The organism is Derxia gummosa DSM 723 (assembly GCF_000482785.1).
Lineage (GTDB): Bacteria > Pseudomonadota > Gammaproteobacteria > Burkholderiales > Burkholderiaceae_E > Derxia > Derxia gummosa.
In genome coordinates this window covers 1,135,773-1,187,365 of sequence record NZ_AXWS01000007.1, presented here as the reverse complement: position 1 = coordinate 1,187,365, position 51,593 = coordinate 1,135,773, and the positions used below count along the sequence as shown (strand labels likewise).

44 protein-coding genes (1 of these 44 only partly in view) are annotated in these 51,593 nt (G+C 70.7%); 32 read left to right on the top strand and 12 right to left on the bottom strand.

The genetic code is table 11. The annotated features are described in order from the left end of the window. Positions 1 to 609 precede the first annotated feature (609 nt). The 3 genes from H566_RS0106265 to H566_RS0106255 all read right to left on the bottom strand — a co-directional run bounded on the left by H566_RS0106265 (position 610) and on the right by H566_RS0106255 (position 4,354). Positions 610 to 2,004 carry an aspartate aminotransferase family protein gene (locus tag H566_RS0106265; RefSeq protein ID WP_028310764.1) on the bottom strand — a complete coding sequence of 465 codons (1,395 nt, stop codon included), beginning with the start codon at positions 2,002 to 2,004 and terminating at the stop codon, positions 610 to 612. Between the two features lie 113 nt (positions 2,005 to 2,117). Further along, entirely contained in the window at positions 2,118 to 3,485 is a 1,368-nt protein-coding gene (locus H566_RS0106260) for a glutamine synthetase family protein (RefSeq protein ID WP_028310763.1), read from the bottom strand. A 119-nt stretch (positions 3,486 to 3,604) separates the two neighbouring features. Continuing rightward, positions 3,605 to 4,354 carry a gamma-glutamyl-gamma-aminobutyrate hydrolase family protein gene (locus H566_RS0106255; protein WP_028310762.1) on the bottom strand — a complete coding sequence of 250 codons (750 nt, stop codon included), beginning with the start codon at positions 4,352 to 4,354 and terminating at the stop codon, positions 3,605 to 3,607. Positions 4,355 to 4,537: 183 nt separating this feature from the next. Here H566_RS0106255 and pdxR point away from each other — a divergent pair, with 183 nt between their 5' ends. Continuing rightward, positions 4,538 to 6,097, top strand: coding sequence for a MocR-like pyridoxine biosynthesis transcription factor PdxR (pdxR, locus tag H566_RS23330; protein ID WP_245591294.1), 1,560 nt, complete (start codon positions 4,538 to 4,540; stop codon positions 6,095 to 6,097). A gap of 111 nt (positions 6,098 to 6,208) precedes the next feature. Here pdxR and H566_RS0106245 read toward each other — a convergent pair whose 3' ends face one another. Continuing rightward, positions 6,209 to 7,846 (bottom strand): UdgX family uracil-DNA binding protein, encoded by a 1,638-nt coding sequence (locus H566_RS0106245; RefSeq protein WP_028310761.1) that lies wholly within the window; start codon positions 7,844 to 7,846, stop codon positions 6,209 to 6,211. Beyond that, entirely contained in the window at positions 7,846 to 9,264 is a 1,419-nt protein-coding gene (locus tag H566_RS23325) for a putative DNA modification/repair radical SAM protein (RefSeq protein ID WP_084544811.1), read from the bottom strand. The genes H566_RS0106245 and H566_RS23325 overlap by 1 nt, the downstream gene beginning before the upstream one ends. A gap of 176 nt (positions 9,265 to 9,440) precedes the next feature. On the opposite strand from H566_RS23325, the gene H566_RS0106235 reads away from it, so the two are divergent. Then, entirely contained in the window at positions 9,441 to 9,881 is a 441-nt protein-coding gene (locus tag H566_RS0106235) for a hypothetical protein (RefSeq protein WP_028310760.1), read from the top strand. A 103-nt stretch (positions 9,882 to 9,984) separates the two neighbouring features. On the opposite strand, the gene H566_RS23320 is transcribed toward H566_RS0106235, so the two are convergent. Then, positions 9,985 to 10,431 (bottom strand): hemerythrin domain-containing protein, encoded by a 447-nt coding sequence (locus H566_RS23320; RefSeq protein WP_051378148.1) that lies wholly within the window; start codon positions 10,429 to 10,431, stop codon positions 9,985 to 9,987. Positions 10,432 to 10,670: 239 nt separating this feature from the next. Here H566_RS23320 and H566_RS28070 point away from each other — a divergent pair, with 239 nt between their 5' ends. Continuing rightward, positions 10,671 to 10,835, top strand: coding sequence for a hypothetical protein (locus H566_RS28070; protein WP_211238039.1), 165 nt, complete (start codon positions 10,671 to 10,673; stop codon positions 10,833 to 10,835). A gap of 16 nt (positions 10,836 to 10,851) precedes the next feature. Next, positions 10,852 to 11,007, top strand: coding sequence for a hypothetical protein (locus H566_RS28825; RefSeq protein ID WP_156924304.1), 156 nt, complete (start codon positions 10,852 to 10,854; stop codon positions 11,005 to 11,007). Positions 11,008 to 11,010: 3 nt separating this feature from the next. Here H566_RS28825 and H566_RS0106215 read toward each other — a convergent pair whose 3' ends face one another. After that, positions 11,011 to 12,552, bottom strand: a complete 1,542-nt coding sequence (locus H566_RS0106215) for a methyl-accepting chemotaxis protein (protein ID WP_028310759.1) — start codon at positions 12,550 to 12,552, stop codon at positions 11,011 to 11,013. 306 nt (positions 12,553 to 12,858) lie between these two features. Between H566_RS0106215 and H566_RS0106210 the strand changes: the two genes are divergently transcribed. Then, complete coding sequence (locus tag H566_RS0106210) at positions 12,859 to 13,458, top strand: hypothetical protein (RefSeq protein WP_156924303.1); 600 nt, start codon at positions 12,859 to 12,861, stop codon at positions 13,456 to 13,458. 113 nt (positions 13,459 to 13,571) lie between these two features. On the opposite strand, the gene H566_RS0106205 is transcribed toward H566_RS0106210, so the two are convergent. Further along, positions 13,572 to 15,020 carry an NAD(P)/FAD-dependent oxidoreductase gene (locus H566_RS0106205; RefSeq protein ID WP_051378146.1) on the bottom strand — a complete coding sequence of 483 codons (1,449 nt, stop codon included), beginning with the start codon at positions 15,018 to 15,020 and terminating at the stop codon, positions 13,572 to 13,574. Positions 15,021 to 15,572: 552 nt separating this feature from the next. Between H566_RS0106205 and H566_RS30335 the strand changes: the two genes are divergently transcribed. The 4 genes from H566_RS30335 to H566_RS0106185 all read left to right on the top strand — a co-directional run bounded on the left by H566_RS30335 (position 15,573) and on the right by H566_RS0106185 (position 20,006). Beyond that, positions 15,573 to 16,631 carry a hypothetical protein gene (locus tag H566_RS30335; RefSeq protein ID WP_028310756.1) on the top strand — a complete coding sequence of 353 codons (1,059 nt, stop codon included), beginning with the start codon at positions 15,573 to 15,575 and terminating at the stop codon, positions 16,629 to 16,631. 122 nt (positions 16,632 to 16,753) lie between these two features. Beyond that, complete coding sequence (locus tag H566_RS23315) at positions 16,754 to 18,286, top strand: transaminase (RefSeq protein WP_084544809.1); 1,533 nt, start codon at positions 16,754 to 16,756, stop codon at positions 18,284 to 18,286. Further along, positions 18,283 to 19,020: a type 1 glutamine amidotransferase gene (locus H566_RS23310; RefSeq protein WP_051378145.1), complete on the top strand. Its 738-nt coding sequence runs from the start codon at positions 18,283 to 18,285 to the stop codon at positions 19,018 to 19,020. Before H566_RS23315 ends, H566_RS23310 begins: the two co-directional genes overlap by 4 nt. A 158-nt stretch (positions 19,021 to 19,178) precedes the next feature. Then, positions 19,179 to 20,006 (top strand): hypothetical protein, encoded by an 828-nt coding sequence (locus tag H566_RS0106185; protein WP_028310755.1) that lies wholly within the window; start codon positions 19,179 to 19,181, stop codon positions 20,004 to 20,006. A 133-nt stretch (positions 20,007 to 20,139) separates the two neighbouring features. Here the strand turns inward: H566_RS0106185 and H566_RS23305 are convergent, their stop codons facing one another. The 3 genes from H566_RS23305 to H566_RS0106170 all read right to left on the bottom strand — a co-directional run bounded on the left by H566_RS23305 (position 20,140) and on the right by H566_RS0106170 (position 22,663). After that, positions 20,140 to 21,243, bottom strand: coding sequence for an alpha/beta hydrolase (locus H566_RS23305; protein ID WP_051378142.1), 1,104 nt, complete (start codon positions 21,241 to 21,243; stop codon positions 20,140 to 20,142). After that, the gene (locus H566_RS27275) at positions 21,215 to 22,210 is read right to left on the bottom strand and encodes a DUF6279 family lipoprotein (protein WP_156924302.1); all 996 of its coding nucleotides are present in this window, start codon (positions 22,208 to 22,210) and stop codon (positions 21,215 to 21,217) included. The genes H566_RS23305 and H566_RS27275 overlap by 29 nt, the downstream gene beginning before the upstream one ends. Positions 22,211 to 22,357: 147 nt before the next feature. Next, entirely contained in the window at positions 22,358 to 22,663 is a 306-nt protein-coding gene (locus H566_RS0106170; protein ID WP_028310754.1) for an antibiotic biosynthesis monooxygenase, read from the bottom strand. Positions 22,664 to 22,832: 169 nt separating this feature from the next. On the opposite strand from H566_RS0106170, the gene H566_RS23295 reads away from it, so the two are divergent. The 5 genes from H566_RS23295 to H566_RS0106145 all read left to right on the top strand — a co-directional run bounded on the left by H566_RS23295 (position 22,833) and on the right by H566_RS0106145 (position 31,049). Next, positions 22,833 to 24,269, top strand: coding sequence for a TolC family protein (locus tag H566_RS23295; RefSeq protein ID WP_169732493.1), 1,437 nt, complete (start codon positions 22,833 to 22,835; stop codon positions 24,267 to 24,269). A gap of 27 nt (positions 24,270 to 24,296) precedes the next feature. After that, entirely contained in the window at positions 24,297 to 25,619 is a 1,323-nt protein-coding gene (locus tag H566_RS23290; protein ID WP_051378137.1) for an efflux RND transporter periplasmic adaptor subunit, read from the top strand. Further along, on the top strand, positions 25,619 to 28,753 hold the full coding sequence (locus tag H566_RS0106155) for an efflux RND transporter permease subunit (RefSeq protein WP_028310753.1): 3,135 nt from the start codon (positions 25,619 to 25,621) through the stop codon (positions 28,751 to 28,753). Before H566_RS23290 ends, H566_RS0106155 begins: the two co-directional genes overlap by 1 nt. Positions 28,754 to 28,815: 62 nt before the next feature. Further along, complete coding sequence (locus H566_RS23285; RefSeq protein WP_084544808.1) at positions 28,816 to 29,652, top strand: response regulator; 837 nt, start codon at positions 28,816 to 28,818, stop codon at positions 29,650 to 29,652. Next, positions 29,649 to 31,049: a sensor histidine kinase gene (locus H566_RS0106145; RefSeq protein WP_028310752.1), complete on the top strand. Its 1,401-nt coding sequence runs from the start codon at positions 29,649 to 29,651 to the stop codon at positions 31,047 to 31,049. Before H566_RS23285 ends, H566_RS0106145 begins: the two co-directional genes overlap by 4 nt. Here the strand turns inward: H566_RS0106145 and H566_RS29385 are convergent. After that, positions 31,024 to 31,458, bottom strand: a complete 435-nt coding sequence (locus tag H566_RS29385; RefSeq protein WP_028310751.1) for a bacteriohemerythrin — start codon at positions 31,456 to 31,458, stop codon at positions 31,024 to 31,026. The genes H566_RS0106145 and H566_RS29385 overlap by 26 nt on opposite strands. A gap of 234 nt (positions 31,459 to 31,692) precedes the next feature. Here H566_RS29385 and tssA point away from each other — a divergent pair, with 234 nt between their 5' ends. The 18 genes from tssA to H566_RS0106050 all read left to right on the top strand — a co-directional run. Then, positions 31,693 to 32,751 carry a type VI secretion system protein TssA gene (tssA, locus tag H566_RS0106135; protein WP_028310750.1) on the top strand — a complete coding sequence of 353 codons (1,059 nt, stop codon included), beginning with the start codon at positions 31,693 to 31,695 and terminating at the stop codon, positions 32,749 to 32,751. 83 nt (positions 32,752 to 32,834) lie between these two features. Next, positions 32,835 to 33,341 (top strand): type VI secretion system contractile sheath small subunit, encoded by a 507-nt coding sequence (tssB, locus tag H566_RS0106130; protein WP_028310749.1) that lies wholly within the window; start codon positions 32,835 to 32,837, stop codon positions 33,339 to 33,341. A gap of 28 nt (positions 33,342 to 33,369) precedes the next feature. Then, positions 33,370 to 34,863, top strand: a complete 1,494-nt coding sequence (gene tssC / locus H566_RS0106125) for a type VI secretion system contractile sheath large subunit (protein WP_028310748.1) — start codon at positions 33,370 to 33,372, stop codon at positions 34,861 to 34,863. A gap of 67 nt (positions 34,864 to 34,930) precedes the next feature. Next, the gene (locus tag H566_RS0106120; RefSeq protein WP_028310747.1) at positions 34,931 to 35,419 is read left to right on the top strand and encodes an Hcp family type VI secretion system effector; all 489 of its coding nucleotides are present in this window, start codon (positions 34,931 to 34,933) and stop codon (positions 35,417 to 35,419) included. Positions 35,420 to 35,546: 127 nt separating this feature from the next. Next, positions 35,547 to 36,005, top strand: coding sequence for an Hcp family type VI secretion system effector (locus H566_RS23280; RefSeq protein ID WP_169732492.1), 459 nt, complete (start codon positions 35,547 to 35,549; stop codon positions 36,003 to 36,005). Beyond that, on the top strand, positions 36,002 to 36,895 hold the full coding sequence (locus H566_RS0106110; RefSeq protein WP_245591292.1) for a type VI secretion system accessory protein TagJ: 894 nt from the start codon (positions 36,002 to 36,004) through the stop codon (positions 36,893 to 36,895). Before H566_RS23280 ends, H566_RS0106110 begins: the two co-directional genes overlap by 4 nt. 17 nt (positions 36,896 to 36,912) lie before the next feature. Next, positions 36,913 to 37,416, top strand: a complete 504-nt coding sequence (tssE, locus tag H566_RS0106105) for a type VI secretion system baseplate subunit TssE (protein WP_028310745.1) — start codon at positions 36,913 to 36,915, stop codon at positions 37,414 to 37,416. 1 nt (position 37,417) lies between these two features. Further along, positions 37,418 to 39,319 (top strand): type VI secretion system baseplate subunit TssF, encoded by a 1,902-nt coding sequence (tssF, locus tag H566_RS0106100; protein WP_028310744.1) that lies wholly within the window; start codon positions 37,418 to 37,420, stop codon positions 39,317 to 39,319. Beyond that, positions 39,295 to 40,566, top strand: coding sequence for a type VI secretion system baseplate subunit TssG (gene tssG / locus H566_RS23275; protein ID WP_084544806.1), 1,272 nt, complete (start codon positions 39,295 to 39,297; stop codon positions 40,564 to 40,566). Before tssF ends, tssG begins: the two co-directional genes overlap by 25 nt. A gap of 81 nt (positions 40,567 to 40,647) precedes the next feature. Beyond that, a complete protein-coding gene (gene tssH, locus H566_RS0106090; RefSeq protein ID WP_028310743.1) occupies positions 40,648 to 43,464 on the top strand; it encodes a type VI secretion system ATPase TssH in 2,817 nt (938 codons plus the stop codon). A gap of 18 nt (positions 43,465 to 43,482) precedes the next feature. Further along, complete coding sequence (locus H566_RS0106085) at positions 43,483 to 44,547, top strand: M35 family metallo-endopeptidase (protein ID WP_028310742.1); 1,065 nt, start codon at positions 43,483 to 43,485, stop codon at positions 44,545 to 44,547. Between the two features lie 2 nt (positions 44,548 to 44,549). Continuing rightward, positions 44,550 to 45,014, top strand: a complete 465-nt coding sequence (locus H566_RS23270; RefSeq protein WP_051378134.1) for a hypothetical protein — start codon at positions 44,550 to 44,552, stop codon at positions 45,012 to 45,014. A gap of 24 nt (positions 45,015 to 45,038) precedes the next feature. After that, a complete protein-coding gene (locus H566_RS0106075; RefSeq protein WP_051378131.1) occupies positions 45,039 to 46,427 on the top strand; it encodes a tetratricopeptide repeat protein in 1,389 nt (462 codons plus the stop codon). 365 nt (positions 46,428 to 46,792) lie between these two features. Next, entirely contained in the window at positions 46,793 to 47,350 is a 558-nt protein-coding gene (locus tag H566_RS23265) for a glycoside hydrolase family 19 protein (protein WP_211238038.1), read from the top strand. After that, a complete protein-coding gene (locus H566_RS28820) occupies positions 47,350 to 47,964 on the top strand; it encodes a lysozyme inhibitor LprI family protein (protein WP_156924300.1) in 615 nt (204 codons plus the stop codon). The genes H566_RS23265 and H566_RS28820 overlap by 1 nt, the downstream gene beginning before the upstream one ends. Continuing rightward, entirely contained in the window at positions 47,954 to 49,993 is a 2,040-nt protein-coding gene (locus H566_RS23255; RefSeq protein WP_156924299.1) for a type VI secretion system Vgr family protein, read from the top strand. The genes H566_RS28820 and H566_RS23255 overlap by 11 nt, the downstream gene beginning before the upstream one ends. Further along, positions 49,990 to 50,544, top strand: coding sequence for a DUF4123 domain-containing protein (locus H566_RS0106055; protein WP_028310740.1), 555 nt, complete (start codon positions 49,990 to 49,992; stop codon positions 50,542 to 50,544). Before H566_RS23255 ends, H566_RS0106055 begins: the two co-directional genes overlap by 4 nt. 10 nt (positions 50,545 to 50,554) lie before the next feature. Beyond that, on the top strand, positions 50,555 to 51,593 hold the 5' portion of the coding sequence (locus H566_RS0106050; RefSeq protein WP_028310739.1) for a hypothetical protein. The gene runs 809 nt beyond the window's last position; the window shows 1,039 of its 1,848 coding nt (coding positions 1-1,039); it begins with the start codon at positions 50,555 to 50,557; its stop codon lies beyond the right edge, outside the window.

Genomic DNA, 51,593 nt, shown 5'->3' with positions numbered 1-51,593 from the left:
TGCCTCGGTCGTCTGCTTGCGACGAGCCGTCCCAGGCTCGTCGCTGCCTTCGCGCGGGACATGTGAAACGTCATGCACGACTCTCGTGCATGCGCTTGCAAGGCGGGGGAAAGGGAAGCGCATCAGGAGCGTGCCGCGCGGGTGTCAGGCCTCTGGGTTGCAGGAAACTGCTGGCGACTGCGACTGCGACTGCGACTGCGACTGCGACTGCGACTGCGACTGCGACTGCGACTGCGACTGCGACTGCGACCGGCGCGTGCGCGGCCCGGGCCGCATCGGACGCTCGATCCAACCGCGCGCCCATCGAGCCAGCCCAAGGGCCGCGCAGCGGCCCCATCAATCTCCGAGCAGTGACGCAGGCGTGGGGCGGTGGGGGTTGGCTTCGGCGGCGGGCCTCTGGCGTGCCGAGCGAACGAGGTAGACGGCGGTGAACGGCCGCAGGCCGTTCAGGCAATCCTGTCTGAGGTCCGGCAACGCCGGACCGAGTTGGATTGCCGGGCCGCCGGGCTACCGAAGGCAGCGAGGGAAGCCGGCCCCTCGGGGCCGGCCACGCCAGCGGCCCGCCGCCGAAGCCAACCCCCACCGCCCCGCGCCGGCCTCAACGAAAAATCAGCACCACCCACGCGCCCGCACATCCTCATACGTCCGATCGAGGCAGTAACGGATGCGCCGCAGCAGCTCATCCACCTCGTCCTCCGTCATGCACAGCGGCGGCGCGACGATCATCCGGTCGCCGACGGCGCGCATCACCAGCCCGTTGTCGAAGCAATGCTGGCGGCACACCATGCCCACGCCCAGTTCCGGCGCGAAGGGCACGAAGCCCGGCCCGTCCGCCGGTCCGCCCTTTTCCTTCGCCAGCACCAGCCCCGCCACGAAGCCCAGCGCCTCCGGTTCGGCCACCAGCGGATGGTCGGCCAGCGCCGCGAAGCCCTTGCGCAGCCTCGGCCCCGTCACTTCTGCAACCCTTTGCACGAGCCCTTCGCGCTCGATGATGTCGAGGTTGGCGAGCGCCACCGCGCAGGCCACCGGATGGCCCGAGTAGGTGTAGCCGTGCTCGAACTCGCCGCCCTTCTCGACGATGGCCTCGCCCACGCGGTCGCCCACCATCACGCCGCCGAGCGGGAAGTAGCCGCTCGTCACGCCCTTGGCGAAGGTCATGAGGTCGGGCTTGAAGCCCATGCGCTGGCTGCCCCACCACGACCCGAGCCGGCCGAAGCCGCAGATGACCTCGTCGGCCACGATGAGGATGTCGTACTTGCGGCAGATGCGTTCGATCTCGGTCCAGTAGCTCGCGGGCGGGATGATCACGCCGCCCGCACCCTGCACCGGCTCGCCGATGAAGGCGCCGACATTCTCCGGCCCGAGTTCGAGGATCTTGTCTTCCAGCCAGCTCGCGGCGAGCTTGCCGAAGGCTTCGCGGTCCATGCCGTGGCCGTGCTCGACCCAGTAGGGCTGGTCGATGTGGGCGATGCCCGGGATCGGCAGGCCGCCCTGTTCGTGCATGTACTTCATGCCGCCGAGCGAGGCGCCCGCCACCGTGCTGCCGTGATAGGCGTTCCAGCGGCTGATGATGGTGCTGCGCTTCGGCTGGCCCATCACGCTCCAGTAGTGGCGCACGAGGCGCAGCACCGTGTCGTTGCCCTCCGAGCCCGAGCCCGAGAAGAACACGCGCGAGAAGCCCGGCGACAGCTCGGCCAGCTTGGCCGCCAGCAGGATCGACGGCTCGGTCGTGGTCTGGAAGAAGCTGTTGTAGTAGGGCAGCTCGGCCATCTGGCGGTGCGCCGCGTCGGCCAGTTCGGTGCGTCCGTACCCCACATTGACGCACCACAGGCCCGACATGCCGTCGAGGATGCGATGACCTTCGCGGTCGGTGATCCAGATGCCCTCGGCCTTGCTGATGATGCGCGCGCCCTTCGCGGCGAGCGCCTTCGTGTCGGTGAAGGGATGGATGAAGTGCGCGCTGTCGAGCGCTTGCAGTTCGCGGGTGCTGAGGCTGGCGTTCATGGCGCGGCTCCAGGGCGGTGAGACGGTTGCGGCACTGCCGCGTGCGGGAGGAGGGCGGGCGCTCTGCGGCGCCCCGGGTGTGGCAGGCGGGCGCGCCGCGCCCGCGTGGTTCGTCAGACGTGCAGCAGCAGGTGCTCGCGCTCCCACGGGCTGATCACGCGCATGAACTCGTCATGTTCGGCGAGCTTCACGAGCTTGTAGACGGTGCAGAAGCGGTTGCCGAGCAGCTCCTGCAGCGCGGGCGCTTCGTCGAGCAGGCCGATCGCTTCGCTCAGGCTGCGCGGCAGCTGGTAGTCGCTGTGGTACGCGCTGCCCTTGCTCTCGGGCGAGGGCTCGATGCGTTCCTGCATGCCGAGCCAGCCGCAGGCCAGCGTGACGGCGGCGGCCACATAGGGGTTGGCGTCGGAGCCGATGACGCGGTTCTCCACGCGCCGCGCCTCGGGCGTCGAATGCGGGATGCGGATGCCGACGGTGCGGTTGTCGCGGCCCCATTGCAGGTTGATCGGCGCGGCCGTGTGGCGCACCAGGCGGCGGTAGCTGTTGACGTAAGGCGCGAGGAAGGCCATCGCCGCCGGCAGGTATTTCTGCAGGCCGCCGATGTAGTGCCGGAAGGCCTCCGACGGCTCGCCCGCTTCGGTGCTGAAGATGTTGCGGCCGGTCTCGGCGTTCACCACGCTTTGGTGGATGTGCATCGCGCTGCCGGGCTCGTTGGCCATCGGCTTGGCCATGAAGGTCGCGTACATCTTGTGGCGCAGCGCGGCCTCGCGCAGCGTGCGCTTGAAGTAGAAGACCTTGTCGGCCAGCTCCAGCGGATCGCCGTGCAGGAAGTTGATCTCCATCTGGCCGGCGCCCATCTCGTGGATGAGCGTGTCCACTTCGAGTTCCATCACGTCGCAGTAGTCGTAGATGTCCTCGAACAGCGGGTCGAATTCATTCACCGCGTCGATGCTGTAGTGCTGGCGGCTGGTCTCGGCGCGGCCGCTGCGGCCGATCGGCGGCGTGAGCGGCATGTCCGGGTTGCTGCTCTGCGCGACGAGATAGAACTCGAGCTCCGGCGCGATCACCGCCTTGAGGCCGGCCCTGGCGTACAGCTCGCGCACATGGCGCAGCACGGTGCGCGGCGCGTAGTCCACGAGCTTGCCGTCGTGGAAGTAGCAGTCGTGGATGACCTGGGCGGTCGGGTCGGTGGCCCAGGGCACGAGGCGCACCGTCGAGGCATCTGGAATCAGGACCATGTCGCGGTCGTTTTCCGAGATGACCTGGTTGTAGGCCTCGCTGTCCGGGGCTTCGCCCGTGACGGTCATGCCGAGCACGGCTTCGGGCAGGCGCATGCCCCGGTCTTCCTTGAATTTCTCGCGCGGCAGGATCTTGCCGCGCGCCACGCCGGTCAGGTCGGGCACGAGGCATTCGATCTCGGTCACGCGGCGTTCGTTGAGCCACAGTTCGAGGTCGGCGTGGCCGAAGTTTTCGCGGGTCGCCATGGTTCACTCCTTGGGGAAATGTGCGGCGCGCCTGGATGTTCGTGCGCGCCGCCTTGAGGGCCGCGCACGCAAATGGCATGCGCGCGGGCCAACCTTGAAGCCGGATGTGCGGTCCGCCGTCAGGAGGGCGGGCGCCAGTCGCGGCAGGCCGCGCCGAAGGCGCGGAAGATGGAAACCGAAATCGGGTTATCGGCGGCGCGCCATTCGGGATGCCATTGCATCGCGAGCGAGAAGCCCGGATGCGCGTCGATGCTGAAGGCTTCGACAAGGCCGTCGGGCGCCGTGGCCTCGACGGTGAGGCCGGGCGCGAGCCGGCCGATGCCCTGGCCATGCAGCGAGTTGACCTCGAAGCTTTCACGGCCGGTGATGGCGGCAAGCCGGCCGCCGGGCGCGACATGCAGCGCATGCGCGGGCGCGTACTGCACCTCGGGCGGCGCGTCCTTCGGCTCGCGATGGTCGAGCGCGCCGGGCTGCTCGTGCACCGCCTGGCGCAGCGTGCCGCCGAGGGCGACGTTCACTTCCTGCAGGCCGCGACAGATCGCGAGCAGCGGCAGGCCGAGTTCGACGGCGCGGCGGATGAGCAGGAAGGTGACTTCGTCGCGCTCGGGATCGAGCGGCAGAGCGGGGTTGTGCACGCCTTCGCCGAAGCGCGACGGATGCACGTTGGACGGCGAGCCGGTGAGCATCACGCCCGAGGCGGCGCGCAGATAGGTCTCGACATCGCGCGCGGCCGGGCTGATGAGCGGCAGCGGCAGGCAGTCGGCCACGTCATGCACGGCGGCGGCGTACTTGCGGCCGAGGATGAAGAAGGGATGGCCACCGAGTTCCCGGTTGCAGCAAGGCAGCAGCACGAAGGGGCGGGCGGTCATGGCCTGGAGCGGACGTGGAGTGTTCTGGAGGGTGCCCGGCGCGCGAAACGATTGTGTCGGCCGCACGAGGGCGCTTGGGACTGCGTGAGTCGGCGTGAAGCTTGCATGACGCTTTGGTACTCTTGAAAGAACCACTTTGCCAGCCGTGAAGGTGCCAATTTGAGCATCGCCCCGATTGCCGACATGCTCGCCCGAGAGCTTGCCGAAGCCGATTTCCATCCGCGCCTGCCGATGCACCGGCGGCTGTACGAGTCATTGCGCGGCGCCATCCTCAGCCGCCGGCTCGGGCCGGGCGAGCGCCTGCCGTCGTCGCGCGACCTCGCGGCCGAGCTGGGCCTGTCGCGCAACACCGTGCTGTCGGCGCTCAACCAGCTGCTCGCCGAGGGCTATGTGGAGGCGACGATCGGCAGCGGAACTTACGTGTCGCATGCGATCGCGAACGCGCCGGTACCCATCCCCGTGGCGGTGGCGCGCGAGGAGGCGCGGCGGCGGCGCAATCCGGGGCCGGGCATGCTGTTGTCGGCGCGCGGCGCGCTGCTGACGGGCCGGCGCGCGAGCGAGCATGTCGAGATCCAGCCCTTCGCGGGCCAGGACGACGATTACGACGGCTTCCCGTTCAAGGTGTGGCAGCGCCTGCAGGCGCGGCAATGGCGCAATGCGCGCGCCGAGCTGCTCGACTACGACCACGGCGGCGGCCACCCCGCGCTGCGCCGCGCGATCGCCGACTACCTGCGCGTGTCGCGCTCGGTCAATGTCACGCCCGATCAGGTGCTCATCACGCCGGGCACGCAGCAGTCGCTCGACCTGTGCGCGCGGCTGCTGGCCGACAGCGGCGATCTGGCCTGGTTCGAGAACCCCGGCTACTGGGCCGCCGAACGTGTGCTGCGCGGCAACGGCCTGCAACTGCGGCCGGTGGCGGTGGATGCCGAGGGCCTTGCACCCAGCGAGGACGACTTCGCCACGCGCGCCAAGCTCATCTACGTGACGCCGTCGCACCAGTACCCGACCGGCGTGGTGATGAGCCTCGCGCGGCGGCGCGCGCTGCTGGAGTACGCGGCGCGCACCGGCGCCTGGATTCTCGAGGACGACTACGACGCCGAGTTCCGCTACGAGGGCCGGCCGGTGGCCTCGCTGCAAGGGCTGGATGACGCGGGCCGCGTGATCTACATGGGCACCTTCTCGAAGGTGCTGTATCCGGGGTTGCGCATCGGCTACATGGTCGTGCCGCCGGCGATCGCGGCCGACATGCAGACCGGGCTGTACGACCTGCACCGGCCGGGGCAGCTGCTGATGCAGGCGGCGCTGGCCGAGTTCATCCAGCTCGGCTATTTCGCGAGCCACATCCGGCGCCAGCGGCAGGTGTATGCCGAGCGGCGCCAGCGTTTGACCAGCGTGCTGCGCGAGGTGCTGGGCGAGGGCATCGAGCTGTCGCCGGTGCAGACCGGCATGCATCTGGTGGTCTACCTGCCGGCGGGCGCCGACGACGTGGCGCTGGCCGAGGAATGCGCGGATGCGGGGCTGAACGTGCGGCCGCTGTCGCGCTACTACCTCGACGCGCCGGGCGGGCGGCGGGGCGGCCTCGTGATCGGCTATGCGTATGTGAAGAGCCCGGGCATCGAGCCGGGCGCGCGCAAGCTGGGCGCGGTGCTGGGGCGGCTGTTCGCGCCAGCGCCGAAGGCGCGCGCGAAGCGCGGCGGCGTGGCGGCGCGCACGGCGCCGCGGCGGGTGGGCGTGGCGGGTTGACTGCCGCCCGGGCGGTGTGACGCGGCTGCGGCCGGGGAGTTGCGGCGCGGCAGGCTGGCGCCCGACCGGCGTGCGAACACGCCACGGCTTGCAAACCTTTGCAGACCGAGACTATCCGCCGCCGTCCGAGGCGAGCGCCAGGTCGGCGACGAAGCGGGCATGCGCCGCTTCCTGCGCCTCGGGCGGCAGGCGCAGCAGATAGCTCGGGTGGACGGTCACGAGCAGCTTCCACGGTCGACCGGGCAGGTCCATGACGCGCCCGCGATTGGCTTCGATCGGCGTCGGCCGGCCGGTGAGGGCGCGCGCCGCCGTGGCGCCGAGGGCGACCACGAGTCGCGGCCCGACGAGTTCCAGCTCGCGCTCCAGCCAGGGCCGACAGGCGGCGATCTCGCGCTGGCCGGGCGACTTGTGCAGCCGGCGCTTGCCGCGCAGCTCGTAGCCGAAGTGCTTGACCGCGTTGGTGACGTAGGCCTCGTCGCGCGCGACACCGGCCTGGGCGAGCGCACGGTCGAGGAGCTGGCCGGCGGGGCCGATGAAGGCGCGGCCTGCGATGTCCTCGCGGTCGCCCGGCGCTTCGCCCACGAGCATCACGCGCGCGCCGGGCCGGCCGGCGCCGGGCACGGCCTGCGTCGCGGGCTGCCATAGCGGGCAGGCGCGGCAGTGGCGCTCGGCCTCGGCGAGGGCGTCGAGCGTGGCGGCTTCGGCGGCGGCCGGGACGGCGGATTCGGGGGCAAGGGTGTCGGGCGGCGGGGCGTCATGGCCAAGCGCGCGGCCGTCGTGCGTGGCGGTCGGCAGGGGCGCCGTCGCCGGTTCGTCTGAAGCTGCATCCGGCGTGCGGCTTTTGCGCGCGGGAGCGGTGTCGCGGATCATGGCCTCGGTCCTTTCCTGCGCGGCCGCCCCGAGCGGCGCGATCAGGCCGGCTTCGGGCAGGTTGCGCCAGTACTTGCGCGGCATCTGCGATTGCATGGTGCGCACCTTGAGTCGCGCGGGGTTGAAGATGCTCGCGTAGTAGTCGCGCCAGAGGTCTTCCATCGCGTCGTCGGCGGGCGCGTCGGCGCGCGTGGCGCCGGGGCCGAAGGCGAGCGCATGGCCGTCCCAGCGCGCGCTGCGCAGCGGCGTGAGGATGGCCCAGCGCATCGCCGCGAAGCGCCGCGCGAAGAAGGGCGCGACCGCCTCGACGATGTGGTGCTCGGGCTCGAACCAGGCGATGTAGCCGGACTCGGTGGCGGCATCCCGCGTTGAAGCGGTTGCGTCATCCGCCGCCGGATCGGCAGACGCGGCAACGCCGTCGTGCGCGACCGCGCCCGGCACCTCGCGAAAGCGCACATAGGCCTTCATCTTGTGGGCGTCGCGGCGCACCGCCGAGGCCCAGCGCAGGGCCTGGCCCACGTCGGCGTCCATCGCCACGTCGAGCAGGCGCGGCTCGGATTGCAGCCGCCAGAGCAGCCTGTACATGAGCGCGAAGCGGCGCGGATCGCGGTGGAGCAGGGCGCGCTTGCAGAGGTCGAGGAAGGCGGGTGGCACGCGCGGCGTGGCGGCGTCGCCGGGCGGCGCGGCGTCGGCGTCGTAGGCGGCGAGCGGCTCGGTGGCGAGAGCCGCGTCGCTCGCGGCCGGCGCGCCGAACAGGTCATCCGCCGCGCCGACCGACCAGCTCACCGCCTCGGGCGGAATGCCGTCGCGCGCCAGCCCGCGCGCGGCGGCGCGCCAGCCCGCGAGGTCGGTGTCGCTCGCGAGGACGATGCTGCGCATCAGTCGTCTCCAAACAGCGAGGGCTGGGCCGGGCGCGGCGCGGCCGGCGCGGGGGCCGGCGCTGCGGCCGGCGGCGGGGCTTCCGCTTGGGCAGCCACTCCTGCAATCGCTTGCAAACTCTCGCCCTCCGCCTGCAGCTCACCCTCTTCCCGCGCCGGTGGCGGCGCATCGAACAGCCCGATCTGCGCCGACCGCAGCCTTGCCGCGAGCACCGCCGATTCCACCTCGTCGCCCGCGCCCGGGCGATGCCCCGGCAGCGTCACGAAGGGCAGGACCTTGGCCAGCGGCAGCCGCAGCCGCGCGAGGTCGTCGAGCGTCACCGCGCGCACCCGCCGCGCGTCGAGGATGCGCGCCACATTGCGCACGCCCAGCCCCGGCACCCGCAGCAGCGTCTCCTTGTCGGCGCGGTTGATGTCCACCGGAAAGCGCTCGCGATGGCGCAGCGCCCAGGCCAGCTTCGGGTCCATGCCGAGGTCGAGCATGCCGTCGCCGCCGGTGGCGATCTCGTCGGCCGCGAAGCCGTAGAAGCGCATCAGCCAGTCGGCCTGATACAGCCGGTGCTCGCGCAGCAGCGGCGCGGCGCGCGCGGGCAGGTCGGTGCTCGCGTCAGGAATCGGGCTGAAGGCCGAGTAGTACACGCGCCGCAGCCGGTAGCCGCCGTACAGGCGCGCGCTCAGCGTGAGGATGCGGCGGTCGTCGCTCGCGTCGGCGCCGACGATGAGCTGGGTGCTCTGCCCACCGGGCGCGAAGCGCGGCGGCTTGCGCGCGGGCGTGGCGTTGCTGATGCGGCGAGCCTCGCGCGCCGCGTCCTTCGCCTCGTCGATGCGCCCGCGCAGCCCGGCCATCGAGCGGCGGATGCTGGCCGGGTCTTTCTCGGGCGCGAGCCGCGCGAGGCTGTCGGCGCTCGGCAGCTCGACGTTGATGCTCAGGCGGTCGGCCCAGCGCCCGGCCTCGTCGATGAGCGCCTGGTCGGCGTCGGGAATCGTCTTCAGGTGGATGTAGCCGCGAAAGCCGTGCTCGGAGCGCAGCAGCTTCGCCACGCGCACCAGCTGCTCCATCGTGTAGTCGGGCGTGCGGATGATGCCGCTGCTCAGGAACAGGCCCTCGATGTAGTTGCGGCGGTAGAAGTCGAGCGTGAGCTTCACCACCTCCTCGGGCGTGAAGCGGGCGCGTCGCACGTCGCTGCTCGCGCGGTTGATGCAGTAGCGGCAGTCGTACACGCACCAGTTCGTGAGCAGGATCTTGAGCAGCGAGATGCAGCGCCCGTCGGGCGCATAGCTGTGGCAGATGCCCATGCCCTCGGTCGAGCCCAGGCCCTTGCCGTCGCGCGAGTCGCGCCGCGTCGTGCCGCTCGACGCGCAGGAGGCGTCGTACTTGGCGGCGTCGGCGAGGATGCGGAGCTTGTCGCGGAGGTTCATCGGCGGGAGCGGGCGGGCGGAGGGCGGAGGCGGCGCTGCACCGGCCATGCGGCGTATGGCACAGGCGACTTTCGACCGCCACTGGCACCACCGGTTCGCACGTTCATCCGGCTGGATGCAACGGCGGATTTCAAGCGCATGCGCGACGCATCCGGCTGGCGCCAGCATGCGCGCCCATGAAAAAAGCACGCACCTTCCTCCGCCCGCTCCTGGCCGCGCTCGCCGTGGTGGCCGTCATTCCCGCTGCCCAGGCCGCCGACTACGCCTGCCGCCAGACCGGCGACATCGCCGCGATGCCGCCGCTCATCCCCAAGCCCATCCACCTGGACGAATGCACGGCCTTCTCCGGACCGCAGGCGCTGGAAGTCGGCAAGGCCTGGTGCGCCCAGGCCACCAACGGCACGCTCGGCCCGAGCGCGCCGCCGGTCGTGAAGGTGGTGGCGTCCTGCGCGCCGGGCGCGGTCGGCATCTGCCGCATGAACATGGGCGGCGGCGCGGTGAAGATCGAGCGGCATTTCTACGTGGCCGACGCGGGCACGGGCGGCATCGCCAACCTGCGCAAGACCTGCGAAGCCTCGGCGCCGGGTGCGCCGGCCGGCGTGTTCGTCACGCCCTGAGGCCGGCGCCGCCGTGCCGCCGGCGGCCACGCGCGGCCGATGGCGGCACGCCTGACCGATGGCGGCACGGCCATGGCCGCATGCCCGGCCGAGGCCGCCGCGCTCAGGCGTGGGCCAGCAGCGCTTCCTTCCCCTTGAGGAAGGCGTCCGCCATCTTCTCGCGCCTGCCGTCGTCGAACTCGCTGGCGAGGCAGTCGAAGATTTCCGACTCCTCCTCCTCGATGTGGTGCTCCAGCATTTCCTTCAGCACCTTGGCGCGCGCCTTCCACGGCGCGGTCGAGGGGCTGCCGTGGCTGAGCTGCTCCAGCAGGTTGTCGACCAGCGCATGCTCGACCTCGCCTTCGAAGCCCAACTCCTTCTCGTCCTCGGCATCGAGCTTCTTGAGCGCCGCGTACACCACCTTCTCCTCGCTGCGCGAATGCGCGACGAGGGCTTCCTTCATCTGCCGGAACAGGTTCTTCGCCTCGGTGGCGTCGTCGGTCGAGCAGATCTGCGTGATGAGCTGCTTGACCTCGTCGTGGTCCTGCTTGAGGCAATCGCGAATGTCCATCTGTGGCTCCTCGGTGAGTGGCTCGCCCCGGTGTTCGAGGCGTGGAGCCGATGGTGCGAAGCGATGGCCGGCGCGCGTGTCCGCCGCGCGGGCCGGGCGCGCGTAGGCGGATGACGGCGGACGGTGTCGGCGCCGACGCGCCGGCCGCTTCAATCGCATCGACGCTCGCGCCCGACACCGGTGTCGGTGCCGGGGATGATGCGGGCGCGGCATGTCGCCGCCGTTCCCGCCCCCGTCCCATGAACAGCCAGAACCGCTGGACCCGCGACCAGCTCAAGCTCGCCTTCCACCTGTATTGCCAGCTCCCGTTCGGCCGGCTGCACGCGCGCAACCCCGAAGTCATGGCGCTGGCGCGGCTGCTCGGCCGCACGCCGTCGGCGCTGGCGATGAAGCTCGTCAACTGACGCCGATCTGCGCATCGTGCTGTCGGCATCGATGCGGCGCTGCGCCGACGACTTCGCGCGACAGGCGCTCGTCACGCTGGAAGGCCGGCGCATCGAGCTGCCCGAGCGCTTCGCGCCCGACGCCGGCCTGCTCGCGCGCCACCGCGCCGAGGTCTTCCTCGACGCCCGCTGACCGTCACCCCAGCCGGAACGCCGCCACCGCCACGCTCAGCTTCTCGGCCTCGCCCGACAGCGACTTCGCCGCCGCCGCCGCCTGCTCGACCAGCGCCGCGTTCTGCTGCGTCACCTGGTCCATGCGCGCGACCGCGCTGCCCACCTGTTCCAGGTTCCCGCTCTGCTCGCCCGAGGCCGCAGCGATCTCCTCCACCAGCGTCGAGACACTGCGCACCGAGGCGAGCAGGCCGGCCATCGTCTCGCCGGCGCGGTTGGCCATCGCCACCCCGCCGTCCACCTGGGCGGTCGATTCGCCGATGAGTTCGGCGATCTCCTTGGCCGCCGTCGCGCTGCGCTGGGCCAGGGCGCGCACCTCGCTCGCCACCACGGCGAAGCCGCGCCCCTGTTCGCCGGCACGGGCCGCCTCGACCGCCGCGTTCAGCGCGAGGATGTTGGTCTGGAAGGCGATGCCGTCGATCACGCCCACGATGTCGCGGATGCGCGTCGAGCTGGCGCTGATGCCGCCGATCGTCCGCACCACCGAGGCCACCACCTCGTGGCCGTCGGCGGCGGTGCGCGAGGCATCGGCCGCCAGGTCGCTCGCGCGGCGCGCGTTGTCGGCGGTGCGCTTCACCATGCCGGTCAGGTCTTCCATGCTGGCCGAGGTCTCCTCCAGCGAGGCGGCCTGCTCCTCGGTGCGCTGCGAGAGGTTGGCATTGCCCTCGGCGATCTCGCGCGTGCCGGTGTCGATCACCTCGGTGCCGTCGCGGATGCCGCGCACGATGCCGGCGAGTTCGCCCTGCATGCGCGCCAGCGAGCCGAGCAGGCTGTCGCGGCCGGTGCCGGCGGTCAGGTGCACAGGCTCGGCCAGGTTGCCGTCGGCGATGCGCTGCGCGACCCGCACCGCGTATTCGAGATCGCCACCGAGCGCGGCCCGCGTGCTCGACAGCGTGCGCCTGGCCAGCAGCGCCACCAGCGCCACCGCCACGGCGCCGATCGCGCCCAGCAGCAGCGCGGTGCGCCGGAAGGCCTCGCCGATGTCGTTCATGAAGAAGCCGGTACCGAGCCACCAGCCCCATTCCTTGATCTCGACCACGCCGTTGAGCTTGGTCGTCATCACGCCGTCGGGGTCGGTCGAGCGGTGCAGATCGACCATGTAGAAGCCGATGTGGTTGCGCGCCAGCTCCTCGCGGATCGTGTCGGTGTCGCGGCGGCCGTCGGCCATGCGGGTGGCCGCGGTGGTGCCGAGCAGCTTCGGGTTGACATGCACCAGCAGCAGGCCGTCGGGCAGGCGCACGAAGTAGTAGCTGCGCGTCTCGTCGTTGAGCGCCGACAGCGCTTCGCGGGCGCGCTTCTGGGCCTCGTCGCGCGTGAGCTCGCCGGCCGCCTCGCGCTTCTGGAAGCTCGCCACCAGCTTCTCGGCGTGCAGCAGCATGGTGGTGATCTGGGCGCGGCGGTCGTCGAGCATCGACTGGCGCAGCACGAACATCGAGGCGCTGACCAGTGCCGTCATCGCGATCAGGGCGGTCGCGGTCAGCACCAGCAGGCGGGTGGAAATCTTCATCGGGGGTCTCCATGAGGGCCGACGCCGGCACTGGCCCATCCATCGGCACGCTAGCCGCGCAACACCCGGATGAATTGCCTGATCTCCGGTGTTACAGCGGCGTTCCTTCCGCCTCCCTTGCCCGGGTGAGCGCGCTTGCGGGGGCGGGTTTCCGCGCCGTTGCGCAGGCCGCCCGTTTCATGACAGCCGACACAATTCCGCACTGTGCAAAGACGGCGTGAAAGCTCGCTCGCTTCCCGTCTGACGAAAATTCGCGGGCAGCAATCCCCATGAAATTCTCGTCATCCCATCAGGAGGAGTTCGCGCATGCGAATGCCAATGAAGAAAGGCGCGGCGGCCCTGCTGCTCGCGCTCGCGGGCGCCGGGGCGCAGGCGGCCACCACGCCGCTGAGCCTCGACTACACCGTGACCGAGCTGACCCCGGGCAGCTACTCGTACACCTTCAATCTCGTGCTCACCAACGCCAGCGGCAGCTGGGCGTCGGGCCAGCAATGGGACTGGATCACCTTCGGCGAATACAACGCCGCCAGCAGCCCGACCGGCTTCGGCTCGAACTGGACCTGGACCGGCACCCCGGCCGGCACCACGACCTACACCTCGGTTGGCGGCCATGCCGGCCCGGCGCTCACGATCGGCGTGAGCGGCGCGCTGCCCGGCTGGGCGCCGACGGCGGTCGGTGACTCGCTCACCTGGTCGGGCACCTCGTCGGTGCTGCTGACCCAAGGCAACCTGCACTGGTCCACCGTGGTGATCGGCAGCGGCGCGACCGCCGCCAACTTCGCCACCGCGACCCAGGTCGCGGCGGTGCCGGAGCCGACCAGCGCCGCGTTCATCGCGGTCGGCCTGCTCGGCCTCGGCCTGCGCTCGAAGCTGCGGCGCGGCCGCGCCGCGACGATCACGGCCTGATCGTCCCCGGCGGGACACGACGGCGGGCGCCCTCGCGGGCGACCCGCCGTTTTTCATGGATGGAGGATCCGGTGCGCCGGCCCCGGGCGCGGCCGCGACGCCGGCGCGCGGCCTCAGCCGAGCCGGTCGCGCAGCCGGTACCAGGCCATGCCGAGCGCCAGCGCCGGCGCGCGCAGCAGCGCGCCGCCCGGAAAGCCCCGGTGCCGCAGCGCCGCGAACACGTCGAAGCGCTCGGCCGTGCCCGCGATGGCCTCGGCCACGAGCTGGCCCGCCAGTCCCGCCAGCGCCACGCCATGGCCCGAGAAGCCCTGCACGTAGTACACGTCGCGCGCCAGCCGGCCGAAGTCGGGCGCGCGGTTCATGGTGATGTCGACGAAGCCGCCCCACAGGTAGTCGATCGCCACGCCGCGCAGCTGCGGGAACACCGTCTCGATGCGCGCGCGCATGCTGGCGGGGAGGTCGGTCGGCATGTGGCTCGCGTAGCTCACGCGGCCGCCGAACAGCAGCCGGTGGTCGGCCGAGCGGCGGAAGTAGTCGAGCACGAAGGCGTTGTCGCAGACCGCCGCGTCGCTCGGGATGAGCGCCTCGGCGCGCTCGCGGCCGAGCGGCTCGGTCGCGGCGATGTAGGTGCCGACCGGCATCACGCGCGCCGCCAGCTTCGGCGCCAGCCGCCCGCGCACCGGGTCGAGCCCGAAGCTGTTGAGCGTGGCGTTGCCCGCGAGCAGCACATGGCGCGCGCGCAGCATGCCGCGCTCGGTGCGGATGAGCGTGCCGCCGCGCTCGCCGGCCAGGAAGACGCCGGTGCGGTCGAAGGCGCTCGACGGTTCGGCGCTGGCGGCGGTCTCCATCGCCAGCACGCGTGTGTTCTCGTGGAAGGTCACGCCCAGCCGCGCGGCCAGCTCGCCCAGGCCGAGCGCGTAGCGCAGCGGATGCAGATGCCCGCCCGACGGGTCGTAGCTGCCGGCCAGATAGCGCTCCGACGCGATCCACGGCGCGAGGTCGCGGCCGTCGATCCAGCTCAGCCGGCGGTGGCCGTACTTCTCGACCGCGTCGGCATGCGACTGGCGCAGGCCGCGCAGATGGTGCGGGCGGATCGCCACGCTGAGCGCGCCGGGCCGCCAGTCGCAGTCCTCGCCGGTGGCCGCGACGATGGCGGCGCGCCGGCGCGAGATGAGGTCGATCGACTCGACCGTCATGTCCCACACCTGGCGCGCGCGCGTCGCGCCGAGCTGGCGCTCGATCACGCCCATGTCGCAGGCGAGGCCCGCGAGCACCTGGCCGCCGTTGCGCCCCGACGCGCCCGAGCCGACGCGGCGCGCCTCCAGCACCCGCACGCGATAGCCGCGCATCGCCAGCTCGATCGCCGCCGACAGCCCCGCGAAGCCCGCGCCGACGATGGCCACGTCGCACACCGCCGTGCCTTCGAGCGGCGCATGCGGCGGCCGGCGCCCGAGGCGGTCGGTGCTGGCCGAATACCAGGAGCGTGCCGACAGCACTTCGTCGATGCGCAGCAGGGGATCGTCGCCGGGCAGGCTGCCGTCGATGGTGGCGGGGCGCGGCATGGCGGGGGGCAGGGAGGGGCGGTCGTTCATGCGCGCGGCTCCCGGCCCGGCACGCCGCCGGCGACGGCAGGCGGCACGGCGGGCCGCAGGGCGAGGCCGGCCGGGACCGGAGGCGCGGACGCGGCCAGCTGGCCGAAGCAGGAGGACGGGAGAAGGGGCACGGTGCGGCGGCGGAGAAGAGTGGCGCGAGCGCGGGAAGCGGAAGTGTGCATTTTCATCGGCAAGCGATGTGTGAATGCCGCCGCCCCCTAGCCGGCCCGACGGCAGGCCGCGCGAATGGGGCGGGCGTTGGCGCCAACCGACAACCGGCCGCGAACCGTCATTTGCGACGCGCCCGGCTGCCCGCCGCTTATCGGCGCCCGCCTACATGCGCTCGGGCGCGGCGCCGGGAAGGGATCGCGCCGGCACCGGACGCGCGCGGCGGCGGCGGCGGCCGACGCTCGACGCAGTCCCGCCGACCGCGCCCGTGGTCGACGCACCGAGGCCGCCGCGGCTCGGGCATCGCCGGCGCGAGGCGGGGCGCCAGCCTTCCTTCCCGTCCAGGAGACGCACATGTCCGCCACGCTTCCCCCACAAAACCCGCCCGCCTATCGCGCTGCCACCGGACCGGCGGTCATCAGCGCGCCGCGCGAGGTCGCGCTCAAGCGCATCAGCTGGCCGGCGGTGTTCGCCGGCGTCATCCTCGCCATGGTCATCCAGCTGCTGCTCACCCTGCTGGGCGCGGCCGTCGGCCTCGGCACCCTCGACCCGATGCAGGCCAACGGCACGCCCGAGGCCTCGACCTTCGGCACCTCGGCCGGGCTGTGGTGGGTGGCGTCGAGCCTGATCTCGCTGTTCATCGCCGGCTCGGTGGCGAGCCATCTCGCGGGCGTGCCCACCAAGGTGGACGGCATGCTGCACGGCCTGCTCGCCTGGGGGCTGGCGACGCTGATCGCCACCTGGCTCGTGACCAGCACGCTCGGCGCAGTGGTGGCGGGCACGGGGCGGCTCGTGGGCGGGGTGGTGTCCACCGCCGCGACCGGCGTGGCGACCGTGGCGGCACCGGCGGCGACCGCCGCGGCGCAAAGCGTGATGGGCGGCGGCAACCCGCCGTCGATGAATGACGTGAGCGCCGCCGCGCGCGAACTGCTGGCCCAGACCGGCAAGCCTGAACTGCAACCGGGCGCGCTCGAAGGTCAGGCCCGCGCCGCCGCCGGCGACGCGCAGAACACGGCCGCCAACGCGGGCGCCAATCCCCAGGGTGCGACGGGCGGCGGCAGCGATGCCGACTTCTCGGCGCTGATCCAGCGCCTGATGTCGCGCGGCGACGCGGTGCTGAACGAGGTCGACCGCGAGGCGGTGGTGAACGTGATCGTCGCCCGCACCGGCGTCAGCCGCGACGAGGCCAACCGCCGCGTCGATGCGTGGATGGGCACGATGCAGGCCGCCCGCGCCCGTGCCGACCAGTTCACGACCCAGGCCAAGCAGCAGGCCACGCAGGCCGCCGACACCGCCGCGCGCGTCGGCTCGCAGGCGGCGATGTGGGCCTTCTTCGCGCTGCTGCTGGGCGCCGTGTCGAGCGCGCTCGGCGGGCTGGCGGGCCGGCCGAAGCGGACGGTCGTGACGGCCTGAAGCCGCGTCCGCGCCAGGGCGGACATCAGGGACGACCGGCCGCTGCCGAGCGGCAATGGCCCGCCCCGCGCGACGCGCAATGGCCGTGTCGCGCGGGCGGGCCGCTCGCTAGCATCGGCGGCATGAACGCCGCCGCCTTCCTTCTTCCGCCCGCGCGCCTTGCCGCGCTGCACGCCGCCGAGCTGGCCCGCCACGGCGAGCGCTTCGCGGCCTCGGTCGCCGCCTGCCGCGCCAATGCCGCGCATTACCTGTTGGGCGCGCCGCTGCACTGGATGGCCGACTGGCCCGCGCCGCTCGCGGTCGAGCGCGCCGAGGGGGCCCGGCTCGTCACGGTGGACGGCGTCGAACTCATCGACTTCTGCCTCGGCGACACCGCCGCGATGTTCGGCCATAGCCCGCCCGCGCTTGTCGCCGCGCTCGCGCGCGAGGCGGAGCGCGGCCTGTCGGCAATGCTGCCCGGCGCCGAGGCCGCCGCCACCGGCGCCGCGCTTGAAGCTGCATTCGGAATGCCGGTCTGGCAGTTCGCCGCCACGGCCAGCGACGCCAACCGCTTTCTGCTGCGCTGGGCGCGCGCGGTCACGGGGCGGCAGGCCATCGTCGTGATGGACGGCTGCTACCACGGCACGGTGGACGAAACGCTGGTGGACATGGCCGACGACGCGTCGCCCGCCACGCAGCCGGGCGGCGGCGCCACCGCCGCGCCGCCGCCCGGTCTCGGCGCCGACGGCCGCCCGCGCGCGGTGCGTCGCCCCAGCATCCTCGGCCCCGCCTGGGACGCGAGCGCCACCACCCGCGTCGTCCCGTTCAACGACCTCGCCGCGCTCGACGCCGCCCTCGCCGACGGGCAGGTGGCGGCGCTGCTGGCCGAACCCGCGCTCACCAACTGCGGCCTCGTGCTGCCCGAGCCCGGCTACTGGCGCGAGGCCGCCGCGCTCGCGCGCCGCCACGGCACGCTGCTGCTCATCGATGAGACGCACACGCTCAGCGCCGGCCCTGGCGGCTGGGCGCGCTCGGCCCCGGCGCGCGCCGAGGGCGTCGCGCCCGACGCGGTGGTGATCGGCAAGGCGATCGCGGGCGGCATGCCCTGCGCCGTCACCGGCGTGACGGCCGAGCTCGCCGCGCGCATGACCGCCGCCAAGCGCGCCGCGCCGCCCGGGCATTCGGGCATCGGCACCACGCTCGCGGGCAGCCGGCTCGCGGTCGCGCTGGTCGGCAGCATGCTGCGCGAGGTGATGACGCCCGCCGCCTGGGAAGCGATGGACGCGCGCGCCGCCGAGGCCACCGCCGGCATCGCCGCCGCCATCGCGCGCCACCGGCTGCCGTGGTGCGTGAGCCGGCTCGGCGCGCGGCTCGAATTCCAGTTCCGCCCCGAGCCGCCGCGCGACGCCGCCGGCGCCCGCGCCGCGATGGACGACGCGCTCGAAGCCTTCGTGCATCTGGCGCTGCTCAACCGGGGCATCGTCATCACGCCCTTCCACAACATGCTGCTGTGCTCACCCGCGACCTCGGCGGCCGACGTGGCGGCGCTGGTCGCGGCCTTCGACGAGGTGTGCGCGCTGATAGCCGGCGCGGCGGACGGTGGCGCGCAAGCGCTTGCAGGCGCCGCCGGCGCCGGCGACGGCGTCAGCCCCGGCGCCGTCGGAGTCCGCGCATGACCGCCGGCCGCCTGCTCATCCTGCAACCCGCGCGCGACGACGGTCCCGCCTTTCTCGCCACCTGGCTGCAAGCGCGCGGCGAGCCCTTCGACGTGCTGAGCCTCGAAGACGGCGCCGCCGTGCCGCCAACCGCCGACGGCCTGCGCGGCCTCGCCATCCTCGGCGGCTACATGAGCGTCGGCGACGACATCGGCTATCTGCGCGCGACCGAGGCGCTGGTGCGCGATTGCGTCGCGCGCGGCGTGCCGGTCATCGGTCACTGCCTTGGCGGGCAGCTGATTGCAAGCGCTTTCGGCGCGCGTGTCGCGCCGCATGCGGTGCCGGAGATCGGCTGGTTCCCGCTCGCCATCGCCGAGGCGCCCGAGGCGCGGCGCTGGTTCGGCGCCACGACCGCCGCGCTCGCCTACCAGTGGCATTACCAGAGCTTCGCGCTGCCGCCGGGCGCGGTGCCGCTCGCCGCCAGCCCCGACTGCGCCAACCAGGCCTTCGCGCTCGGCTCGGCGCTGGCGATGCAGTTCCACATCGAGATCGACGCGCCCAAGCTCGATGCCTGGCTGCGCCAGAGCCCGGGCGAACTGGCCGCCTCGGCCACCGCGCCCACGGTGCAGGCCGCCGAGGCCCAGCGCGCCACCGCCCGCGCCGCGATGGCGCCGAGCCAGGCGCTCGCGGCGCGCATCTATTCGGTCTGGCTCCGCGCTCCGCATCGCGCAATGCCGGCTCCCCCGCACGCATGACGTCACCTCGTCGTCGGTGCCGGTTCGTGCGATCCATCGCGCCCGGCGCTCGAAGTCGGGGATAGCCCCGTTTGGCGGCGCGTGTCGCGCCAGCACACTCACGCCCCGCCGCAGCCTGGGGCTCCGGCAAAGTCCTAGACCTTTCCGGGCGCCTGTCGATGCCGATTCCGCTGTTTCCCTGTCTTTCTCCCGACTTTCTCCGGCGCGCGCTGTCCGCCGTCTGGCTGGCCGCGCTGGCGCCGGCCTGCACGGCCGCCGGTCTCGATGCCGGCGTCACCCTGGGCCATCTGCGGCTGGCGGGTTGCGCGGCCTCGGTGCCGGCCGGGACGGCGCAGGCCCAGGTGCCTGGCTTGAGGCCGGTGTCGACGCGCATGCTCGCGGCCACGCCGGCCCGGTCGCTGCCGCCGCTCACGGTGCATGGCAGCACGGCGGCGCGGGTGGTGACGCCAGACGGAAGCATGGTGACGCGCGATGGCGAGGGCAGCGACGACGGCGTGCCGCTGGCCGGCACCCGTCATCGCAGCCAGGCGGTGCTGCCCGGTGTGTCGGCCAGCGCCGAGGCCGGCTCCGGCGCTGGCGCGGGCGACGTTGCCGGCATGGTCGGGAGCGCGCTTACGCGCGGTGGCGCGGCGCGCGCCGGCAGCGAATTCGCCGCCGAGGCGAGCGAGACGGCCGATTACGCGCTGCCACCGCGCGGCTGCCTGGTGGCGCGCATCGATTACCGGCTCGACTTCCTTGCCGCCGCCGACCTGCGCGGCGGGCGCATCGAACTGCTGGTCGGCCTCGACGGCGGCCGCAACTGGACCGAGCGTGCCGTGGTGCGCGAACTGACCGGTGCCGACGGCGAAAGCCACGGCGGCACGCTCGAGCTCGAATTGCGCAACCCCGGCAGCGAGCCGCTGTCGGGCCGGCTCGCGGCCCAGGCACGTGCGCTGGGCAAGGTCACGGCGGTGGCGGCATCGGCGGGCGAGGCGGGCGGACGCTGACCGGACGCCGGACGCCGGACGCCGTGCTCCGTGCTTCGTGCCCGGTCTCCGTGCGTCGTGGGGCGTGCGTCGTGCGTCGGGGGCGGAGTGCCGGAGCCGCAGACCGGCCCCTGAGCGCCGATCGGACCGGGCCTCACCCCGCCGCGAAGCGCGCGAGGCTGGCAACCAGATCGGGCATCACCGGCAGCGAGGCGTCGTGATAGGCGCGGGCCTGGCTGGCGCTGTCGGCGCCGGCGGGCTTGAGCACATGGCACATGCCGTCGATGAGGCGTGCGCTGGCGTCGGGGCGCGCGGCGAGCAGGGTGGCGCGGTCGTCAGGCCAGAGCTGGCGGTCGGTGCTGCCGTGGACGATGAGCGCCGGCAGGTCGAGCGCGGCGAGATCGGCGGCCGGGTCGTGGCGCATCCAGCGCATCAGATAGCTGCCCGAGGCGCCGCCGAACAGCGCCTCGCCCCAGGGGTCGAGACTGGCGGGCAGGCGCGCGGGCGCATGGCCGGCTTCGAGGTCGGCGAGCACGGCGTCGAGATCGGCACGCGCGCCCGCGTCGAGCCGGGGTGCGAGCTGGTCGCGCAGCAGCGCGCCGATGCGCCGGCCGGTGCCGCAGACGAGCGCGACGCCGCCGATCGGCGCTTCCCGCGCGGCCAGCGTCGCCACCAGCGCGCCCTCGCTGTGGCCGGCGAGCACGATGCGGCCGAAGCCGTATTCCGAATGCATCAATGCCGACCAGCGCGCGAGATCGCGCGCGTAGTCGTCGATGCCGAGCGCGTCGGGATCGCGCACGGCGTTGAGGCTTTCGCCGACGCCGCGCTTGTCATGCCGCAGCGTGGCGATGCCGGCGCGCGCGAGGGCGCGGGCGAGCAGCAGATAGGCGTCGGTGCGCAGGCCGGCGCGGCTGTTGCCGTCGCGGTCCACCGGGCCGGAGCCGGCGGCGAGGATGACGAGCGGCGGTCGGGCAGCGGCATCGGCATCGACGGCGGTGGCGTCGGGCGACGCGCCGAGGCCGAGATGCGCGGGCAGCAGCAGGCTGCCGGCGAGCCTGCCGTCGGGCAGGTCGAGCTCGACCGGCTCGCCGCGATCGGTGGCGGCGGGCGGACGCAGACGTGCGGGGTAGGTGGTGGTCACGCCGCTGGCGCGCGCCGGGCGCGCGTCGAGCGCGAGCACGGCGGCAAGGGCGCCGAGCAGCCGGCGCCGCGTCGGGGCGGGGCTGCGATCAAGGCTGGCGGGCGAGTTCGCGCACATCGTCTTCCCATTGGCCGAAGCGCTCGGACGCGGCACGACGCTGCGACGGCGCGAGCCGATTGTGCAGCGATGCCACCAGTTCGCAGCCGGATTCCTTGCCGAGCCGATGACGGCTGGCACGCGCCGGATCGGCGGGCATGAACAGTTCGTTCCAGCGCTCGCGCAGCGCGGCGCGCGCGGCTTCGGGCGCGAGCTGGCCGCCGGCGATGCGGCGCAGCGTGGCGGCCAGCGCGGTGTTGCGGCGCTCGCGCTCGTCGAGGCGTTCGGCCGGGCCGACGGGCAGGGCGGCGGTGGCGTCGGTGAGCCAGCGGCGCTGTTCGCGGTCGAGCCGGCCGGTGTAGTCCTCGGCGCGGTCGATCGCGCGCTTGCCGGCGCGTTCGCGCTGGCGCGCCGGGTCGGGCGGCAGCCAGTCGGCGCGGTCGTCGGCGAGGCGTTCGGCGGCGCGGCGCTCGAAGCGGTCGATCTGGCGCGGCGCGAGCGTGGCGGCGAGGTCGGCGAGCGCGGGCAGGGCGTGCTCGAAGGCGAGATCGGCGTGCCGGCCCAGTTCGTCCTGCCAGCCGCAGACGCGCGCCGCGTCGATCGGCCCCGTCAGCCCGGCGCGGATGTGCCCGAGCGTGACGCCGAGCGGCGCGAGCGCCTCGCGCCGATGCCAGGCGAACAGTTCGTCGATGGCGGCGCGCAGCCGCGCCTGCTGGCGTGAGTCGAGGTCGAACTCGCGGTCGAGCCACCAGCGCGCGAGGCGCGGCCCTTCGTCATAGCCGAGCTTGAGGCTGCTGCACGCGCCCGCCAGCAGCAGCAGCGCGACGAGGCCCAGCCGCAGCAGAAGGCGCGCGGCGCGCCGTGGCAGTCCCTGCGCGGCCCGTCGCGGCAGCGTGCGCGCGGATGGCTCCGCAGGCGGCGGAACGCGGGCCGCGCGCGGCACCGATGAGGCGACGAGCGGAACGGAAGGACGAAGGGCAGCGGGCATGGCGGGCGTCGCAAATGACGGGCCGCGAGGCGCGGCGACCGGGACTTGGAACGCCAGCCTGCCCGCGGGTTCGTGCGGACGCCGTCGGTGACGGGCGTGGCGACGTGTCGGCGTCGCCGCCGTCGTCCGAGGCGACCCGGCGGCGGATCAGCCCGGCTGCCAGTGCTCGCCGACGGGCTCGGCCGGATCCGTCTCCTGCATCTCCTCGGCCATCGCCTGCACCAGCGCCATGAACTGGGTGAAAGCCGGCAAGCGACGGTAGCTGCCGGCGCGCGAGCCGCTGGTCCACAGCAGGCTGAGCAGCCACAGGCGCTCGTGCCGGGTCGAACGCATCAGCTCGACGCCGAGGCAGCCGGGCGCCTCGCGCAGCACCGAGGCGGCGTAGTGGAGGGCGGGCGCGAAATCGCTGCCGGGTTGCGAAAGGATCTGGAAGCGCAGGGTTTCGGGGGTCATCGGGCGATCTCGTCGGGCAAAACGGGGCACAAGGAAGGCCCGGCAACGGTAGCACCGTCGCCGATGCTGGCCGGCGGCGGCTTCAGCTTGCGTTCAGCCAGCGTTCAGTCTGGTGCCCAATGCCTTGCCTAGCATCCGCTCCCTGATTCCTTTTCGGGTCCGAATGGTGGTGGTTGTGCTCTCCGGAATTTCAAGTGCGCGTCGCTGGTGGTCGGCGGCGCTGCTGGCTTTGTTGCCGATGCTCGCGGCTGCCCAGGTACCGGCGCCGCGCCCGGGCCTGGCGCCCGCCGACGCGAGCACCGGCGCCGTGCGTCCGCTCGACCTGCGGGCGCCAGATGCCGACCCGCGCATCGACGCGGCGGCGCCATCGGGCGTGCCGCCCGCCGCCGTGCCCGGCCTCGATCCCGCGCGCCTGCGCTGGCCCGTCGTGCGCGCGGCCTGGCTCGAACGCAGCCGCGATCTGCGCGCCGCGCGCCGCGACATCGAATCGGCCGAGGCCGACACGCTCGCCGCGCGCGCCCGGCCCAATCCCACGCTCTCGTATGACGCCGCGTCGATCAGCCCGCGCAACTTCGGCGCCGGCAGCCCGGCCGACAAGCGCATCGACAGCACGCTGAGGCTGGAGCAGCCGATCGAGCGCGGCGACAAGCGCCGGCTGCGCATGGCTCGCGCCGACGCGCTGCTCGACGCGAGCCGCGCCGACGCCGTCGGTCTCGCGCGTGACGGCGTCGCCCGCGTCGCCGGCCTCTACTACGACCTCGCCGCCGCCCAGGCGCAGGCCGAGCTGGCGGCCCAGTCCGCCGCGCTGGCCGACACCGCGCTCGCCGCCGCGCTCAAGCGCCGCGATGCCGGCGACCTCGCCGCCGCCGACGCCGAGCGCGTGCGCACCGACACCCTGCGCGCGCGCAACGACGCCACCAGCGCCGCCGCCGACCTCGCCCAGGCCCGGCTCGCGCTGGCCCGCGCGCTCGCCATCGAGCCGCTCGCGCCGCGCCTGCGCGCCGACGCCGACTGGCCCGAGCCCGCGCCCGACGAGCCCGGCCTGCGCGCCGCCGAGCGCGTCCGGCTCGAAGCCGCGCTCGACGACCGCCCCGAGCTGCGCGCCGCCCGCCTGCGCGCCGACGCCGCGCGCAGCAACCGCGACCTCGCACTCGCGCAGCGCCGCCGCGACGTCACCGTCGCCGTGCAGGCCGAGCGCTATCCCGGCCCCAACGGCACCGGCAACACCGTCGGCCTGGGCGTGAGCATTCCGCTCTTCCTCGGCTACGACTACGCAGGCGAGATCCGCTCGGCCGAGGTGGACGTGGACCGCGCCGCCGAGGCGCTCGAACTCGCGCGCGCCGACGCGCTCGCCGGCATCGCCGCCACCGCCGCCGATCTCGACGCCGCCGCGCGCCGCCTCGTGCGCACCCGCGACGAACTCATGCCCGCCGCGCGCCGCTCGCTCGACGCCGCCGAATTCGCCTTCAGCCACGGCGCCAGCAACGTCACCGACGTGCTCGACGCCCGCCGCGCCTGGCGCGCCGCCGAAGCCGACGCCATCGCGACCCGCGCCGACTACGCGCGCGCGCTCGCCGCCTGGCAGTCGCTGCTCGAACCGAACTGATCCGCCCGCCGCACCGGACTTCAAGCCATGTCTCACGTCATCCGTCATTTCCCGCTCGGCCGCGTCGCGGCCGCCGTCGTGCTCGCCGTGCTCGCGCTCGCGGGCTGCCAGCGCGAGGCCGCCGCGCCCGTCGGCATCGCCGATGCCAATGCGGCTCAGACCGAAGGCACGCCGGGCGCGGGCCAGGCCGGTGCCGGCAACGCCGGTGCTGCCCAGCCCGCCGCCGGTGCCGCCTCCTCGGCCGCCGGTCTCCCGCCCGGCGCCACCGACGCCGGTCCCGACGCGCCGCACGCCCCCGGCGCCCACGACCCCGCCGTGCCGCAGAACCGCGTCGTCAGCCTCGTGCTGCCGCCCGACGCGCCGCAGCGCGCCTTCCTGCGCATCGCGCCGGCCGAGGCGCTGCCCGCGCCGCTGTGCGCCGCGCTCAACGCCCGCGTCGCGCTCGACGAGACCCGCACCGCGCGCGTCAGCGCCGCGATCGCCGGCCGCGTCACGCAGATCGGCGCCGACCTCGGCGGCAGTGTCAAGGCCGGCCAGGCACTCGCCGTCATCGACGCGCCCGACCTCGGCAGCGCCCGCGCCGATCTCGCCAAGGCCCGCTCCGACGAGAACCGCAAGCGCCTCGACCGCGAGCGCGCCGAACGCCTGTTCGAGGCCGGCGTGATCGCCAAGCGCGACCTCGAATCCGCCGTCGCCGACCATGAGCAGGCGCGCGCCGAATCGCGCCGCGCCGAACTGCGCGCCGCCAACCTCGGCGCCGCCGGCGCGGGCGACGGTGAGCAGTACACGCTGCGCAGCCCGGTTGCCGGCGTCGTGACCGACCGCCGCATCAACCCCGGCCAGGAAGTGCGCCCCGATCTGCCCGACGCGCTGTTCACCGTCAGCGATCTCGGCCGGCTGTGGATCGTGGCCGACCTGCCCGAGCGCGACATCGCGCGCGCCCATGTCGGAGGCCGCGCCGTGGTCGAGGCTGATGCCTGGCCCGGCGTGCGCTTCGACGCGAAGGTGGAGCGCATCTCGCCGGTGCTCGATCCGGCCACGCGCCGCATCCGCATCATCGCCAGCGTCGGCAATGCCGACGGCCGGCTGCGGCCCGAGATGTTCGCCCGCCTCATGCTCGTGGGCGACGGCAGCAGCACCGCCATCCGCCTGCCCGCCACCGCCGTCGTGACCGAAGGCCTCTACGCGCATGTGTTCGTCGATGACGGCAGCCGCCTCGTGCGGCGCCGCGTCGAGGTCGCGCTGCGCGACGGCGACAACGTGTGGATCACCTCCGGCATCAACGCGGGCGAGCATGTCGTGACCGAGGGCACGCTGCTCGTGCAGAGCGAACTCGCGGGAGACAAGTGATGCTCGACAAGATCGTCGGCTTCGCGCTGCGCGAGCGGCTGTTCGTGCTCGTGATCGCGGCGGCGCTCGTCGTCGCCGGCGTGCGGGCCTTCCTCAACCTGCCGATCGAGGCCTTCCCCGACGTGCAGGACGTGCAGGTGCAGGTCATCAGCCAGTGGCCCGGCCAGGCGCCCGAGGAGGTTGAACGCGCGATCACCCAGCCGGTCGAGCGCGCCATGAGCGGCGTGCCGCACATGAGCCAGCTGCGCTCGGTGTCGATCACCGGGCTGTCGGTCGTGACCATGACCTTCAGCGAGAAGACCGACGACTACTTCGCGCGCCAGCAGGTGCTCGAACGCCTCGGCAACGCCGACCTGCCCGACGGCGTGCAGCCGACGCTCGCGCCGCTCACCACGGCCGTGGGCGAGGTCTATCGCTACATCCTCGAAGGCCCGCACGACCTGCCCGTGACGCAGCTGCGCGCGGTGCAGGACTGGATCATCGCGCCCACGATCCGCATGGTGCCGGGCGTGGCCGACGTCAACACCTTCGGCGGCGCGGTGCGCGAGATCCAGGTAGACGTGGCGCCGGCCCAGCTCGCGCGCTACGCGCTCAGGCTCGACGACGTGGCCGACGCCGTGACCAAGGGCAGCGGCAACGCGGGCGGCGGCTGGCTGCGCTACGGCGACGAGGCCCAGGTGGTGCGCTCGGTCGGCAACTACCGCACGCTCGACGACCTGATGGCCACCGTCATCGCCTCGCCTGGCGGCCAGCCGGTGCGCGTGGGCGACGTGGCCACGGTCAAGGACGGCAAGCGTCCGCGCTCGGGCATCGTCGCCTTCAACGACCGCGACGACGTGATCGAGGGCATCGTCGTGATGACCAAGGGCCAGAGCGCGGCCGAGGTGGTGGCGCGCATCGTCGAGCGCGTCGATGCGCTCAATGAAGAGCTGGCGGCGCGCGGCTATCCGGGCGTGAAGCTCGTGCCCGTGTACAAGCGCACCGACCTCATCGCGCACACCGTGCACACGGTCGCGGAGAACCTGATCGTCGGCGCCGTGCTCATCGTCGCCATCCTCATCCTGTTCCTGCGCAACTGGCGCGCGGCGCTGGTGGTGGCGGCCGTGATTCCGCTGTCGCTGCTGTTCGCCTTCCTGCTCATCGACCTGAAGGGCGTGTCGGCCAACCTGATCTCGCTCGGCGCGGTGGACTTCGGGATCATCGTCGATGGCGCGGTGGTGCTGGTCGAGGCGCTGATGGTGCGCTTCGCGCTCGGCCAGGCCGAGCATGGCGACCATGTCACGCCGCATCCGGGCGTGGCCTTCGGCGGGCCGTGGCGCGTGGCCACGCTGCGCCGCACGGTGCTCGACATGGGCCGGCCGATCCTGTTCGCCAAGGCGATCATCATCTGCGCCTTCCTGCCGATCTTCACCTTCCAGCGGGTGGAGGGAAAGATCTTCGCGCCCGTGGCGCTCACGCTCAGCTTCGCGCTGCTGGGCGCGCTCATCCTCACGATGACGCTGGTGCCGACGCTGCTCAGCTTCATCGTGCAGAAGCGCGACATGGCCGAGACCCATTCCGAATGGCTGCACAAGCTCCAGCAGGGCTATCGCCGCTGGCTCGAGGCCGCGCTCGGCCACAAGCGCAAGGTCATGCACGCGAGCCTCGTGGTGCTGGCGCTGACGCTGGCCTCGGTGCCCTTCATGGGCAGCGAATTCCTGCCCAAGCTCGACGAGGGCAACCTGTGGCTCACCGTCAGCCTTCCGCCCCAGACCGCGCTCGACAAGACCAAGGAGATCGAGCGCGAGGTGCGCCGCATCATCCGCGGCTATCCCGAGGTGGGCGACGTCATCACCCAGGTGGGCCGCACCGATGACGGCACCGATCCCAAGGGCCCGAACAACCTCGAGGTGCTGGCCCAGCTCAAGCCGCGCGGCGACTGGCGCTTCGGCGACAAGAAGTCGCTCATCGCCGACATGACCACCGCGCTGCGTCGCATCCCGGGCTTGCAGACCAACTTCTCGCAGGTGATCGAGGACAACGTGGCCGAGGCGCTGTCGGGCGTGAAGGGCGAGATCTCGATCAAGGTGACGGGGCCGGACCTCGCCATCCTCGAGGACCAGGGCCAGCGCATCGCCGACATCGTCGCCGGCATCCGGGGCGCGGCCGACGTGAGCGCGATCCGCATCGGCGGCCAGGCCGAGATCGACGTGGTGCCCGACCGCGCCCGGCTCGCGCGCTACGGCCTCGGCGTCGCCGACGTGAACGCGCTGGTGGACGGCGCGCTCGCGGGCAAGGAGGTCAGCACCTTCTACGACGGCGAGAAGCGCTTCGACATCGTGATGCGCGTGGCCGGCGACGCCCGCCGCGACGCCGACGCGCTGCGCCGCCTGCCGCTCGCGCTGCCCTCGGGCGGCGACTACGGCAACGGCGCCACCGTCGCGCTCGGCGACGTGGCCGACGTGGTCGTGCGCACCGGCGCGGCGCGCATCGGCCGCGAGCGCGGCGAGCGCAGCATCGCCGTGAAGGCCAACCTGCTCGGCCGCGACCAGGGCAGCTTCGTGAAGGAAGCCCAGCAGAAAGTCGCAGCCGAAATCCATCTTCCGCCGGGCTACCGCATGACCTGGGGCGGCCAGTTCGAGAACCAGCAGCGCGCGATGAAGCGGCTCGCGGTGATCGTGCCGATCAGCTTCCTGGCGATCTTCGCGCTGCTGTTCTGGGCCTTCCGCTCGATCCGCAATGCGCTGATCGTGCTGGCGATGACGCCGTTCACGCTGGTGGGCGCGGTGGCCGGGCTGTGGCTCGCGCGGCTCAACCTGAGCGTGTCGGCGGCGGTCGGGCTGATCGCCGTGGTGGGCATCAGCGTGCAGAACGGCGTGATCATGATCGAGCAGATGACCGCGCTCATGCGTGAGGGCAAGCACTTTGCCGAGGCCATCGTCGAGGGCGCGGTCGAGCGGCTGCGGCCGGTGCTGATGACGGCGCTCATGGCCGGCCTCGGCCTGCTGCCGGCGGCGCTGTCGCACGGCATCGGCAGCGAGACGCAACGGCCGTTCGCGACCGTCATCGTCGGTGGCATCGTGTCGGCCACCGTGTTCACGCTCTTCCTGCTGCCGGTGCTCTACCGCCGCTTCGGCTTCGAGTCGGACGACTGAGGCGGCCCGGCCGCCTCTGCGCCAAAGCCGCTTGCCACCGCCGACCGAGAAAGGTCCCAACCATGCGCATCCTGATCGTCGAGGACAACGAGTTGCTGGCCGACAGCCTGCGCCAGCTGCTCAACCAGCCCGGCTGGGCGGTGGACCGCTTCGCCACCGGCGAACAGGCCGAACTCGCGCTGCGCATCGCGCCCTACGACCTCGCCATCATCGACATCGGCCTGCCCGGCATGGACGGCTTCGAGCTGCTGCGCCGGCTGCGGCGCGGCCCGGCGCGCGGCAACACCGGCGACCAGCCGCATGACAACCGCGATACGCCGGTGCTGATGCTCACGGCGCGCGACGCCGTGGCCGACCGCATCCACGGCCTCGACCTCGGCGCCGACGACTATCTCGTCAAGCCCTTCGCGCTCGGCGAGCTGGAAGCGCGGGTGCGGGCGCTGCTGCGGCGGCGTCAGGCGAGCGTGTCGCAGGAGCTGGAATGCGGCCGGCTGCGCATGGACAGCCGCTCGCGCCGGGCCTGGATTGGCGAGGCGGAACTGGTGCTCACGCTGCGCGAGTGGGCCATCCTCGAATACCTGCTCGCGCACCAGGAGCAGGTGGTGGGCAAGGAGCGCATCGCGCGCGCCGTGAGCACCTGGGAAGAGGACATCGCCGCCAACACGATCGAGGTGCATGTGTCGCGGCTGCGCAAGAAGGTGGCGCCGGCCGGCATCGAGATCCGCGGCATCCGCGGCTTCGGCTATCTGCTGGAGCCGGCACGCGAGGGCGGCTGCGCGGCGCGCGCCGAGGCCGGCGTTGGCGTGGCGGTCGAGCCGGGAAGCGGCACGGCGGCCGAGGCCGGCGGTGCCATGCCTGCGGCCACGGGCGCCGACGCGCCGCCCGGCGAGGGCGCATGAGAGCCACGAGCCTTCGCCGTCGTCTCGTCGAATGGCTGCTGCCGCCGCTGCTCGCGCTCATCGCGATCAGCGCCGCCGTGGCCTACGGCATCGCGGTGCAGGTGGCGACGCGTGCCTACGACCGTTCGCTGCTCGACCCGGCGCTCGCGGTCGCCAACCATGTGAGCCTCGACAACGACGCGCCGCGCCTCGACCTGTCGGCCGCCGCGCGCGACGCGCTGCTCGTCGACACCATCGACCGCGTCTACATCGGCGTGGTCGATGCGCATGACCGCTGGGTCGCGGGCAGCCACGACCTGCCGCTGCCGCCCGCGCCGCTGCATCGAGAGCCGCAGTTCTATGACAGCCGCCTGCCCACTGGTGCGCGCGTGCGCGTGGTCGCGCTGCCGGTGCTGCGCGACGGCGAGCGGGTGGCGATCGTGCTCGCCGCCGAGACCCAGGTGAAGCGCGACCGCCTCGTGAACGAGACGCTGGTGGGCGTGGTGCTGCCTTCGCTCGGCGTGGCGGTGCTGGCGGTGGTGGTGATCTGGCTAGGCGTGGCGCGCGGACTCGCGCCGCTGCTGCGCCTGAGCGAGGAGATGCGCCGGCGCAGCCCGCTCGACCTGAGCCCGCTGCCGACCCAGGGCCAGCCGGCCGAACTGAGGCCGCTGGTCGCGGCCACCAACGAACTGCTGCTGCGCATGGGCGACGCGCTCGCGGTGCAGCAGCGCTTCGTGGCCAACGCGGCCCACCAGCTGCGCACGCCGCTCGCGGGCCTGCTCGCGCAGACCGAGCTGCTTGCGCGCGAGCCGGCCATCGCCACGGATGCCGACGCGGCGCCGCTGCGCGAGCGCGTCGAGCGGCTGCGCGCGGCGGCCGGCGACACCTCGCATCTCGCGCATCAGCTGCTGACGCTGGCACGCGCCGATCCGCGCGAGCATCCGGCCGACCGCTTCACGCGGTTCGACCTGCGCGATCTCGGCGACGACCTCGCGCAGCGCTTCGTGCCGGCGGCGCTCGCGCGCCGCATCGACCTGGGGTTCGAGCTTGAAGACGCGCCGCTGCTCGGCGAGCGCTGGCTGGTGCAGGAACTGGCCTCGAACCTGATCGACAACGCGATCAAGTACACGCCGGAGGGCGGCGTGATCAGCGTGCGCACGCGCAGCGTGGACGGCCGCGCCGAACTGGAGGTAGAGGACAACGGGATCGGCATCCCGGCCTCGGCGGCGGTGCGGGTGCAGGAGCGCTTCTACCGCGTGGAGGGCACGCCGGGCGAGGGCAGCGGACTGGGCCTCGCCATCGTGCGCGAGATCGCCGAGGGGCACGGCGCCGAGGTGGTGATCGCGCCCGGCCAGGGCCGGGGCACGCGCATCACCGTGAGCTTTCCGGCGTTCAGGCCGCCTTCGGCGCGCCCTTGAGATAGGCAACGAGTTCGGCGTCCTCGCTCGACGCGTGGATGGCGAACCAGCCCATCAGCTCGGCCGCGAAGCGGCGCACCGCCTCGACATCGCCGCAGTCCCAGCGGTCGCGCACGCGGGCGATGGCTTCGAGCAGATGCTCGTGGGCGCGGCGGTGGCGGCCGAGGTGCGGATAACGTTCCTGGGCCATGAAGCCTTCCTCGACGGCGGCGTGGCGCAGCATGTGCTCGTGCAGCGCCAGAAGATGCTCGCCGAAGTCGGCTTCAGCCGGATCGTTGAGGACGCCGACGATTTCCTCGAACTCCTTGTGAAGGTCGTCGATCGGCTTGAAGCCGACGAGGATGCGATCGTGCAGCGTGGCGCCGGATGCTGCGTCGGCGGGCTTCTTGGCGAGAGTCGCTTCGGTCATGACGTCCTCCTGTGGGGTGGAATTGAGGACAACGGTAGTCGCCGCTCCAAGGCACACGATTGATGCACCGCAAGCATGAAAAGTCCGCGAAGACCTGGGTGACACCCGGTCGGTGACTCTCGATCGCGCTGGCCGTGAAGTCAGGTGGATAGAAAGACCTCGCTCGTCTCCGTTGTATTTGGTGACTCCTATACTCCGGCCGCGAAAAACATCCCCCCGGAAGGCGCTCCCCAGATGCGCGACGAATCTCAGGCCCTTACCGATTTCACCCATCGCTGGCTTGAACCGCTCGGTGATCAGCCCTGCGGCGTCGATGTTGAGTACGAGGTCGACTATCTGGAGTTCGAGAAGGCGGTCACCGGCCGCCCGGCATCGCAGTGGGATGAAGGTCAACCACCCGACTGGCGCAGGGTTCGCTCGCTCACCGAGTCCCTGTTCGAACGCACTCGCGACCTGCGTGTTCTGGTGGGCTGGACGCGGGCTTGCCTCAATCTCGATGGGCTGCCAAGCCTTGACGAGAGCCTTCAGTTGATGGTCGCACTGCTCGACCGCTACTGGGACACGCTGCATCCGGTGCCCGACGAAGGCGACGCTTGTGCGAGGTTGAATGCGCTGTCATCGCTGACGCATGCGTCGACCGGTCTGGTCGATCTCCGCGCGGCGGTGGTGATCAGTTCGCGTCTCACGGGCCAACTGACGCTACGCGATCTGCTCGTTGCGCTCGGCAAGCTGCCCGCTCGCGAAAGCGAGACGCCCTACACCGAAGGGCAGTTGCGTCAGATGTTCGCGGAGACGGATGCCGATCTCGGCGGATTGCGTCGGAGGCTCGGCGTCGCGGCGGATTCGCTCGGCTGTCTCGATCGGCTTCTGCATGACCGCGTCGGCTACAACCAGGCGCCTGACTTTCAGGCGTTCTCGGAAGGAATCGATGTCGTTCTCGGCCTGCTGCCCGATGTTGAAGCCGGCGCGCAGGCGTTTGCCGAGAAAAGCACCGCCGTCGAGGCGGCGGAGACTGATGGCGTTCCCTTGCCCACCCCAGCCGGCGCGAAGGCGCGGCACGGTCCCTTGACCACCATCGAGACTCGCGCCGAAGCGCTTCGCGCGATCGATCTCGTCTGCGACTACCTGGAGCGCACGGAGCCGACCAACCCGGCCCAGTTGCTCCTGCGTCGCGCCCGCAAGCTCATCAACAAGAACTTCCTCGAGCTCGTGCGCGAACTCGCTCCGGACGCGCTCTCCGAGGTCGCCCGAATCATGGGAGTCGATCCGGAAAGCATCGCTCCTGAAGAGTGATGCGTTGCCAACGCTGATTGCGAGCACCAGACCGCATCCCCTCAACGTCCACCCCCGGTACCAGTCGTTTCGGAGACCAACCCATGAGCAGCTCCAGCAGCCAGAAGTTCATCGCGCGCAACCGTGCTCCGCGAGTGCAGATCGAGTACGACGTCGAGCTTTACGGCGCCGAGAAGAAGGTCCAGCTTCCCTTCGTGATGGGCGTCATGAGCGATCTGTCGGGCAAGCCGACGGAAGCGTTGCCGCCGGTGGCCGATCGCAAGTTCCTTGAGATCGACGTCGACAACTTCGACAGCCGGTTGAAGGCTATCAAGCCGAGGGTCGCCTTCGCGGTGCCGAACACGCTCACCGGCGAAGGCAACATCAATGTCGACATCACCTTCGAGTCGATGGACGACTTCTCTCCGGCCGCCGTCGCGCGCAAGGTCGATGCGCTGACCAAGATGCTTGAGGCACGTCAGCAGCTCTCGAACCTTGTCACCTACATGGACGGCAAGACCGGCGCGGAGGAGCTGCTCGCCAAGGTGCTCGCCGATCCGGCGCTGCTGCAATCGCTTGCGGCATCGGCCAGGCCGGCCGACGCGGCCTGATTCCCGATTGCCTCAAGGAGAACGATCCATGTCCGAAGTGCTCCAGCAATCGTCGGCGCTTGCCGGCGTCACCATCGAAGGCAACGATTTCGCGGCGTTGCTGAACAAGGAGTTCAAGCCTAAGACCGACGAGGCCAAGTCGGCGGTGGAGCAGGCGGTGCAAACGCTTGCAAGCCAGGCCCTGTCGCAGACGAAACTCGTTGGCGACGACGTCATGAAGTCGATCGAGGCGATGATCGCCGCGATCGACGGCAAGCTGTCCGAACAGATCAATCTGATCATCCATCACGAAGACTTCCAGAAGCTCGAAGGCGCGTGGCGCGGTCTGCATTATCTCGTCAACAACACCGAAACCGACGAGCAACTGAAGATCCGCGTGATGAACATCGGCAAGGCCGATCTCGGCAAGACACTCAAGCGTTTCAAGGGCACGAACTGGGATCAGAGCCCGGTCTTCAAGAAGATCTACGAAGAGGAATATGGGCAGTTCGGTGGTGAGCCCTACGGCTGTCTGGTCGGTGACTACTACTTCGACCAATCTCCGCCCGATATCGAGCTTCTCGGCGAGCTCGCCAAGACTTGCGCTGCTGCGCATACGCCATTCATCACCGGCGCGTCGCCGACCATCATGCAGATGGACTCCTGGCAGGAGCTGGCGAATCCTCGCGATCTGAGCAAGATATTCACCACGCCGGAGTACACGGCCTGGCGTTCATTGCGCGAATCCGAGGACAGCAAGTACATCGGTCTGACGATGCCGCGCTTCCTGTCTCGCCTTCCTTATGGCGCAAGAAGCAATCCGGTCGAGGCATTTGACTTCGAGGAAGACACGGGCGCCGCGGATCACAACCGCTACACCTGGGCCAATGCCTCGTACGCCATGGCGGTGAACATCAACCGCTCGTTCAAGGAATACGGCTGGTGCACCCGCATTCGCGGCATCGAATCGGGAGGCGCGGTGCAAGGACTGCCGGCGCACAGCTTCCCGACGGACGACGGTGGTGTCGACATGAAGTGTCCAACCGAGATCGCCATCAGCGATCGCCGCGAGGGCGAGCTCGCCAAGAACGGCTTCATGCCGCTGGTGCACCGCAAGAACTCCGACTTCGCGGCCTTCATCGGCGCGCAATCGTTGCACAAGCCGGCCGAGTACGACGACCCGGACGCGACCGCCAACGCCAATTTGGCGGCGCGGCTGCCCTATCTGTTCTCGACCTGTCGCTTCGCGCATTACCTGAAGTGCATCGTCCGCGACAAGGTCGGTTCGTTCAAGGAGCGCGACGCGATGCAGCGCTGGCTTCAGAACTGGATCATGAATTACGTCGATGGTGATCCGATCAACTCGGCTGAGGCAACCAAGGCGCGTCGTCCGCTCGCGGCGGCCGAGGTCATCGTCGAGGAGGTCGAGGGCAGCCCGGGCTTCTACTCCTCCAAGTTCTTCCTGCGCCCGCACTACCAGCTCGAAGGCCTGACGGTGTCGTTGCGCCTGGTTTCGAAGCTGCCATCCGCCAAGAACGGCTGACGCGGGCACCCTTTGCCGGAAGGACTCCGGCATCCAATGAAGCAGCAACAGTCACAAGGAGAAATTCATGGCAGTCGACATGTTCATCAAGATCGGAAAGCTCAAGGGCGAGTCGGTCGACAAGGTTCACAAGGAATCGATCGACGTGCTTGCCTGGAGCTGGGGCATGACGCAGTCGGGTACCACGCACATCGGCGGCGGCGGCGGATCGGGCAAGGTCAACGTGCAGGACATCTCGTTCACCAAGTACATCGATGCATCGAGCCATGCGCTGATCCAGGCCTGCTGCTCCGGAGAGCACTTCGATCAGGCCGTCCTCACCGTGCGCAAGGCCGGCAAGACGCCGCTCGAGTACATCAAGATCACGATGAACGAAGTGATCATCTCGGCCGTCAGCACCGGCGGCAGCGGCGGTGAGGATCGCCTGACCGAGAACGTCACGCTGAACTTCGCCGAGTTCAAGTACGAGTACACCGAGCAGGCTCCGACCGGTGCCAAGGGGTCGACCAAGACGGCTACCTGGAACATCGCCGAGAACCATGGTGAAGTGGGCTGATCACCGGCGCACCACCGGACAGCACATGTCGTCGTGTCGCGCATGCCGGGCGGCTTCGCTATCCGCCGGCATGCGGCGCCTCTCCTATTTCCCGATTTCTTGAACACAGGCAGCCATGGCAGGCGACATGTTCCTGCGTGTCGAAAGCGCACGCGCCGGTGCCCTCAAGGGCGAGGCAAACGACCGCGAGCACGCAGGCTGGATGGACATCTCGGGCTGGGCCTGGGGCATGAAGGCTCAACAGGCGATGGGCAACGCGAGCGCCCAGCGCACGAGTCTCGACTCGCTCGTGGTGACGAAGTCCGTCGACAGTGCGACGACCGGACTCATGACAGTCATGCGCACCAATGACCCGGTGAAGAAGGCCGTGCTGCATGTGCGCAAGGCCGCCGGCAAGTTGCCGATGGTCTATTTCGAAGTCACGATCGAACAGGGCCGCATCACGGATTACGACATCTCGAATGCCGGCGAGGAGCTCGTCGAGCGCATCGAGTTCAGTTTCAAGAAGATCTCCATCGACTACACCGGTCAGACGGCCGCGGGAGGCAAGGTCGCGCCAACGAACTTCAACACAGAGATCGAATGATGGTCGCGCCCACTGCCACCCCCGCCGAAAGCGCTCTTCGAAAGGGGGAGCCACGTGCCGCGCTCACGTGCTTGCAGGAGCAGGTTCGCGCCAATCCGTCCGACGCGAAGCTGCGCATCTTCCTGTTTCAGCTGCTGGCGGTGTGCGGCGAATACGAGCGCGCTGTGAACCAGCTCGCGGTGTCGGCCCAGCTTGATGCCGGGGCCACCGCGATGGCCCAGACCTATCGAGAGGCGATCCGTTGCGAGCTGTATCGCCGCGAGGTGTTCGCGGGCAGGCGCACGCCGCTCGTCCTCGGCGACCCCCAGGACTGGACTGCCCGACTCGCCGAGGCGCTGGCGCTCGACGCTGCCGGACAGCGGGAAGCCGCCTCAGTACTGCGCACCGAAGCTTTCGCCTCGGCCCCGGCTTGCGCAGGCCGCGTCGATGGCAGGCTGTTCGCTTGGATTGCCGATGCGGACTCTCGGCTCGGCCCGGTGCTGGAGGCTATCGTCAACGGCATCTACTACTGGCTCCCGTTCGTCAATCTCGCGAGGCTCGAGATCGATGCGCCCGAAGACCTGCGTGACCTGGTCTGGACGCCCGCGCGTCTGCATTTCACCAATGGCGGCGGCACGGTCGCGCTGATTCCGACGCGCTATGTCGGAAGCGAGGCGACCGGCGATGCCGCCTTGCAGCTCGCGCGGCGTACCGAGTGGCGCGAAGCCGCGCCGGACGTCTTCGCCGGACTCGGGCAGCGCCTGCTCGCGACCGATGCCGAGGAATTCGCACTGCACGAGGCGCGTGTCATCGAATGGGATCGCGCTGTTCCGCATGCAACCGACAACCGCGATGCTTCCTGCGTGGCCGATCACGCCGCCGCGGCCGGCGACGCTGGCTCCTCATCCTGATCGCAGTCGGTGCCGCCATGAAAGACCCGACTCCGATCGAACGACTTCAGCCCGCGCTGCTCGACCGGCTGACGGACCTCGATCCGACGCGTTCACAAGAAGCACGCGAACAGCGCCTGCTCGGACGCAACCAGTTGCGTGATGCGGTGCTGCGCGATCTCGGCTGGCTCCTCAACAGTACCCGTCCGAACGACATCGACGCGGCGGACCGGCCCAACGTGCGCCGATCGGTGCTTGCCTACGGACTGCCCGCGCTGTCGGGCACGACCGCTTCGTCGCTCGACGTGCGCTCACTCGAGGCTCAGGTGCGTCAGGTCATCATCGACTTCGAGCCGCGCATCGTGCCCAACACGCTCGAAGTCCAGGCCCAGCTCGCCGACAACGTGCTCGACAGCCACAACGTCCTCAGCTTCAGCATCCGCGGCCAGCTCTGGTCCGTACCCGTTCCGCTCGAAATGCTCCTTCGCACCGAGGTCGATCTGGAAAGCGGTCAGGTGCAGATCGAAGACCTCACGCGCTGACATGGACCCGAGGCTGCTTGACTGCTACGAGAACGAACTCAAGCATCTGAGGGAGATGGGTGCCGAGTTCGCGCGCCAGCATCCCAAGATTGCCGCCCGGCTCGACATCGCGAGCACCCAGGTGGCCGATCCTTACGTGGAGCGGCTGCTCGAAGGTTTTGCCTTCATGGCGGCGCGCGTGCAGCTCCGGCTCGATGCCGAGTTTCCGCGCTTCACGCAGCGACTGCTGGAGGTTCTGCATCCCGGCCATCTCGCGCCCCAGCCGGCGGCACTGATCGCCGAGCTTCATCCGAGGCTCGGTGATGCGGCGCTCGTCTCGGGTTTTCGGGTGCCGCGCGGCACCGGCCTGCGCGGCCTGCTCGGTCGGGGTGACGCGACTGCCTGCCAGTTCCGTACCGCGCACGAGTTGCGGCTCTGGCCCCTCAAGGTCGAATCGGCCGCCTATGTCGGCTATGTGGCGGACCTCCCGCTGACCCAGCTTCCGTTGCCGAAGCGTCCGCGCGCGACTGTGCGGGTGAAGCTCAGGGTTACGGGCGGGCATTCGCTGCGTCAGTTGCCGCTCGATCGGCTGGTCTTCCATCTCGGGGGGCAGGATGGCATCGCCGCGCGCCTGTACGAGCGCCTGTTCACCAGCCTCGCGGGCGTGCTCGTCAATCTGCCCGGCGAGCCGCTCGGTGCGCCGCGATTTCTCGGCGTCGAGGCGCTCGCGCAGGTCGGCTTCGAAGACAGCGAGGCGCTGCTGCCGGTGGGGCTGCGCAACTTCCAGGGCTGGCGGCTTGTGCAGGAGTACTTCGCGTTGCCGCAGCGCTACCACTTCATTGCGCTCGACGGGCTCGACCGCGTGGCTGGCGGTGCCGGCGGCGGCGAGGTCGAGTTCGTGTTTCTGCTCGATCAGCCCGACAGCCAGCTTGAAGGCGTGATCGCGGCCGAGAACTTCCGGCTCAACTGCACGCCTGCCGTCAATCTCTTCGAGCAGCGCTGCGACCGCATCCATCTCGATGGCCGCAGCGCCGATCATCACGTCGTGCCCGATCGCACTCGGCCAATGGATCTCGAAGTCGTGCAGGTCACCAATGTTGTCGGTCACGGTCCTGGCGGAGAGCGGGTGTTCCACCCGCTCTATGCGGCCTTCCATGCCGATGCCGACCGCCGCAATGCCTGCTACAGCCTGCTGCGCGAGCCGCGCGCGTTGTCGGCCGGTCAAAAGCGCAACGGCTCGCGGTCAAGCTACGTGGGCAGCGAGGTGTTCATTTCGCTCGTCGATCCCGACGAGGCGCCGTACCCGAGCGACTTGCGCCAGCTTTCCGTTACCGCGCTGTGCAGCAACCGCGACTTGCCGCTCCACATGGCGGTCGGTGTCGGCGCGACGGATCTCGTGCTCGACGTGTCGGCTCCGGTCGAGGGCGTGCGAGTCGTCAAGGGGCCCTCGCGACCGGCGTCGGCCTTGCGCGAGGGCGGAATCGGCTGGCGCTTCATCAACCATCTGTCGCTCAACTACCTGTCGCTGCTCGATGCCGACGAGCACGAGGGCGCCTCGATCGTGCGCGACATGCTCGCGCTCCACGCGGTCGGCGCCGATGACGGCACACTGCGCCAGATCGAAGGGCTGCGCGCGGTGCGCGCGCGTCCGGTCACGCGTCGCCTGCCGCCGCCAGCCGGCTTCCCGGGCGGCGCGCACCGCGGTCATGAGCGCATCACCTTCGGCCGCGGCATCGAGATCGAGCTGGAAGTCGACGAGATGTCATTTCAGGGCGCGAGCGCCTTCCTGCTGTCGGCGGTGCTGGCGCGCTTCTTCGCGCGGCATGCGTCGATCAACAGTTTCACCGAGACCACGCTGCGCTCGCTCGGGCGCGGCGAGATCATGCGCTGGAGGCCGCGATGTGGCACTCGGGCCCTGGTCTGACGCTCGCGCGTGAACTCGCCGCCACGCCCTGGCGATTCGACTATTTCATGGCCTTGCGCCGTCTGGAATGCACCTTTGCGCGCTGGCCACGGCTTGGTACCGCCCGCCTTCCCAAGGATGAGCCGCTGCGTCTCGGACAGGAGCCGGCACTCGATTTCGCGCCGGCCGCGCTGGCCGGCTTCACGCCTGCGGAAGGCGACCGAGCCGCTCGGCTGACGGTGCGCTTCTTCGGCCTGTTCGGGCCGCAGGGGCCGTTGCCGCTGCATCTGACCGAGTACGCGCATGAGCGTCGCATGCACTACGGCGACGCGACTTTCGCGCGCTTTGCAGACCTCTTCCATCACCGGATGCTGCTGCTGTTCTATCGTGCCTGGGCCCAGGCCCAGCCGACGGTGGCGCTCGACCGTCCCGGCGAGGATCGCTTCGCGACCTATGTCGGATCGCTGATCGGCATCGGCGTGCCGCCCGCGCGCAACCGCGACGCGTTGCCTGATGCGGTGCGCCTGCATTTCGCCGCGCTGCTTGCGCGCCAGACGCGCAATGCCGATGGGCTCGCCGCGATGGTGCGCGGCTATTTCCGGCTGCCCGCGAGCATTGAGGAGTACGTCGGTCACTGGCTGGACCTGCCGGAGCGCGAGCGCAGCCGGCTCGGGCACGGCTTTGTCGGCCGCCAGATTGGTACGGATGTCGTCCTCGGCCGACGGGTCTGGGATCGGCAGTTCAAGTTCCGGCTTCATGTCGGCCCGCTCACGCGCGACGAGTACGAAGACATGCTGCCCGGTGGCAAGGCGCTCGACGAGTTGCGGGCACTGCTGCGGCACTACCTCAGCTTCGAACTGGACTGGGATGTGCGGCTCGCGCTGCGGGCCGACGAGGTGCCGCAGGTGCGGCTCGGTCTGCGCACGCGCTTGCCGCGTGAGAGCACCTCGCCTTCGGTCTGCGCCGGCGCCGGCCGGCCGGCGCGTCTGGGCTGGACGACCTGGCTCGGCCGGCGTCGCGCCGCCGTTCCCGCCCGTGACCTCGTGCTTGATCCCGAGGCGCGTCGCACGGCGCCGCGTCCGCCGATCCCGCCGTTCTCCGCCGATGTCATCGAGCCTCTGCCGCCGCCCGCCGCCGCCGCGGCCGATTTCGGCGTCCCGGCCGCCATCGCCCCCGAGTCGCGTTCCGGCGTGGCGGCGGAGGCCTTCGACCCGCTGTTCGCCTTGCCCGCTGACGAGATGAACCCGTCCCCGCCGGCTCCTGCCTGAGCCTTCCGTCCCGCGCCCCATCCGCCCCTGGCGACTGCGCGGCCATGACCGCGCGGTGCCCCGACATCAGGAGAAAACAGCATGAGCGAAATCAGCCGCGTCGCCCTGTTCGGCAAGCTCAACCCGCTCGCGTACAAGGCCGTCGAGAGCGCCACCGTCTTCTGCAAGATGCGCGGCAATCCGTATGTGGAACTGGAGCACTGGATCGCGCAGATCCTCCAGACCCAGGACAGCGACTGGCAGAAGATCATCGCGCGCTTCGGCCTCGACGCCGGCGTGCTCGCGCGCGACCTCACTGCCGCGCTCGACCGTCTACCGCGCGGCGCGACCAACATCAGCGACTTCTCCGAGCACATCACCAACGCGATCGAGCGCGGCTGGGTCTACGGCAGCCTCATGTTCGGCGATCGCTCGGTTCGCACCGGCCATGTGCTCGTCGGCCTGCTCAAGACCGGCTTCCTGCGCAACGCCCTGGTCGGCATCTCGCGCCAGTTCGAGAAGATCCGCCCCGACGAGCTGGCCGAGAACTTCGCGAAGTCGGTCGAGGGCTCGGCCGAGGAGAGCCTCGCGGCGAGCGACGGCTCGGGCCTCGCGGGCGACGCCGCGCCGGGCGAGGCGAGTGGCGCGCTGGCGCCGGCCGCGATGGGCAAGCAGGAGGCGCTCAGGAGGTTCACGGTCGACCTTACCCAGCGCGCGCGCGAGGGCAGGATGGACCCGGTGTCGGGCCGCGACGAGGAGATCCGCCAGATCGTCGACATCCTCATGCGCCGGCGCCAGAACAACCCGATCCTCACCGGCGAGGCGGGCGTGGGCAAGACGGCGGTGGTCGAAGGCTTTGCCCAGCGCATTGCGCGCGGCGACGTGCCGCCGAGCCTGCGCGACGTGAGCCTGCTGTCGCTCGACATCGGCCTGCTCCAGGCCGGCGCGAGCATGAAGGGCGAGTTCGAGCAGCGGCTGCGCTCGGTCATCGACGAGGTGCAGGCGAGCGCCAAGCCCATCATCCTGTTCATCGACGAGGTGCACACGCTTGTGGGCGCGGGCGGCGCGGCTGGTACCGGCGACGCGGCCAACCTGCTCAAGCCGGCGCTCGCGCGCGGCGACCTTCGCACCATCGGCGCGACCACCTGGGCCGAGTACAAGAAGTACATCGAGAAGGATCCGGCGCTGACGCGGCGCTTCCAGGTCGTGCAGGTGCCCGAGCCCGACGAGCACAAGGCGATCGTCATGCTGCGCGGCGTCGCGACGGTGCTGGAGAAGCATCACCGCGTGCAGCTGCTCGACGCGGCGATCGAGGCGGCGGTCAGGCTGTCGCACCGCTACATCCCGGCGCGCCAGCTGCCCGACAAGGCCGTGAGCCTGCTCGACACCGCCTGCGCGCGCGTGGCCGTGAGCCAGCATGCGATCCCCGCCGAGGTCGAGGACTGCCGGCGCCGCATCGAGGCGCTCGACATGGAGCTGCAGATCATCGGCCGCGAGGAGGCCGTCGGCGTCGATGTCGGCACGCGCCGCGCCGAGGCAGAGGGCAAGCTCGCGGGCGAACGCGAGCGGCTCGTGGTGCTCGAAGCGCGCTGGGCCGACGAGAAGAAGCTCGTCGACCGCATCCTCGAACTGCGCGCGACGCTGCGCGGCGAGAGCGGCGTGGTCGACGTGGTGAGCGCGTCCGCGGAAGCCGCGTCCACGGGCACGCCCGACACCGCTCCGGCCGCGCCCGTGTCGCCGCTTGACCGCGTCGTCATCGACTTTTCCACTGATCCGAAAGCAGCGGCCGCAGCGAGTGCCCTGCCGGCCGCCGCCGCGCCCGCGCCCGACCGCGCGGCACTGCTCGGCCGGTTGCGCGAACTCCAGGCGAAGCTCGCTGAGCTCCAGGGCGACAAGCCGCTCATCCTCCCGAGCGTGGACGAAGGCGCGGTCGGCGCCGTCGTCGCCGACTGGACCGGCATTCCGGTCGGCCGCATGGTGAAGAACGAGATCGAGGCGGTGCTCAGGCTCGCCGACACGCTGAGCCAGCGCATCATCGGCCAGAACCATGCGCTCGAAACGATCGCCAGGCGCATCCAGACCTCTCGCGCCAAGCTCGACAACCCGAACAAGCCGATCGGCGTGTTCATGCTCGCGGGCACCTCGGGCGTCGGCAAGACCGAGACCGCGCTCGCGCTTGCCGAGACTCTCTACGGCGGCGAGCAGAACCTCATCACGATCAACATGAGCGAGTACCAGGAGGCGCACACCGTCTCGTCGCTCAAGGGCGCGCCGCCCGGATACGTCGGCTACGGCGAAGGCGGCGTGCTGACCGAGGCGGTGCGCCGGCGCCCGTACAGCGTGGTGCTGCTCGACGAGGTGGAGAAGGCCCACCCCGACGTGCACGAGCTGTTCTTCCAGGTCTTCGACAAGGGCTGGATGGAGGACGGCGAGGGCCGCGTGATCGACTTCAAGAACACGCTGATCCTGCTCACCACCAATGCCGGCACCGACCTGATTGCAAACCTTTGCAGGGATCCCGAGCTGATGCCCGATCCCGAAGGCATCGCGAAGGCGCTGCGCGAGCCGCTGCTCAAGATATTCCCGCCCGCGCTGCTCGGCCGGCTCGTCACCATTCCCTACTACCCGCTCAGCGACCAGATGCTCGGCAGCATCGTCCGGCTCCAGCTCAACCGCATCAAGAAGCGCATCGCCGAGAACCACAAGCTGCCGTTCGAGTACGACGACGCGGTGGTGAAGCTCATCGTGAGCCGCTGCACCGAGACTGAAAGCGGCGGCCGCATGATCGACGCGATCCTCACCAACACGATGCTGCCGCGCATCAGCCAGGAATTCCTGCGCCGGATGGTGGAGGGACGCGAGGTGGCGAAGGTGGGCCTGTCGGTCGCGGAGGCTGACTTCGCGTATGCGTTTGATTGACCTTCCGGGAGAACGATCATGGCTTCGAACAAGCTGAGCGACGACTACGCGGAGCATCGCGGCACGCTCCAGCGGGAAACCTTCGCGGGCATCGTTTCGGGCGGCCTCGGCGATCTCAAGCGCGTGCTTGGCGAGGAAGGCCCGGACCGCAACTTCGCGCAGTTGCTCGAACAACTGCGCAGCGTGGCGCTCAGGTTCAAGGAGGCGGAGCGGATCATGGAGGCGGCCGGCATCCCGGCGACCGGCCTGCCTGGCGATGCCGCGCTGCGCAAGGCGGCGAGCCTGAAATTCCTGCGCCACACCTATCTCGTCGGCGCGCGTGGCGCGCAGACGGTCTGGGTGGTGTCGACGCCGAAGGCATACACGCGGTTTCCGCTCGACGAGATCAAGGGCGCCGCCGGCGATACCGCGCGTCTGCGCGCGGTGCTTGACGATGTCGACGAGCAGTTCAGCGCCGAAACGAAGGCCCGGTTCTCGGAGGCGATCCAGCTTGCGCTGAACTGGGCCGAGGCGGCGAAGATCACGCTGGCCGGCGCGGCATCCGATGCCAATGCGATGGTGAAGGTGAAGCGCTGGTTCGCGGCATCGGACACGGGAGACGCCGACCTGAATTCCACGATCGCGAAGGTGCTCGCGGGTTTCAAGAAGGTGGCGACCGCGCTGAACAGCAATCTGATCACCATCACCGACATGCCGCTCTACCGGAACGACGCGAGCAAGAACACCGTCGAGGCGTTCATCAAGCTCGTCTCCGGTTCGCCCGAGCGGCCGCGCACCATCTACATCGAGAAGGCCCTGTTCGAGAACTACGAGGTCTCGGTCCTGCACGACATGAAGAAGAACTGGGCGCGCGTGCTGCTCCACGAGGTCACGCACAGCGATGCGGGCACCAAGGACCGCGGCTATGCGTGGAAGGGAATCGCGCCGGGGACGAAGATCACGGCGGCGGATGCCGCGATCAATGCCGATTCCTGGGCGTTCTTCGCCGCCGACTGCGCCGGCGCGCTCGCCGACAACGAGATCCAGCGCGCGCTCAACGGCACGGGCGGCTCGCTGACCAAGCTCGCGAAGAACTGGTCGTGATCATGAACGAGCGTCTGCGGGTACGCCGCCGCCTGCTCGCAGGTGTCGTGCTCTGGCCCGCGGCCGCCATCGCGCAGCCGGCGCTCCGTCGCGCGCGCAAGAGAAAGGAACCGGCCATGTCGGATGATTTCGAAGAGGAAAGCTTCAGCCGCATCGGTCCGCCGGAAGTTCCGCCGGTGGTCTTCGAGGGGCGTCGCTACGAGCAGATCCACAACGGTGAATCCCTCGGGCTCGACCAGCGCACCGGCTGGCTCGCGGTCGTGGACGAAGCCGGCGGGCAGCGGATCGCGGTGATCAAGGTCTACGCTGTGGAGTTCGATCCCGACATGGAAGCCGATGTCCAGGATGTCTTCTTCACGCGGCTGGAGCTGCGCGCGGCGGAACGCTGCCTGCTCGTCGAGAACGAGCGCGGCGGCCGTTTCATCGTCGACATCGACAGCCGCGAAGCGCGGCCCGGGCCGCGATAACTGCCGCTCCCGACTTCTGCATCCATGACCGCCCACGATTCCCCCACCACCGCCATCCCCGCCGAGATGCCCCTCGACGAGGCGCTCGCCTTCGCGACGCGACTGCACCGCGTCGGCGAACTTGATGCGGCCGAGACGCTCTACCGCCGCATCCTCGACACCGTGCCCGAGCATGCCGACGCACTCAACTTCCTCGGCATCGCGCGCCACCAGCGCGGCCACACGGCCGAGGCGGTCGACCTCATGCAGCGCAGCCTCGCGCGCAATCCGCGCGCGCCGGGCGTGTGGAACAACCTCGGCAACATCCTCGTCGACATCGGTCGCTTCGACGAGGCGGGCGAGGCCTACGAGCAGGTGCTGCACTGGGCGCCCGACAACGCAGAGCTGTTCAACAACCTCGGCGTGCTGCGCCGCGCCCAGCAGCGTTTGGGCGAGGCCGAGGCGGCCTACCGCCAAGCCATCGTGCTGAAGGGCGACTACGCCGAGGCGCACAACAATCTCGGCAACCTGCTCGCCGGGATCGGGCGGCTCGACGAGGCTGTGCGCGAGTACTGCGAGGCGATCACGCTGATCCCGAGCAATCCGTCGGCTCGCAAGATGCTCGGCTTCGCCTACTACACGCTTGGCCGTTACGAAGAGGCCGCCGGCATCTACCGCGCCTGGCTCGAGCAGGAGCCCGACAGCGCCGCCGCGCGCCACCATCTTGCCGCCTGCACCGGGCAGGACGTGCCGGAGCGTGCCGCCGACGCCTACGTCGAGGCCACCTTCGACGGCTTCGCCGACAGCTTCGACGTGAAGCTGGAGATGCTTACCTATCGCGCGCCCCAGCTCGTCGCCGAGCGAGTCGCCGCGCTCGCGGGCACGCCCGCGAAGGCGCTGCGCGTGCTCGACGCCGGCTGTGGCACCGGCTTGTGCGGGCCGCTGCTCGCGCCCTGGGCACGCGGTCTCGTCGGCGTCGATCTCTCGATGGGCATGCTGCGCAAGGCCGAGGCGCGCGGCGTGTACGACGAGCTCGTGAAGGCGGAGCTGACGGCATTCCTGGAGGCGGCCGAACCGGCTGCCTGGGACCTCGTCGTCTCGGCCGACACGCTGTGCTACTTCGGCGTGCTCGACGCGGTGTTCGTGGCCGGCCGGCGCGCGCTTGCGCCGGCCGGCTGGCTGGTGTTCACGGTCGAGGCCGAACCAGAGGCCGACGAAGGCGCTGCCGAAGCCGGCGGTGCGGCCGGCGCCCAGGCCGACGCGGGCCACGTGCTCAAGCCGCACGGCCGCTACGCGCACCGGCGCGGCTATGTCGAGCGGGCGCTCGCGGCCGCGGGTTTCGGCGTGGCGAGCTTCGATGCGGTGATGCTGCGCAGCGAGGGGGGGCGGCCGGTGCAGGGATGGCTCGCCGCAGCAAGCATAAGCCGATCATGAGTCAGCGCCATTCCCGCCTTGGTCGCCCCAGGTTGACGGCGCCGACCGCTGGTCGTCGACGGATCGATTTCGTCGCCACGCTATCTGACGCTATCGGCGGAATCAGGTGGGACACGCCTTGGGCACCTATGGTGCGGCGGTCGGTCGGTCCCGTGGGAGCTCATCCCGCCAGTAGTGCTGCGTCGCCGGTTCACGAGCTGGCCACACGGCCAGTGTCGGGCGCGAGTCCCGGTCAAGCGACGGCGCATCCCTCGCCCGTCGTTATTACGGCTGCGCACCGACAGCACCCCTGGGCGCAGCAACCGCCGGGGCTCACGGCCACCGAGGTCGAGGCGCGCGTCCTGGCTTTCCTCGTTGAGCGTGGCGTGACTGATCCAAGCGAGCGCGCGATGTTCCTGGCGCAGACGGCGCATGAATCCGGGCACTTCCGTTCCGTGCGCGAGAACCTGCGCTATCGCTCAGCCCGGCTCCTCGCAATGTTTCCGCGTCGTTTCACGTCGCTCGCCGACGCGACGGCCGTTTGCGAGGGGGGCGAGGCTGCAATTGCTGAGCGGATTTACGGCGGCCGCCTCGGCAACACGCTTTCCGGCGACGGCGCCCGATTCATTGGGCGCGGCTATCTGCAGATCACGGGGCGGGACAATTACCGCCGCGCCGGGCGTGCGCTTGGACTGGATCTTCTCGCTCACCCCGAGATGGTCGAGATTCCCGAGGTCGCAATCGCCACTGCTTGGTGGTACTGGAGCGAGCGGCACAGTTCAGGCAGCAATAGCCTTCGCGGCTTTGCCCAAGCGGGCGACGTGCGGCGCGTGACTGCGCTGATCAACGGTGGGAACAACGGACTGGCCGAGCGCGAGCGGCTGTATCGCCACTATTTCAACCGTATCGTCAGCGAACCCACGCTCCCGACGAGACTCCCCTGATGACCAGACTTCGAGCACATTTCCGCCGACGCATCGTGCGCGGCGCCGCCGTTGTAGCCCTGCTGGTCGCGACGGTGGTCGTGTTTGCAGGGCCGGCTCGCGACGAATTCACCGGCGTTCTTAGCAGCGGCAAAGCCGGCGTCACATTGACCGCACCGAACGGGCAGTTGGTTGTCGTGCCCGAATCCGAGGCGCAGGCGAGCCGGCGGATCGATGCCTGCCCTGAGCGCGCGACCTGCCGCATCGTTGGCCGCATTCGGACCGACGGAGTAGTCACCGCAATTGAGCGTGTAGACGTCATCGTTGCGGCGCCAGCCGACGAACCGAGCGTGGCACGCGGTTCGGTACCGCGCCCCTCGTTCGATTGCAACAAAGCCGGCAGCGACGTCGAAATGATGATCTGCCTCGACCCGGGCCTCGCCGAGGCTGATGTCCGCCTCGCTCGAGCGTACCGCGCCGCGCGCCGTGACTCCGCCGGGGATGTCGAATCGGCTCAGCGAAGCTGGCTGCGTCGCCGCAATGCCTGTCGGGACAAGGCGTGCCTGCGCGCGGTTTATCAGGCCCGAATCGCGGAACTCGAACTGATCCCCGCCGGAGGCGACGGTGCCCGTTGACCAGATTCTTCTGAAATGTGCCGAGCCGACCCTGATGGCGCATGAGTTCAGTGGCCATGAAAGTCTCGGTCAGCCGTTTGACTACCGCGTCGTCGGCCTGACGCCAAAGTCTTCGGTTCCAATGCGCAAGCTGGTGGGTAGTACCGCAACGGTGCAGTTGGTCCGTCCCGATGGCGGCTCGCGGTTTTTCAATGGCGTCGTGGCGCGGGTGGTGGCGCTGCCGCCGGTGGGGCGCATGCATGCCTACGAACTGACTCTGCGCCCTTGGCTCTGGCTGCTATCGCGCCGGGCCGATTGCCGCATTTATCAGGATAAGACGGTCGTTGAAATCATTAAGGAGGTGTTCGCCGGCTGCACTCAGCTTGCCTTCGATGTCGATCTGAGCAGCAGTTACCTGTCTTGGCCCTACTGTGTGCAGTACCGGGAAACCGATTTCAATTTCGTGCAGCGCCTGCTTGAGCAGGAGGGCATGTACTACTACTTCAGGCATGAGGACGATCGCCACACGATGGTAATCGTCGACGACAGCATGCATCTGCCCGACGCTCCTGGCTGCGACAAGCTGCCGTTCTCGCCGCACACTGGTGGCGGTCACATCGGACGTGAGGCAATTCATGAATGGACCTACTCCGAGCAGCTTGAAAGCGGCGCCTTCCGCCATACCGACTATGACTTCGAGAAGCCGTCGTCGGACCTCGTAACCCAAGCGCGCAATGCCCTCCCTTATGCGCACGGCGACCGCGAGATTTACGACTACCCGGGCGAATACACTCGGCCCGGCGAAGGCGAGCGCTTTGCTCGTGTGCGGCTGGAGGCCCAGCAAGTCGGAGTCCGGAGCAGCGACGGGCAAACCAGTGCGCATGGGCTTGCTGCGGGGACGCACTTCTCAATTGCGGGCCATCCCAGCGAGGAGCAGAACGGGCGTCACCTCGTCGTTATGACTCAGATTCACGTCTCCCAGGCAACCCATGAGTCGGGCGACGCAGAGGTGAGCTTCGAGTGTGGCTTCTCGGCCATTCCTGAACGGGTGCCGTTCCGGCCTATGAGGCTTGCATACAAACCTTTAGTCCAAGGCCTTCAGACCGCTGTCGTCGTCGGCCCGAGCGGCGAGGAGATCCACACCGACAAGTACGGCCGCGTGAAGGTGCAGTTCCACTGGGACCGGCTCGGCAAGAAGGACGAGAACACCTCGTGCTGGCTGCGCGTGGCCCAGCCCTGGGCCGGCCAGCGCTGGGGCATGCAGGCGCTGCCGCGCATCGGCCAGGAGGTGGTAGTGGATTTCCTCGAAGGCGACCCCGACCAGCCGATCGTCAACGGCTGCGTCTACAACGCAGAGCAGATGCCGCCCTATCCGCTGCCCGACAACAAGACGCACTCGGGCTGGCGCACGCACAGCAGCAAAGGGGGCGGCGTCGACAACTTCAACGAGCTGCGCTTCGAGGACAAGAAGGGCAGCGAGTACGTCTGGGTCCAGGCCGAGAAGACCTGGTACCGCCTCGTGAAGGAAGACGCCTACGAAGAGATACGCAACGACGAGCACAGCACGATCGACCGCGACCGGACCTGGAAGATCGGCCGTGACAGCATCGGCAAGATCGGCCGCGACCGCATGACCGAGATCGGTGGCGACGCGCATGCGAGCATCGGCGGCGAGGCCATCACGCGCATCGGCACCGTCGCCGATCTGGTGGTCGGCTCGAATCTGAGCATCGATGCGGGGGGCAACTGGTCGCTCAACGCGGGGGGCAGGAGCGATCTGAAGACCGGCGCCAACTTCGCCGTCGATGCCGGCATGAACGTGCATGTGAAGGCCGGCATGAACCTCGTCATCGAGGCGGGCGCGCAGATCACGATCAAGGCCGGACCTGGCTCGATCATCATCGGGCCAGACGGCGTGTCGATCACGGGGCCGATGGTCAGGATCAACTCCGGCGGCTCGCCGGGTTCAGGCTCGGGAGCAAGTCCGAAGTCGCCGGCCAGTCCGAAGGCCCCCGTCGATGCCACCAAGCCGGCGGATCCGCTCGGATGAAGACCGTCCCGCTTTCCGCCGACCAGCTCAAGGGCCGGCTGTGGTCCCGTCCCGACGTCGCCGTCATCGCGGTGCTCGATGGGGCGCGGCTGGCGCGCTTGCCGTCGCGCATCGCCGAGGCCGGCCTAGCCGACACCGACTCGCTCACGCGCGGCGCGCTCCTGCCCGTCGAGGCCGAGCGCGCGGTGCGGCTCGCCGTGCTCGCGCCAGAGCTTGCCTTCACAGACTGGCTGCTCGCCGCCGCGCATCGCGAGGCCGCGGACTGGGGGCTGCTCTGTGTCGCGTCCGGGGGGCTGCGCCGGCTTCGCGACCATCTGCGCACGCTGGCCGAGGTCTCGACCCCGGACGGCATCGCGCGGCGCTGGCGCTGGCATGCCCCGGAGCTGCTCGCCTGCCTGCTGCCGCTGCTCGATCCGTGGCAGGCCGACGAGTTCTTCGGGCCGGTCGCCGAGATCCTCGCGCCCGACGGCGCCGGTTTCCTGCGCTACGAGCGCGAGCCGGTCGGCGTGCGAGTCGAGCAGATCGCGCTGATCGCGTCGCCCGTTGCCTGAAGGCCGGTTCATGCTGACGCTCAACGAGGATCAGACCGCCGCGCTTGAAGCCTGGGCCGAACAGCGCTACCGCGACCGGCTCGCCGTGCACTTCACTGCCGCCTGGCCGGCCGCCGTGGCGCGGCTCGGCGACCGGCTCGCCGAATTCATCGATGTCGGCATCGGTCGCGCGCGCCGCCACGGCATGACGCAAGGCCGGGACATCGCCCGCTATCTCAACCTGTGCTTCGTCTGGGGCGCGGGCTTCGAGGAACGCCCGGGCTTCGAATGGGCGCGCGCGCTGGTCGAGGATGCGCGTCGCGGGGGAAGCGCCAGGGCGCGTCAGCTCATGCTCGGCAGCCGCGAGCAGATCCAGCGGGCCGGCAACGCCCGCGGGCTCGCGGCCTTCGATGCGGCGGAGGAAAGGCTGCGCCGCGAGCTCGCCGACCTGACCGTGCCGTCGCAGTGGTGGTCCCCCGGGTTCGTGCAGCCCTGGGTCGATTCGCCCTGCGACATCGATGCGCTGCTTTTCTGGGTCGAGAACCTGAGCCGGCCGGAGTACCGCTACCAGGACGGTCGCTGGCAGTCGTTGCCGATGGCGCCGGTGGTGCCGATCCGCTGCCAGCCAGGCGAACCCCTGCCCGAGGCGATCGCGTTGCTCGCCGGGCCTTGGCGCGATGGCAGCCCGGCCCACCTCGGCTTGCGGCTGCGCCAGGCCGAGGTCTGCGACGCGGCGCGTCATCCGCGTGTGGCGATGACGATGCCCGACGGGCGCCGCGAGTGGCGCGGCGCGGCGGCGATGGATCTCGCCTGGAAGCTGCGTGCCGATCTCCAGTCCGAGCCCGGCGTGACCTGGCCGTCCGAGGCCGGCGCCGCTTCGCTGCCACTGGCCGGCGCGCCGATCGCCTTCGAGGGCGCCGCGCGGTTCGGCCTGCTCGAGATCGAAACCTGCGGCTTGCGCGACGGGGTCGCGCCGCTCGGCGGCGGCCGCCTGCGAGTTGCCGTCTGGGCCGCCCCCCAGCATCTGCTCGACTGGCGCCTCGCACCGGCCGCGCGCGTACAGGTGGACG

What these genes read in the sequence shown, in the direction of transcription:
- H566_RS0106265 (WP_028310764.1), bottom strand. Translation starts at nt 2,004, where the DNA reads ATGAACGCCAGCCTCAGCACCCGCGAACTGCAAGCGCTCGACAGCGCG.
- H566_RS0106260 (WP_028310763.1), bottom strand. Translation starts at nt 3,485, where the DNA reads ATGGCGACCCGCGAAAACTTCGGCCACGCCGACCTCGAACTGTGGCTC.
- H566_RS0106255 (WP_028310762.1), bottom strand. Translation starts at nt 4,354, where the DNA reads ATGACCGCCCGCCCCTTCGTGCTGCTGCCTTGCTGCAACCGGGAACTC.
- pdxR (WP_245591294.1), top strand. Translation starts at nt 4,538, where the DNA reads ATGCTCGCCCGAGAGCTTGCCGAAGCCGATTTCCATCCGCGCCTGCCG.
- H566_RS0106245 (WP_028310761.1), bottom strand. Translation starts at nt 7,846, where the DNA reads ATGCGCAGCATCGTCCTCGCGAGCGACACCGACCTCGCGGGCTGGCGC.
- H566_RS23325 (WP_084544811.1), bottom strand. Translation starts at nt 9,264, where the DNA reads ATGAACCTCCGCGACAAGCTCCGCATCCTCGCCGACGCCGCCAAGTAC.
- H566_RS0106235 (WP_028310760.1), top strand. Translation starts at nt 9,441, where the DNA reads ATGAAAAAAGCACGCACCTTCCTCCGCCCGCTCCTGGCCGCGCTCGCC.
- H566_RS23320 (WP_051378148.1), bottom strand. Translation starts at nt 10,431, where the DNA reads ATGGACATTCGCGATTGCCTCAAGCAGGACCACGACGAGGTCAAGCAG.
- H566_RS28070 (WP_211238039.1), top strand. Translation starts at nt 10,671, where the DNA reads ATGAACAGCCAGAACCGCTGGACCCGCGACCAGCTCAAGCTCGCCTTC.
- H566_RS0106215 (WP_028310759.1), bottom strand. Translation starts at nt 12,552, where the DNA reads ATGAAGATTTCCACCCGCCTGCTGGTGCTGACCGCGACCGCCCTGATC.
- H566_RS0106210 (WP_156924303.1), top strand. Translation starts at nt 12,859, where the DNA reads ATGCGAATGCCAATGAAGAAAGGCGCGGCGGCCCTGCTGCTCGCGCTC.
- H566_RS0106205 (WP_051378146.1), bottom strand. Translation starts at nt 15,020, where the DNA reads ATGCCGCGCCCCGCCACCATCGACGGCAGCCTGCCCGGCGACGATCCC.
- H566_RS30335 (WP_028310756.1), top strand. Translation starts at nt 15,573, where the DNA reads ATGTCCGCCACGCTTCCCCCACAAAACCCGCCCGCCTATCGCGCTGCC.
- H566_RS23315 (WP_084544809.1), top strand. Translation starts at nt 16,754, where the DNA reads ATGAACGCCGCCGCCTTCCTTCTTCCGCCCGCGCGCCTTGCCGCGCTG.
- H566_RS23310 (WP_051378145.1), top strand. Translation starts at nt 18,283, where the DNA reads ATGACCGCCGGCCGCCTGCTCATCCTGCAACCCGCGCGCGACGACGGT.
- H566_RS0106185 (WP_028310755.1), top strand. Translation starts at nt 19,179, where the DNA reads ATGCCGATTCCGCTGTTTCCCTGTCTTTCTCCCGACTTTCTCCGGCGC.
- H566_RS23305 (WP_051378142.1), bottom strand. Translation starts at nt 21,243, where the DNA reads ATGTGCGCGAACTCGCCCGCCAGCCTTGATCGCAGCCCCGCCCCGACG.
- H566_RS27275 (WP_156924302.1), bottom strand. Translation starts at nt 22,210, where the DNA reads ATGCCCGCTGCCCTTCGTCCTTCCGTTCCGCTCGTCGCCTCATCGGTG.
- H566_RS0106170 (WP_028310754.1), bottom strand. Translation starts at nt 22,663, where the DNA reads ATGACCCCCGAAACCCTGCGCTTCCAGATCCTTTCGCAACCCGGCAGC.
- H566_RS23290 (WP_051378137.1), top strand. Translation starts at nt 24,297, where the DNA reads ATGTCTCACGTCATCCGTCATTTCCCGCTCGGCCGCGTCGCGGCCGCC.
- H566_RS0106155 (WP_028310753.1), top strand. Translation starts at nt 25,619, where the DNA reads ATGCTCGACAAGATCGTCGGCTTCGCGCTGCGCGAGCGGCTGTTCGTG.
- H566_RS23285 (WP_084544808.1), top strand. Translation starts at nt 28,816, where the DNA reads ATGCGCATCCTGATCGTCGAGGACAACGAGTTGCTGGCCGACAGCCTG.
- H566_RS0106145 (WP_028310752.1), top strand. Translation starts at nt 29,649, where the DNA reads ATGAGAGCCACGAGCCTTCGCCGTCGTCTCGTCGAATGGCTGCTGCCG.
- H566_RS29385 (WP_028310751.1), bottom strand. Translation starts at nt 31,458, where the DNA reads ATGACCGAAGCGACTCTCGCCAAGAAGCCCGCCGACGCAGCATCCGGC.
- tssA (WP_028310750.1), top strand. Translation starts at nt 31,693, where the DNA reads ATGCGCGACGAATCTCAGGCCCTTACCGATTTCACCCATCGCTGGCTT.
- tssB (WP_028310749.1), top strand. Translation starts at nt 32,835, where the DNA reads ATGAGCAGCTCCAGCAGCCAGAAGTTCATCGCGCGCAACCGTGCTCCG.
- tssC (WP_028310748.1), top strand. Translation starts at nt 33,370, where the DNA reads ATGTCCGAAGTGCTCCAGCAATCGTCGGCGCTTGCCGGCGTCACCATC.
- H566_RS0106120 (WP_028310747.1), top strand. Translation starts at nt 34,931, where the DNA reads ATGGCAGTCGACATGTTCATCAAGATCGGAAAGCTCAAGGGCGAGTCG.
- H566_RS23280 (WP_169732492.1), top strand. Translation starts at nt 35,547, where the DNA reads ATGTTCCTGCGTGTCGAAAGCGCACGCGCCGGTGCCCTCAAGGGCGAG.
- H566_RS0106110 (WP_245591292.1), top strand. Translation starts at nt 36,002, where the DNA reads ATGATGGTCGCGCCCACTGCCACCCCCGCCGAAAGCGCTCTTCGAAAG.
- tssE (WP_028310745.1), top strand. Translation starts at nt 36,913, where the DNA reads ATGAAAGACCCGACTCCGATCGAACGACTTCAGCCCGCGCTGCTCGAC.
- tssF (WP_028310744.1), top strand. Translation starts at nt 37,418, where the DNA reads ATGGACCCGAGGCTGCTTGACTGCTACGAGAACGAACTCAAGCATCTG.
- tssG (WP_084544806.1), top strand. Translation starts at nt 39,295, where the DNA reads ATGTGGCACTCGGGCCCTGGTCTGACGCTCGCGCGTGAACTCGCCGCC.
- tssH (WP_028310743.1), top strand. Translation starts at nt 40,648, where the DNA reads ATGAGCGAAATCAGCCGCGTCGCCCTGTTCGGCAAGCTCAACCCGCTC.
- H566_RS0106085 (WP_028310742.1), top strand. Translation starts at nt 43,483, where the DNA reads ATGGCTTCGAACAAGCTGAGCGACGACTACGCGGAGCATCGCGGCACG.
- H566_RS23270 (WP_051378134.1), top strand. Translation starts at nt 44,550, where the DNA reads ATGAACGAGCGTCTGCGGGTACGCCGCCGCCTGCTCGCAGGTGTCGTG.
- H566_RS0106075 (WP_051378131.1), top strand. Translation starts at nt 45,039, where the DNA reads ATGACCGCCCACGATTCCCCCACCACCGCCATCCCCGCCGAGATGCCC.
- H566_RS28820 (WP_156924300.1), top strand. Translation starts at nt 47,350, where the DNA reads ATGACCAGACTTCGAGCACATTTCCGCCGACGCATCGTGCGCGGCGCC.
- H566_RS0106055 (WP_028310740.1), top strand. Translation starts at nt 49,990, where the DNA reads ATGAAGACCGTCCCGCTTTCCGCCGACCAGCTCAAGGGCCGGCTGTGG.